General features: G+C 72.5%; 51 protein-coding genes and 3 tRNA genes (2 of these 54 cut by a window edge). 33 read left to right on the plus strand and 21 right to left on the minus strand.

Annotated features, from left to right (window positions below; genetic code table 11):
• Positions 1-118 carry the 5' portion of a TrmO family methyltransferase gene (locus tag ACIRB7_RS05570; protein ID WP_403592771.1) on the minus strand. Its footprint begins 368 nt before the window's first position, so only the first 118 of its 486 coding nucleotides appear in the window; its start codon is at positions 116-118; its stop codon lies beyond the left edge, outside the window.
• A 61-nt stretch (positions 119-179) separates the two neighbouring features.
• Complete coding sequence (locus ACIRB7_RS05575) at positions 180-1568, minus strand: Tat pathway signal protein (protein ID WP_403592774.1); 1389 nt, start codon at positions 1566-1568, stop codon at positions 180-182.
• A gap of 140 nt (positions 1569-1708) precedes the next feature.
• Between ACIRB7_RS05575 and ACIRB7_RS05580 the strand changes: the two genes are divergently transcribed.
• The gene (locus ACIRB7_RS05580; protein WP_403592776.1) at positions 1709-2287 is read left to right on the plus strand and encodes an ATP-binding protein; all 579 of its coding nucleotides are present in this window, start codon (positions 1709-1711) and stop codon (positions 2285-2287) included.
• A gap of 233 nt (positions 2288-2520) precedes the next feature.
• Positions 2521-2988 carry an NUDIX hydrolase gene (locus tag ACIRB7_RS05585; RefSeq protein WP_403592779.1) on the plus strand — a complete coding sequence of 156 codons (468 nt, stop codon included), beginning with the start codon at positions 2521-2523 and terminating at the stop codon, positions 2986-2988.
• A 115-nt stretch (positions 2989-3103) separates the two neighbouring features.
• On the opposite strand, the gene ACIRB7_RS05590 is transcribed toward ACIRB7_RS05585, so the two are convergent.
• Together ACIRB7_RS05590 and ACIRB7_RS05595 are read right to left on the minus strand one after the other, a co-directional pair.
• Entirely contained in the window at positions 3104-6244 is a 3141-nt protein-coding gene (locus tag ACIRB7_RS05590; RefSeq protein ID WP_403592781.1) for a DUF3427 domain-containing protein, read from the minus strand.
• A gap of 85 nt (positions 6245-6329) precedes the next feature.
• On the minus strand, positions 6330-7325 hold the full coding sequence (locus ACIRB7_RS05595) for an SEC-C metal-binding domain-containing protein (protein ID WP_403592784.1): 996 nt from the start codon (positions 7323-7325) through the stop codon (positions 6330-6332).
• Between the two features lie 63 nt (positions 7326-7388).
• Between ACIRB7_RS05595 and ACIRB7_RS05600 the strand changes: the two genes are divergently transcribed.
• Positions 7389-8255, plus strand: coding sequence for a class E sortase (locus tag ACIRB7_RS05600; protein WP_403592787.1), 867 nt, complete (start codon positions 7389-7391; stop codon positions 8253-8255).
• On the opposite strand, the gene ACIRB7_RS05605 is transcribed toward ACIRB7_RS05600, so the two are convergent.
• The gene (locus ACIRB7_RS05605; protein ID WP_403592790.1) at positions 8210-9754 is read right to left on the minus strand and encodes an MFS transporter; all 1545 of its coding nucleotides are present in this window, start codon (positions 9752-9754) and stop codon (positions 8210-8212) included. The two genes, ACIRB7_RS05600 and ACIRB7_RS05605, sit on opposite strands and share 46 nt — an antisense overlap.
• A gap of 107 nt (positions 9755-9861) precedes the next feature.
• Between ACIRB7_RS05605 and ACIRB7_RS05610 the strand changes: the two genes are divergently transcribed.
• The 4 genes from ACIRB7_RS05610 to ACIRB7_RS05625 all read left to right on the plus strand — a co-directional run bounded on the left by ACIRB7_RS05610 (position 9862) and on the right by ACIRB7_RS05625 (position 12624).
• Positions 9862-10416: a winged helix-turn-helix transcriptional regulator gene (locus tag ACIRB7_RS05610; RefSeq protein ID WP_403592792.1), complete on the plus strand. Its 555-nt coding sequence runs from the start codon at positions 9862-9864 to the stop codon at positions 10414-10416.
• Positions 10417-10478: 62 nt separating this feature from the next.
• On the plus strand, positions 10479-10775 hold the full coding sequence (locus ACIRB7_RS05615) for a DUF6412 domain-containing protein (protein WP_403592795.1): 297 nt from the start codon (positions 10479-10481) through the stop codon (positions 10773-10775).
• 113 nt (positions 10776-10888) lie between these two features.
• Positions 10889-11629 (plus strand): YidC/Oxa1 family membrane protein insertase, encoded by a 741-nt coding sequence (locus ACIRB7_RS05620; protein ID WP_403594336.1) that lies wholly within the window; start codon positions 10889-10891, stop codon positions 11627-11629.
• 137 nt (positions 11630-11766) lie between these two features.
• Positions 11767-12624 carry a fumarylacetoacetate hydrolase family protein gene (locus ACIRB7_RS05625; RefSeq protein ID WP_403592798.1) on the plus strand — a complete coding sequence of 286 codons (858 nt, stop codon included), beginning with the start codon at positions 11767-11769 and terminating at the stop codon, positions 12622-12624.
• A gap of 65 nt (positions 12625-12689) precedes the next feature.
• Here the strand turns inward: ACIRB7_RS05625 and ACIRB7_RS05630 are convergent, their stop codons facing one another.
• Together ACIRB7_RS05630 and ACIRB7_RS05635 are read right to left on the minus strand one after the other, a co-directional pair.
• A complete protein-coding gene (locus tag ACIRB7_RS05630) occupies positions 12690-13280 on the minus strand; it encodes a heme-degrading domain-containing protein (protein WP_403592801.1) in 591 nt (196 codons plus the stop codon).
• Positions 13277-14410: a Gfo/Idh/MocA family oxidoreductase gene (locus ACIRB7_RS05635; RefSeq protein WP_403592803.1), complete on the minus strand. Its 1134-nt coding sequence runs from the start codon at positions 14408-14410 to the stop codon at positions 13277-13279. The genes ACIRB7_RS05630 and ACIRB7_RS05635 overlap by 4 nt, the downstream gene beginning before the upstream one ends.
• A gap of 56 nt (positions 14411-14466) precedes the next feature.
• Between ACIRB7_RS05635 and ACIRB7_RS05640 the strand changes: the two genes are divergently transcribed.
• The 14 genes from ACIRB7_RS05640 to ACIRB7_RS05705 all read left to right on the plus strand — a co-directional run bounded on the left by ACIRB7_RS05640 (position 14467) and on the right by ACIRB7_RS05705 (position 28889).
• Positions 14467-15672 (plus strand): ROK family protein, encoded by a 1206-nt coding sequence (locus ACIRB7_RS05640; RefSeq protein WP_403592806.1) that lies wholly within the window; start codon positions 14467-14469, stop codon positions 15670-15672.
• A 125-nt stretch (positions 15673-15797) separates the two neighbouring features.
• Positions 15798-16949: a hypothetical protein gene (locus ACIRB7_RS05645; RefSeq protein WP_403592809.1), complete on the plus strand. Its 1152-nt coding sequence runs from the start codon at positions 15798-15800 to the stop codon at positions 16947-16949.
• 149 nt (positions 16950-17098) lie between these two features.
• Entirely contained in the window at positions 17099-17860 is a 762-nt protein-coding gene (locus tag ACIRB7_RS05650; protein WP_403592812.1) for a GntR family transcriptional regulator, read from the plus strand.
• Positions 17861-18007: 147 nt separating this feature from the next.
• Entirely contained in the window at positions 18008-19129 is a 1122-nt protein-coding gene (locus ACIRB7_RS05655; RefSeq protein WP_403592815.1) for a TIGR03364 family FAD-dependent oxidoreductase, read from the plus strand.
• 5 nt (positions 19130-19134) lie between these two features.
• On the plus strand, positions 19135-19824 hold the full coding sequence (locus tag ACIRB7_RS05660) for an HAD family hydrolase (protein WP_403592818.1): 690 nt from the start codon (positions 19135-19137) through the stop codon (positions 19822-19824).
• The gene (locus ACIRB7_RS05665; RefSeq protein ID WP_403592821.1) at positions 19821-20879 is read left to right on the plus strand and encodes an ABC transporter ATP-binding protein; all 1059 of its coding nucleotides are present in this window, start codon (positions 19821-19823) and stop codon (positions 20877-20879) included. The genes ACIRB7_RS05660 and ACIRB7_RS05665 overlap by 4 nt, the downstream gene beginning before the upstream one ends.
• Positions 20869-21771, plus strand: a complete 903-nt coding sequence (locus ACIRB7_RS05670) for a 2-aminoethylphosphonate ABC transporter permease subunit (protein ID WP_403592824.1) — start codon at positions 20869-20871, stop codon at positions 21769-21771. The genes ACIRB7_RS05665 and ACIRB7_RS05670 overlap by 11 nt, the downstream gene beginning before the upstream one ends.
• Positions 21758-22555, plus strand: coding sequence for an ABC transporter permease (locus ACIRB7_RS05675; protein ID WP_403592826.1), 798 nt, complete (start codon positions 21758-21760; stop codon positions 22553-22555). Before ACIRB7_RS05670 ends, ACIRB7_RS05675 begins: the two co-directional genes overlap by 14 nt.
• Before the next feature lie 30 nt (positions 22556-22585).
• On the plus strand, positions 22586-23644 hold the full coding sequence (locus ACIRB7_RS05680) for a 2-aminoethylphosphonate ABC transporter substrate-binding protein (RefSeq protein WP_403592829.1): 1059 nt from the start codon (positions 22586-22588) through the stop codon (positions 23642-23644).
• 149 nt (positions 23645-23793) lie between these two features.
• Complete coding sequence (locus ACIRB7_RS05685) at positions 23794-25344, plus strand: alkaline phosphatase family protein (RefSeq protein ID WP_403592831.1); 1551 nt, start codon at positions 23794-23796, stop codon at positions 25342-25344.
• Between the two features lie 109 nt (positions 25345-25453).
• Positions 25454-26233: an HAD-IIA family hydrolase gene (locus ACIRB7_RS05690; protein ID WP_403592834.1), complete on the plus strand. Its 780-nt coding sequence runs from the start codon at positions 25454-25456 to the stop codon at positions 26231-26233.
• Between the two features lie 115 nt (positions 26234-26348).
• Positions 26349-26930, plus strand: a complete 582-nt coding sequence (locus ACIRB7_RS05695; protein WP_403592836.1) for a hypothetical protein — start codon at positions 26349-26351, stop codon at positions 26928-26930.
• The gene (locus ACIRB7_RS05700; protein WP_403592838.1) at positions 26927-27601 is read left to right on the plus strand and encodes a class F sortase; all 675 of its coding nucleotides are present in this window, start codon (positions 26927-26929) and stop codon (positions 27599-27601) included. Before ACIRB7_RS05695 ends, ACIRB7_RS05700 begins: the two co-directional genes overlap by 4 nt.
• A gap of 364 nt (positions 27602-27965) precedes the next feature.
• Positions 27966-28889, plus strand: a complete 924-nt coding sequence (locus ACIRB7_RS05705; protein WP_403592841.1) for a glycoside hydrolase family 6 protein — start codon at positions 27966-27968, stop codon at positions 28887-28889.
• A 67-nt stretch (positions 28890-28956) separates the two neighbouring features.
• On the opposite strand, the gene ACIRB7_RS05710 is transcribed toward ACIRB7_RS05705, so the two are convergent.
• Positions 28957-29030 (minus strand) — tRNA-Lys (locus ACIRB7_RS05710).
• 184 nt (positions 29031-29214) lie between these two features.
• Here ACIRB7_RS05710 and ACIRB7_RS05715 point away from each other — a divergent pair.
• From ACIRB7_RS05715 to ACIRB7_RS05735, 5 genes are all read left to right on the plus strand, one after another.
• On the plus strand, positions 29215-30588 hold the full coding sequence (locus tag ACIRB7_RS05715; protein ID WP_403592844.1) for a peptidoglycan-binding protein: 1374 nt from the start codon (positions 29215-29217) through the stop codon (positions 30586-30588).
• A 458-nt stretch (positions 30589-31046) separates the two neighbouring features.
• Positions 31047-33122, plus strand: coding sequence for an SPFH domain-containing protein (locus tag ACIRB7_RS05720; protein WP_403594339.1), 2076 nt, complete (start codon positions 31047-31049; stop codon positions 33120-33122).
• A gap of 130 nt (positions 33123-33252) precedes the next feature.
• Positions 33253-33846, plus strand: a complete 594-nt coding sequence (locus ACIRB7_RS05725) for a lytic polysaccharide monooxygenase (RefSeq protein WP_403592847.1) — start codon at positions 33253-33255, stop codon at positions 33844-33846.
• A gap of 272 nt (positions 33847-34118) precedes the next feature.
• Positions 34119-35420, plus strand: a complete 1302-nt coding sequence (locus tag ACIRB7_RS05730; RefSeq protein WP_403592850.1) for a sensor histidine kinase — start codon at positions 34119-34121, stop codon at positions 35418-35420.
• Complete coding sequence (locus ACIRB7_RS05735) at positions 35351-36013, plus strand: response regulator (RefSeq protein WP_403592853.1); 663 nt, start codon at positions 35351-35353, stop codon at positions 36011-36013. The genes ACIRB7_RS05730 and ACIRB7_RS05735 overlap by 70 nt, the downstream gene beginning before the upstream one ends.
• Positions 36014-36067: 54 nt before the next feature.
• Here the strand turns inward: ACIRB7_RS05735 and ACIRB7_RS05740 are convergent.
• Both ACIRB7_RS05740 and ACIRB7_RS05745 read right to left on the minus strand, forming a co-directional pair.
• Positions 36068-36141, minus strand: a tRNA-Lys gene (locus tag ACIRB7_RS05740).
• A 74-nt stretch (positions 36142-36215) separates the two neighbouring features.
• Positions 36216-36974, minus strand: coding sequence for an IclR family transcriptional regulator (locus tag ACIRB7_RS05745; RefSeq protein WP_403592856.1), 759 nt, complete (start codon positions 36972-36974; stop codon positions 36216-36218).
• Between the two features lie 380 nt (positions 36975-37354).
• Here ACIRB7_RS05745 and ACIRB7_RS05750 point away from each other — a divergent pair, with 380 nt between their 5' ends.
• A complete protein-coding gene (locus tag ACIRB7_RS05750; RefSeq protein ID WP_403592859.1) occupies positions 37355-38431 on the plus strand; it encodes an LLM class flavin-dependent oxidoreductase in 1077 nt (358 codons plus the stop codon).
• Between the two features lie 367 nt (positions 38432-38798).
• Positions 38799-40508 carry a glycosyl hydrolase family 18 protein gene (locus tag ACIRB7_RS05755; protein WP_403592862.1) on the plus strand — a complete coding sequence of 570 codons (1710 nt, stop codon included), beginning with the start codon at positions 38799-38801 and terminating at the stop codon, positions 40506-40508.
• A 91-nt stretch (positions 40509-40599) separates the two neighbouring features.
• Here the strand turns inward: ACIRB7_RS05755 and ACIRB7_RS05760 are convergent, their stop codons facing one another.
• On the minus strand, positions 40600-42540 hold the full coding sequence (locus ACIRB7_RS05760) for a putative bifunctional diguanylate cyclase/phosphodiesterase (protein WP_403592865.1): 1941 nt from the start codon (positions 42538-42540) through the stop codon (positions 40600-40602).
• A gap of 356 nt (positions 42541-42896) precedes the next feature.
• Here ACIRB7_RS05760 and ACIRB7_RS05765 point away from each other — a divergent pair, with 356 nt between their 5' ends.
• Positions 42897-44147 (plus strand): M6 family metalloprotease domain-containing protein, encoded by a 1251-nt coding sequence (locus ACIRB7_RS05765; protein WP_403592868.1) that lies wholly within the window; start codon positions 42897-42899, stop codon positions 44145-44147.
• A gap of 66 nt (positions 44148-44213) precedes the next feature.
• Here the strand turns inward: ACIRB7_RS05765 and ACIRB7_RS05770 are convergent.
• The 4 genes from ACIRB7_RS05770 to ACIRB7_RS05785 form a co-directional block, all read right to left on the minus strand.
• A tRNA-Lys gene (locus ACIRB7_RS05770) sits at positions 44214-44287 on the minus strand.
• Positions 44278-44904, minus strand: coding sequence for a hypothetical protein (locus ACIRB7_RS05775; RefSeq protein ID WP_403592871.1), 627 nt, complete (start codon positions 44902-44904; stop codon positions 44278-44280). Before ACIRB7_RS05775 ends, ACIRB7_RS05770 begins: the two co-directional genes overlap by 10 nt.
• A gap of 178 nt (positions 44905-45082) precedes the next feature.
• Positions 45083-45439, minus strand: a complete 357-nt coding sequence (locus ACIRB7_RS05780) for a hypothetical protein (RefSeq protein ID WP_403592874.1) — start codon at positions 45437-45439, stop codon at positions 45083-45085.
• A gap of 131 nt (positions 45440-45570) precedes the next feature.
• Positions 45571-46185 (minus strand): TetR/AcrR family transcriptional regulator, encoded by a 615-nt coding sequence (locus tag ACIRB7_RS05785; RefSeq protein WP_403592877.1) that lies wholly within the window; start codon positions 46183-46185, stop codon positions 45571-45573.
• Positions 46186-46278: 93 nt separating this feature from the next.
• Here ACIRB7_RS05785 and ACIRB7_RS05790 point away from each other — a divergent pair, with 93 nt between their 5' ends.
• The gene (locus tag ACIRB7_RS05790; protein ID WP_403592880.1) at positions 46279-46932 is read left to right on the plus strand and encodes a peroxiredoxin-like family protein; all 654 of its coding nucleotides are present in this window, start codon (positions 46279-46281) and stop codon (positions 46930-46932) included.
• A 72-nt stretch (positions 46933-47004) separates the two neighbouring features.
• Here ACIRB7_RS05790 and ACIRB7_RS05795 read toward each other — a convergent pair whose 3' ends face one another.
• From ACIRB7_RS05795 to ACIRB7_RS05810, 4 genes are read right to left on the minus strand one after another with little or no spacing between them, the layout of a single operon-like run.
• Positions 47005-48336 (minus strand): AAA domain-containing protein, encoded by a 1332-nt coding sequence (locus ACIRB7_RS05795; protein ID WP_403592883.1) that lies wholly within the window; start codon positions 48334-48336, stop codon positions 47005-47007.
• On the minus strand, positions 48333-49922 hold the full coding sequence (locus ACIRB7_RS05800; protein ID WP_403592886.1) for a hypothetical protein: 1590 nt from the start codon (positions 49920-49922) through the stop codon (positions 48333-48335). The genes ACIRB7_RS05795 and ACIRB7_RS05800 overlap by 4 nt, the downstream gene beginning before the upstream one ends.
• Entirely contained in the window at positions 49913-51046 is a 1134-nt protein-coding gene (locus ACIRB7_RS05805) for a hypothetical protein (RefSeq protein WP_403592889.1), read from the minus strand. Before ACIRB7_RS05805 ends, ACIRB7_RS05800 begins: the two co-directional genes overlap by 10 nt.
• Positions 50979-51818, minus strand: coding sequence for a phosphatase PAP2 family protein (locus tag ACIRB7_RS05810; protein ID WP_403592891.1), 840 nt, complete (start codon positions 51816-51818; stop codon positions 50979-50981). The genes ACIRB7_RS05805 and ACIRB7_RS05810 overlap by 68 nt, the downstream gene beginning before the upstream one ends.
• A gap of 142 nt (positions 51819-51960) precedes the next feature.
• Here ACIRB7_RS05810 and ACIRB7_RS05815 point away from each other — a divergent pair, with 142 nt between their 5' ends.
• Positions 51961-52554 carry a histidine phosphatase family protein gene (locus ACIRB7_RS05815; RefSeq protein ID WP_403592894.1) on the plus strand — a complete coding sequence of 198 codons (594 nt, stop codon included), beginning with the start codon at positions 51961-51963 and terminating at the stop codon, positions 52552-52554.
• 9 nt (positions 52555-52563) lie between these two features.
• On the opposite strand, the gene ACIRB7_RS05820 is transcribed toward ACIRB7_RS05815, so the two are convergent.
• A complete protein-coding gene (locus ACIRB7_RS05820; RefSeq protein ID WP_403592896.1) occupies positions 52564-53859 on the minus strand; it encodes a tetratricopeptide repeat protein in 1296 nt (431 codons plus the stop codon).
• 229 nt (positions 53860-54088) lie between these two features.
• Between ACIRB7_RS05820 and ACIRB7_RS05825 the strand changes: the two genes are divergently transcribed.
• Both ACIRB7_RS05825 and ACIRB7_RS05830 read left to right on the plus strand, forming a co-directional pair.
• Complete coding sequence (locus ACIRB7_RS05825; RefSeq protein WP_403592898.1) at positions 54089-54532, plus strand: hypothetical protein; 444 nt, start codon at positions 54089-54091, stop codon at positions 54530-54532.
• A gap of 107 nt (positions 54533-54639) precedes the next feature.
• Positions 54640-55506 (plus strand): spermidine synthase, encoded by an 867-nt coding sequence (locus tag ACIRB7_RS05830; protein WP_403592901.1) that lies wholly within the window; start codon positions 54640-54642, stop codon positions 55504-55506.
• A gap of 17 nt (positions 55507-55523) precedes the next feature.
• On the opposite strand, the gene ACIRB7_RS05835 is transcribed toward ACIRB7_RS05830, so the two are convergent.
• Positions 55524-55849, minus strand: the 3' portion of a protein-coding gene (locus ACIRB7_RS05835) for a hypothetical protein (protein ID WP_403592904.1). The gene runs 265 nt beyond the window's last position; the window shows 326 of its 591 coding nt (coding positions 266-591); its start codon lies beyond the right edge, outside the window; its stop codon occupies positions 55524-55526.

Here is a 55849-nt window from a genome sequence, read left to right on the forward strand (position 1 = left end):
GGTATTCCGGCCGCAGACGAATGATCGACTCCACGCCACCCTTGAAGTCGTCGAGGCGTCCGGTGTGCCCTCCGACCACATCGGCGATGACCGGCACCTCGATGAACTGTGCAGCCACGGTTGCCCTTCTTCCTTCCAGGCAGCGCCACTTGAGCGTGGACACGACGACTTCGGCGCCGTCAGGTTACTCGTAGGAGTACGGACCGGGCTCGTTCGTCCACCTCGGATACGGAGGGGATTCCGCGGTTGCGGAACGGGGACAGGACCGCGCGCATGGTGCGGGCTGCCTCGCGGGTCCTTCCGGACTGGACACCGTCCATGGCATCCAGCGCTCGGGCCCAGGTCTGGCAGGCGGCGTCAATGCTGCCTTGTCCAGCCTGGACTGTGCCCATGTACCCGAGCGTGACGGCATGGGTTCGATTGAAGGAGTCAGTTCTACGGTGCTGAACGCTGGCACGGAAGTGGCGCAGGGCCCCGTCCAGATCGCCCAAAGCCCACAGGGTCCGGGCCGTTTCGTGTGCGAGAGACGCCTCTTGGAAGAACCAGACCCGCTGGGGCTCGTCGTCGCTCGGCGCCGCTCCAGCGAGGTCGTTCTCGGCCCGGTGGATGGCGGCGATGGCGTTGCTTCGCTGGCCGTCTACGGCCAGAGTACGCGCGCGTACAACACCGATCAGGGCTCGTTCGCGAGGTGTCGCGAGGTCGTACCTCTTCCGCTCCACGGAGGCGCTGGCGAGGTCTAGAGCTGCCCTCGTGTGCCCCAGATCTATGGCCTGATGGGCCATCGCTCGCAGGATGTGCCCGGCAAGCGGGGCGTCGTCGGCTTCGGCGGCCAGCTTGAGCGCGAGGGTGAAGTAGCGTCGTGCGGGCTCGTGCTGGGAGGCGTCAAAACTCATCCAGCCGGCCACGTACACAGCCTCGGCTGCCGCCGAGTACAGGGCCCGACGTGCGTTCTCGCTGCTGAAGACTCCGCTGACGTACCTGGCGACATCATCGACGATGTACTGGTAGAGGGCGGTCCGACCGTCGACACCTCCGTGCCGTTGATCGCGGCGGGCGAAGAACTCGGTCATCTCACGAACGGCCCGCACCTCCGTCTCTCCCACTCTGCGGTCCGGACCGACCGCGCGGGAGCGCGCCCGCTGTGGGGCTTCGTCCCACCACGGATCCCTCGGTAGGACCAGTCCGCCCACGGAGTACACGGCGGCGCCGGTGAGGAGTCGGCGACGTTCGCGGTCCATGCTGTTTCTCCCCATGTCGACCAGAGCCGTCAGCGTGTCGGTGTCCCACTCCGACCTGGTGACGGTATCCGAGGCATCTCTCGCGAGACCGATCTCCGCGAGTGTGAGGGGACGCCCCAACCGTCGCGACAGAGTTTCCCGCAGGATGTCGGCTGCCCGGCCCCGGGGCTGGGTCCCGGCGACCCACATGGCGATGTGTGAGCGCGTGACGGTGAGCAGTTCGTCGACACCGGCCTCTGCCGCGACGCGTACCACTGCGGCAGCCACGACGGGCTGCGACCAGCCTGTCTCTGCGATTACTGCGGCCAGTTCATCGTTCCTGCGCGCCATGCTGCGCCCCTGTTCACACGAGAACAATCTTTGACGGGTTTGACGGCATCGGGGCCCGAACGGGGATACCCGCCCCTCGCGAATCACGGTTCGCTGAGAGGACACGAAACCACCAACCGACAACGACGGGAGGGCAACTGGTGACTTTCAGCCACGCGGGTGATGAGGAGGGCCTAGCGGCCACGGTCTTGCCGTCTACGGCACCGACTCCCCTCCCTCCACGTCTCAAGTCGGTTGCCGCAGAGCGCCGTGGCGATGAGGACAGACGCGTACCGGAGTGGCCCGCGCCCCCTCCCCTCGGAGTTGCGGCTGTCACGTCTCGTGCCACAGGCCACCCCGCCTACTCGCAGACCCTCCCGCGCGAGGCGCGAAGCGCGGGAGTCGCTCGTCGGCTGGTCCGAACGGCTCTGAGGATCTGGGGCCTGGATTCGTTGAGTGAGGACGCCACACTCGTCATCACTGAGTTGGTCTCCAACGCGGTCGATCACAGTCGACTCCCGTCGATCCGAGTGATCGTCTCCCGGCCTTCCCCGAACGGGATCCGCGTGGGCGTGGTCGACCGCTCCAGGACCCTCCCGACCCTGAGGGCGGACTCCCATGGTGACCAACTCCGGGGAAGGGGCCTGGTCCTGGTCGACACGCTTACGGAGGAGTGGGGCACCGAGCTGTACCGGTGGGGCAAGCAGGTCTGGGCAGAGCTGAAGGAAGAGGAAGCGTGAAGGACGGAAAGCCCTGGGTGGGCGACCAGGTACGCGACGAGGCCACCAACAGGAAGGCCATCGTGACCGACGTCCGCGGGGGCTCCATATACGTTCTGCGGCATGTGTGGGGCGGGGGCGACACCTGGGAGGCCGCGGACCCTGAGAAGCTGACGGTGACTGAGCCAGCAAGCGGGCGACACTACCGGGCCGGCGCCCGGCGCTGGACACCCGATCGGGAGGGACCGTGGCGCATGGGTAGGACTGAGTACTTCAACAACCCCGACGCTCCAAAGGCCAACACCCTCATCCCGGCCAGCAACCTGCTGGTCGTCGACGACAGCGGCGCGATCCTGCTCCAGCGCCGCCGCGACACCGGCCAGTGGGCACTGCCGGGCGGAGCCCAGGACATCGGCGAGACGGCGGCCGAGTGCGCGGTGCGCGAATGTCTGGAGGAGACGGGGATCGTCGCCGAGATCACCGGCTTCCTCGGCGTCTACACCAACCCTCACCACATCGTTGCGTACACCGACGGCGAGATCCGCCAGCAGTACGAGAACACGTACATCGGCCGCCCCGTCGGCGGCGAGCCCACGATTAACGACGAGGCCGACGGCGTCGGCTTCGTCCAGCCCGCCGACCTCGACGAGTACGACATCCACGCCAGCATGCGCCAGCAGATCGGCGACTACCTCGCCGGTACCTACCCCTACCTCGGCTGAGCAGCCGAACTTTCTTCAAAAGGCCATACTCGAAAGCCTGCAAGCGAGCTTCGCCCAGCGCCTTCAGGCGCTGGGCGAAGAGCAGTGATTCGCTAATGAGGAATGTGGGACTCGACTACCCGGTTGCGATGGCCGAGTAAGTCCACACGTCGGCCGGGATCTCATGTTTCAGGTTCCAGGTGATCCCCATGGGCTTGCTGCCCTTGTGGTCGACGTACTCGGCCGGCCCCAAGAGCATCCAGGGCTGGGGCCCGCCGACGTCCGTCTTCTTGTAGCGGCGGACGAAGAGGAGGACGTGGGAGCCGTTCTCCTTGTGGGTCTGGTAGCGGACGCCCGTGGGGGACGTCTCCGACGTCTGGTTCTGGGACTCCCAGTGGAAGAGACGGTCGTTCAGCGCGTAGTCCCGGTAGCGGGTCTGCGGGGAGAAGTCCTTCTCGTCCTTCTCCAGCGTGATCAGCAGCGCGTCCGTCTGGATGTCCTCACACCACTTGACCCCTTCGCGGAAGTGGCCGGGCATGAAGCCGCCGATGAACGACTGTCCTAGGGCAGGGAGGATCTCTTCCCGGCTGTAGGAGGCGTGGACCGTCAGGGGGAGGTCGGCGAGCGCCCCCAGGAGCGGGACCGGGACGTGATCGGTTCGGTCAAGGGCGTAGGCCAAGACCTGGCGGAGTTCGTCGCGGAAGGCATGCTGCGGACGTAGCGAGTCCAGCGCCTCCTGGTACTCGGAGAAGCCACCTCCCAAGGGCCAGAGCGAGAAGTAGAGCATGCGGGCGTACGAGCGCTCGAGCTCGTTGAGTTCGTTGTAGAGAGGCGCGTCGTCCGCCAGGAGCTTTGTGTACACCGCGACCCGTCGAGGGTCGTCGACGTGAAGGAAGGCGGAAACGCGCTTCAGGAGCGCCTCCTCGCCTTCGGGCCCGCCGCCGCTGGCGAGCAAGCCTGACCGGCGAAGGAGGCCAGTCCAGGAGTTGCCGCCACGGTAGATCTCCTTGAGTTCTCGGCCGCTTTCGGTGAGGTATTCCGCGAGCTGGAGCTCGCCGTACCGAGCTACCTCGCGCGCGAGCTGCGTGACGTTGACGCTGATCTGGCTACGGATGTTCTCGATGATCAGTTCCTTGGCCTTCGACTCAAGGATGATCTGGCAGCCGGACGGCAACTGGGGGAAGTCATGCTCGATGTTGGCAAGGAGGCGGTTGCGCGTCAGATTGGTGAGGGCGCGGAACTGCTCTTCGAAGCGGAACTCCTTCCGGTGCTGGCCGATGAAGTCCAGCACGGTGAGGACTGCTTTGTTTTCCGTGCGGCGGAGCCCGCGGCCCAACTGCTGAAGGAAGACCGTCGCGCTGGAAGTCGGGCGCAGCAGGAGGAGGGTGTCGACATCGGGGATGTCCAGGCCTTCGTTGAAGAGATCAACCGAGAAAATCACTTGGATCTCGCCGGCGCGAAGAGCAGCCAGCGCCGCCTTTCGCTCTGCCTGCGGAGTCTCGCCAGACAGGGCAAGAGCACGGAGACCGGCGCGTCGGAAGAATTCGGCCATGAAGACGGCATGAGCAACGGAGACGCAGAAGCCGAGCGCGCGCATGGTGCCGGGGTTTGCCACCTTCTCCACCACGGCTTGAACGACGAGCCGTGCCCTGGCGTCGTTGCCAGTCAACAGGTTGCTGAGCGCCGATGCATCGTAAGCGCCGCGTTTCCATTCGACGGCGCTCATGTCGGTGGTATCGCTGATCCCGAAGTAGTGGAACGGACTCAGCAGGTCGTTCTCCAGCGCTTCCCACAGTCGCATCTCTGCCGCGATGCGCCCGTCGAAGAACTCGTCCTGAACGTTGCGGCCGTCCATACGCTCGGGGGTTGCGGTGAGTCCGAGGAACTCCAGAGGACGGAAGTGTTCGATGATCTTCCGGTAGGTCGAGGAGACTCCGTGGTGGAACTCATCGATGACGATGACGTCAAAGTGGTCGGGGGACAGCCGCTCCAGCTTCTCTCCCTTCAGAGACTGCACGCTCGCGAAGACGTGCTGCCAATTGTCAGGTGAGAGCCCGCTGTGCAGCTCTTCTCCGAAGTTGGCGTCCACGAGTACGTCCTGGTACGTGCGCAGCGACTGACGCAGAATTTCCTGCCGGTGAGCGACGAACAGCAAGCGTAGGTCGCGACCGTGCTCCTGCCGAAGGCGCTTGTAGTCCAGCGCAGCCATGACGGTCTTTCCCGTGCCGGTCGCGGCCACAAGCAGGTTGCGGTGTCGGTCGTGGACTTCGCGTTCCACCTGGAGGCGCTCCAGCATGTCCCGCTGGTGTGGGTACGGCCGTACTTCCAGACCGGACAGCGTGATCCGCTGCTCTGTCGCTGCGCTCTTGCCTTGGCCTGCGACCAGGAGGGCTTCGCTGAGTCGTTCGGCGTCGCGATCGGGGTCGTACGTTTCGAAGGCGGGGTCATTCCAATATGAGTCGAAGGTCGCCTCGAACTTGCGGATGACGTCCGGCGTCGCGACGGATGACAGGCGAACGTTCCATTCCAGCCCGTCGAGGAGAGCGGCCTTCGACAGGTTGGAGCTACCGACGTACGCGGTGTCGTAGCCGCTGTGTCGACGGAAGAGCCAGGCCTTGGCGTGCAGTCGTGTCGAGCGGAGCTCGTAATTGACCTTGACCTCGGCATTGAACCGCTGGACGAGACGGTCGAGCGCCTGCCGCTCTGTCGCTCCGATGTAGGTCGTCGTGATGACGCGGATGGGTACGCCCCGCGCATGAGCTGCTTCGAGTGACTGCTCTATGACCCGCAGACCGTGCCATTTCACGAAGGCGCAGAGCAGATCGACCCGGTCCGCTGTGGCTAGTTCTGCCCGCAGCTCGAATCCCAGGCTGGGGTCTTCGGGTGCATTGGTGAGGAGCGCGGTCTCCGCCAGCGGAGTCGCAGGGCGGATCCGGTAGACGCCCTCGGCCTCCTGCTCCGCGATCGCAAGGAGCTGGCGTGGACCGTCGGCTACGAGCTCCACCCACTCTCGGGCGCCCTCGATGGTGTTCATCGATTCGAGGATGTGGTTGGCCGCGTGCACGTGTTCCTCTGCGGGCAGCCCCTCCAGGATGTGACGCACTGTGTCGGCCACATGCTTCGCGAGAACGCGGGGGGAAGACTTGGGGCCGACAACATCGTCGATCGCATGCCAACCACGATCCGCAAGCGCCTTGAGCTGGGCTTCGAGTCGTAGCGTCATCAGCTGTTCGTAGAGACCCGAAACTGGCCCGCCGGAGTCCGACAGTTCGCTCATCGTTTTCCCCTCCCCTGATCAACCGCACCATTGGTATCAGGTGCCACCGACAGAGTCTCGATGAGCCGCCAGCCCGGAGAGCTGATCACTCCGCCCCGTGGCACTCCCCGTACGTCCGCCCCGACCCGCACCAGCAGGGGGAGGTACGGGCCGGCGGCCACGCCGTAGCCCGCCCCCGGGCCGCCAACGTCGTCGCGTACTGGGGGAGGAGGTCCGCGTTTGACGGCTTGGTGGATTCTGAGGCGGCGAAGGCTTCGTAGGAGGGGACCGTGGCGGGGACGATGCCCAGGTTCGGGGTGCCTGCCTGGGCGAGTTCGCGGAGGGAGGCTTCGATGTCTGTCAGGTGGGCCCGGTACGTGGGGTACTCGGCTTCCAGTTCCGGGTACGCCGCCAGCAGCTCGTCCAGTTCCGGTTCCGGCCAGTGGAGGACCGCCACCGGGAACGGGCGGGAGAGGGCCGTGCGGTAGGTGCCCAGTTCCGAGCGGAGGCGGGTGATCTCCGCCTGGAGCTCCGCCGGGTCCGAGGAGCCGAGGGACCACAGGCGCTTCGGGTCGTGGAGTTCGTCCAGGGGGACCGCCCCGCCGTGCAGCCGGTCGGCGGTCACGTCCCAGTCGTCGTGCGGCAGCGCCAGCATCCTGCGGACCCGGTGGCGGGTGATCAGGAGCGACTGGGTCGCGTGGGGGAGCTCCTCAGAGGTGATCAGCAGGGTCGCCGCCTCCGTCAGCGTCGACTCCGCCGCCTCCAGTTCGTCGTGGGCCTCCAGCGTCTCCGCCGCGATCTCCCACGGCGCCGCGTCCGACGGCCGCGCGCTCCGGAGGCCGTCGATGATCGCCCGTGCCTCGGCCTCGTGGCCGTACTCCCACAGGTTCGCCGCCTTCAGCGCCCTGATCAGATGCGGGTTCGCCGGCGCGGGGGACAGGAGGGAGTCGTAGAGGGCCGATGCGGCCGGGCGGTCGCCCGCCAGTTCCAGGTGGGCCGCGGCTTGGAGAAGCAGGGGCTCCCGGTCCTCCGGGTACTGCCCGGCGGTGCGCAGCAGGCGCTCGGCTTCGGTGGTGTGGGCGGCAGGCGTGTCGGGGCGCATGCGCTCCACCGTACTGCTGTACGGGCCTGGAGAGTTGGCGCCCCAGCGCTTATCGTGCCCCGCGTGCGGGCCAGAGCGGGGCAGCGGATACCGGTCGTCGTCCAGTCGCGAGGGCGGCGCCGCCCGGGCGCCCGTGTGTTGTGGGTGGCTGCCGAGACCGTCGTCACCTGTGGTGTCGTCCTGCTGCTTCTCGTCGTCCACCAGCTCTGGTGGACCAACCAGCAGGCCCGCGCCGAGGCCCGTCAACAGGTGAGTGCCCTTGAGCGGGAGTGGGACATCTCTCCCCCCGTCCCCGTTGTTCCGTCATCCGGCCCGTCGTCCGACCCGGCGGCCGTTTCGTCGTCCGGCCCGTCGTCCGTCGACCCGTCCGTTGAGGCCTCCGCCGGTTCCCTTGGTCAGCCCTCCTCCGTGCCTTCCGTCGGCGGTTCCGCCGCGTCCGGCGGCCTGCCCGACCCCGGGCGTTCCCGCGCGCCCAGCACGCCCTCCGCCGCCTTCGCCGTCCTCCGTATCCCCCGGATCGGCCTCACCGCCCCCGTCGCCCACGGCGTCTCCAAGCGGTCCGTCCTCGACAGGGGGTACGTCGGGCACTACCCCGGTACCGCCTCCCCCGGCCGCGACGGGAACTTCGCCCTCGCCGGGCACCGGAACACCCACGGCGAGCCCTTCCGGTACCTCAACCGGCTGGCGAAGGGCGACGAGATCTCCGTGCGGACCCGGGACGCCACGTACACCTACCGCGTCGACCAGATCCTCTCCCGTACCGCTCCCCGTGACATCGGGGTCATCCGGGCCGTGCCCCGCTCCCTCGTCAAGCCCTCGTACGGGTACGACGCCCCCGGCGCCTATCTCACCCTCACCACCTGTACCCCCGAGTTCAGCAGCGCCTACCGGCTCGTCGTCTGGGCCAAGCTCGTCTCGGCGGTCCGGTGATTCCTTCCCAGTACGAGCGTGAGCACGGCGCCCGTCAGGGCCAGGCCCGCCGAGGCCAGGACCGCCGTGTCCGGTCCCGTCGTCGCCAGGGCCAGTGACAGGGCCACGCCCGCCGAGGAGCCGATGTAGCGCGCGGTGTTGTTGGCGCCCGAGCCCATCGCCGCCCGCTCCGGCGGTACCGAGTCGACCGCGAGCCGGGGCAGCGCCGCGTTCAGGAGGCCGCTGCCCGCGCCCGCCACCACGAGGCCGATGAGCAGGCGGGGCCAGGAGCCGGCCGGGCCCTCAAGGGTGCCGAGCAGGGCCAGGACCCCCGCCGCCGAGAGGACGAACCCCAGAGTCAGCTGGTACGGGGCCGAGAACCGGGCCGGGAGGCGACGCGCCTGGAGCGCCACCACGAACGCCGTGCCCGACCAGAGCGCGAACAGCCAGGCCGCCCCCAGCGGAGACATCCCTGACCCGCCCTGGACCAGCGCGGGCACCACGCTGAACAGGCCGATCACCGCCAGGCCCGTGAACAGCGCCCCCAGCGTCGACGCCAGGAACGCGGGCCGCCGCAGCAGGGCCAGATCCACCATGGGCGTACGGCTCCGGCGCTCGACCGCCACGAAGAGGGCGATCAGGGCGGCCGAGGCCGCCAGCAGGACGCCCACCTGGGGGCGCAGCCAGCCGTCCCGGCCGAGCGTGAGCGCCGTGAGCAGCGCCGCCAGGGCCAGACCGAGGGCCGTCGCGCCCGCGATGTCGGGGCGGGGGGTCCTCCTGGTCGTGGGGGGTGCCTTCTTGCCTGTGCCTGTGCCTGTGCCTGTGTCGGGTCCCGGGCCCTCCGCTGTCGTCTCCTTCCTCTTCGTCGGTTCCGCCGCCCGCAGTGTCCGCGCCCCCGCCGCCGCCGTCACCAGTGCCGCCGCCCCCAGGGCCCCGTACGCGAGCCGCCAGTCCGCCAGGCTCAGGGCGCCCGCGAGCAGGGGTCCGAGGGCGATGCCGCCGCTGACGGAGGCGCCCCAGATCCCGGTGGCCCTGATCCGGTCCCGGCCCGCCGGGTACGCCTGGGCGAGGAGGCCCAGGCTGCCCGCGAGGACCGCCGCGCTCGCCGCGCCCTGGGCGACCCGGGCCAGCGTGAAGGTGAGCGTGGAGCCCGCGAGGGCGCCGAGGGCGGTGGTGACGCCGAGGGCGAGGGTGCCGAGGAGGAAGACCCGGCGGCGCCCGTGCGCGTCCGCGAGGCTGCCGGCCACCAGGAGGAGGACGGCGAGGCCGAGCGGGGTGCCGTTGAGGAGCCAGGCCTGGGCGGAGGCCGGGGTCGCGAAGGCGGCGACCATGTCGGGGAGGGTGACCATCGGCGCCGTGTAGTTCATCAGCGCGACGGCGGTGGCTGCGGCGGTGACGGCGAGGGTCGCCCCCGGGCGGGAGCCTCGGGGCGGGGCGGGGGGAGAGGCGGTGGGAGGGGTGGTGGGAGGAGTGGACGGAGGAGTGGGGGGTGGGGTGGCGGACGGCGTGAGCTGGGGCACGGCGGGGACCTCCACCAGTTGGTTCGGTCACTGAACTCAGACAGTACGGGGGCTCACCGTAGCAGGTGAGTTCAGTCAATGAACCTTGAGCGGGTACGCTGGATTCCATGGCTCTCGGCAAGGACTACGCCCACCAGCAGTGCTCCATCGCCCGCGCCCTCGAAGTCGTCGGAGAGCGCTGGACCCTCCTCGTCGTCCGCGACGCCTTCTACGGCGTCCGCCGCTACAACGACTTCCTCGCTCACCTCGGCGCCCCCCGGGCCGTCCTCGCCTCCCGCCTCCAGGCCCTCGTCGACGCCGGCGTCCTCGACCGGCGGCGCTACCAGGAGTCGCCCCCGCGCGACGAGTACGTGCTCACCGCGCGCGGCCTCGCCCTCTGGCCCGTGCTGCGCTCGCTCGGCGCCTGGGGCCGGGCCGAGGACCCCGGAGCCGTACCGGTACGCCACTTCCACCACGCCGACTGCGGCACCGAACTCGGCCCGTACGGCGAATGCCCCGCCTGCCTCCTCCCCGTACCGCCCGCCGACGTCGAGATGCGCCCCGGCGCCGGACTCGACCCGGAACCCGGCGATCCGGTCAGCCGCGCACTCCTCGGCCCCCGGCGCCTCCTCGTACCCCTGCACATGTCACCCCAACTCCCCTCGCCGGACGGGAACTCCTGAGGGGTGCCGCGCGTCATCCCGGTGAGAGATCGTGCGACGCGAGCAGTGGGGGAGGTGACGGGATGACCATCAGGGCCCTGGTGCTGCACGTCGTCGCGCCGCTGTTCTTCCTGCTCGCCCTCGCCGACCTGCTCCTCTCCGACGGCGGTGGCGTCACCTCCGCCGTCGCCCTCGCCGCGACCACCGTCGTCTGCGCCCTCTTCGGAGCCCGTACGGCCCCTGCCGTACCGCCCACCGCCGTTCGTACGGCCATCCGTGACCGCGAGCGGCGCACCGCCTTCCTGCCCCAGCGCGACCCCGACGCCGCAGGCCGGCGCAGACCCCGCGCTCCCGGCCGTCCCCTCCCGACGGCCGCGTAGGGAGCCCCCGCACACCACACCGGACAAGCCCTCACACGCGGATCCGTCATGCCGAGACCCGACATCTCCCCGGCACGACGAGACCCCACGGAGGGTTCCCCTTGTCCGACTTCCTGTCCGACGTCCTGTCCGTCTTCGCTTCCCTGGTCGAGTGGCTCGCCGACCTGCTCCAGCCGCTCTTCGCCACCGCCGCGACCGCCGCCGCGATCGTCCTCTTCACCCTGCTCGTACGGCTCGCGATCCACCCGCTGTCCCGGGCCTCGGCCCGGGGCCAGAAGGCCCGTACCCGGATCGCGCCTCAGCTCGCCGCGCTCCGCAAGAAGCACGCCAAGAACCCCGAGCGGCTCAGGAAGGCGGTCACCGAGCTGCACACGCGGGAGAAGGTCTCGCCCTTCGCCGGCATCCTGCCCGCCCTCTGCCAGGCGCCCGCGTTCCTGCTCATGTACCACCTGTTCGCCGGTGACCGGATGGCCGGGCACGCCCTCTTTGCCGCCCCGCTCGGTGAGCGCTGGGCCGACGCCCTCGGCGGCGGCGGCGTCTTCGGCCCCGCCGGGGCGGTCTACCTCGCGCTCTTCGCGCTCGTCGCCGCCGTGGCCACGTTCACGTACCGCAGCACCAAGCGGCAGCTCGCCGCCCAGCCCCTCGACCTGGGGCAGCCCACGCCCGGCGCCGGTGCCATCACCAAGGTCATGCCGCTGCTGTCCTTCGCCACCCTGATCACCGTCGCCGTCATCCCGCTCGCCGCCGCCCTCTACGTGGTCACCAGCACCACCTGGGCCGCCGCCGAACGCGCCTTCCTCTTCCGGGAGCGCGAGGAGAAGGGCCGCGCCAAGGCTGTTGCTACTCGCGCGTAAGGGTCCACTGCGTGAACGGGGTCTTGCAGAGTGACCCGTTCTCTTGGAGGATCGACCAATCCTCCGATGGCCGCACTCCATCGGCCGGGGTACCTCAGGGTCCTTCCCGGGCCCGCCTCGACCACAGGGAGAAGTCCATGAAGCTGCTGCGTGTCGGCCCGCCCGGAGCCGAGCGTCCCGCCCTGCTCGACCAGGACGGGACGCTCCGCGACCTGTCCGCCCTTGTCGACGACATCGACGGCAGTCTGCTCGCCGACGCCTCCGCCCTCGACCGCGTACGGGCCGCCGCCGGCGCCGGTGTGCTGCCCGCGCTCGACGCCACCGGCCTGCGCGTCGGCCCGCCCGTCGCCCGGATCGGCAAAGTCGTGTGCATCGGGCTGAACTACCACGGCCACGCCGCCGAGACCGGCCAGGCCACCCCGGCCGAGCCCGTCGTCTTCCTCAAGGCCGCCGACACCGTCGTCGGCCCGGACGACACCGTGCTCGTACCGCGCGGCTCGGTGAAGACCGACTGGGAGGTGGAGCTCGCCATCGTCATCGGGCGCACCGCCCGCTACCTGGAGACCGACGAGCAGGCCCTCGCGCACGTCGCCGGGTACGCCGTCGCCCACGACGTCTCCGAGCGCGAGTTCCAGATCGAGCGCGGCGGTACCTGGGACAAGGGCAAGAACTGCGAGACCTTCAACCCGCTCGGCCCCTGGCTCGTGACCGCCGACGAGGTGCCCGACCCGGGGGCCCTCGGCCTCCGGCTCTGGGTCAACGGCGAGCTGAAGCAGGACGGCAACACCTCCGACCAGATCTTCCCGGTCGCGGAGGTCGTCCGGTACGTCAGCCGGTTCATGACGCTCTACCCGGGCGACATCATCAACACCGGCACCCCGGCGGGCGTCGCCATGGGGCAGCCGGAGCCCAAGCCGTACCTGCGGCCCGGTGACGTCGTCGAGCTGGAGGTCGACGGCCTCGGCCGGCAGCGGCAGGAACTGAAAAGCGCCTGACCCCAGGAGGACGTCTGTCGGCGAAGTGGCGGCTCCCCGCGTGGGGCGCCGCCCTCGTACATCCCTCAGGCGGCGGCGGAGCCGTACGAGCCGAGGAGTCGTTCCAGCGCCTCGACGACGAGGGCGTGGTCCTCGGCCTGCGGCAGGCCCGAGACCGTCACCGAGCCGATCACGCCGACGCCCTCGACCGCGACCGGGAACGAACCGCCATGCGCGGCGTACCGGTCGGGGTCGAGGCGCGAGGACGCCTCGAAGGTCGTGCCCTTGGCACGGAACCGGGCGCCCACCAGGAACGAGCTCACGCCGTACCGCTCGACGACCCGTCGCTTGCGGTCGATCCAGGCGTCGTTGTCCGCGCTGGAGCCCGGCAGCGCGCAGTGGAAGAGCTGCTGCGGCCCGCGCCGGATGTCGATCGCGACGGGCGCCTCGCGCTCCCGGGCCATGCCGACGAGCAGGGTGCCGAGCGTCCAGGCGTCCTCGTACGTGAACCGGGGGAGGACGAGCCGGGCCTCGTGGGCTTCCAGGGCCTCGACCTCGTTCGTACGCCCGGCCTCGTCCGCGTCCGTGCGACCGGTCTCGTTCGTACGGCCGGTCTCGCTCGTGCGCCCGGCCTTATTCGTACGGCTGGCCTCGCTCGTAAGCCCGTCCTCGCTCATGCGTCGATCCTCACCGTGACGCCCTCGCGGGCCGAGCGCTTCGCCGCCTCCAGGACGTCGAGCGCGGCGGCGGCCTCGTACGCCGTCACCGGGTTCTCGCCGGTGCCGCGCAGGGCGGCGGCGACGGCCGCGTAGTACGCCGGGTAGTCGCCCGGCAGCGACTCGACCGGGGTGCCGCCGCCGGTCAGCGGCGACTCGCCGGAGCCGAGCCGGCCCCACAGCGCTTCCGGTTCCTCGCCCCACGCCGAGCCCGGTACGGGCCGCAGCCCCTCGCGCAGGTCCGCCTCCTGAGGGTCGAGCCCGTACTTCACGAAGCCGGCGCGCTGCCCGAGCACCCGGAAGCGGGGGCCGAGCTGGGCGGTGGTGGCGCTCGCGTACAGGTGGGAGCGGACGCCGTTCGCGTGGGTGAGTGCGAGGAACGTGTCGTCGTCGGCCTCGGCGCCCGGCCGGCGCACGTCCGACTCGGCGTACACCGACACCACCGGGCCGAAGAGGACGAGTGCCTGGTCGACGACGTGGCTGCCGAGGTCGTACAGGAGCCCGCCGATCTCCTCGGCCGCGCCTGACTCGCGCCAGCCGCCCTTGGGGAGCGGGCGCCACCGCTCGAAGCGGGACTCGAAGCGCTGGACCTCGCCGAGCGCGTCCTCGGCGAGGAGGTGGCGGAGCGTTCGGAAGTCGTTGTCCCAGCGGCGGTTCTGGAAGACGGAGAGCAGCAGGCCCTGCTCCTCGGCGAGGGCGGCGAGTTCGCGGGCCTCGGCGGCGGTCCCGGCCAGCGGCTTGTCGACGACGACGGGGAGGCCGGCCTTGAGGGCGGCGGACGCGAGCGCGACGTGCGTCTTGTTGGGGGAGGCGACGACGATCAGGTCGAGCTCGCCCGCCCCTCCCTCCCACAGCTCCTCGGGGGTGGCGACGACCCGGACGCCGGGGTGGGCGGCGCGGGCGTCTGCGGCCCGCTCGGGGTTGCCGGTGGTGACGGCGGCGAGGACGAGGTCCTCGGAGGCGGAGATCAGCGGGGCGTGGAAGACGGAGCCCGCGAGGCCGTAGCCGACGAGTCCGACGCGGAGGGGGGTGCGGGGTGCGGTGCCTGTCGTGCCGGTCGTGTCTGTGCCGGTCCTGTCCGTGCCAGTCATGCCGTCCACTTAAGCAACGGTGTTGCCAAAGTGCAAGCGGCCGCGACAATGGGGAGGTGAAGACGGACCTGGGTGGAGTGAACGTGCCGGCACTGCGCAGCCACAACGCGGCGCTCGTGCTCGACCTGCTGCGTACGGCGGGGGAGCCGGGGATCAGTCGCCTTGAGCTGGCCGAGCGGACCGGGCTCACCCCGCAGGCCGTCAGCAAGATCACCGCCAGGCTCCGGGCGGAGGGCCTCGTGGCGGAGGCCGGCCACCGTGCCTCGACCGGCGGCAAGCCCCGCACGGTGCTGCGGCTCGTCGCCTCCGCCGGGTACGCCGTCGGCGTCCACCTCGACCGCGACGAGCTGACGACGCTCCTCACCGACCTCGCGGGCGCGGTGGTGTCCCGTCGCCGCCGGGCCCTGGACCTGGGGGAGGGGGCGGGGCCGGTTTTGGAGGCGGTGACGGGGGAGGTACGGGGCTTGCTGGCCGGAGTGCCCGGCGGGGCCGGGGTGTCCGATGCGTTCGGCGTGCCCGACGTGCCCGACGTGCCCGATGTGCCCGGCGCGTTCGGCGCCCGTCCCGTGCTCGGTGTCGGGGTCGCCATGCCCGGGCCCCTGGACCACCGCGCGGGGGTGCCGGGACGGGTGACGGGCTTCCCGGAGTGGGACGGCGTCCCCGTACGCGAGGAGCTGGCCCGGCGGCTCGGGCTGCCCGTCGTCCTCGACAAGGACACCAACGCCGCCGCCCTCGGCCTCGCGCTCCGGCCCGCCGCCCCCGGCTCCTTCGCGTACGTCCACCTCGGTACGGGTCTGGGCGCGGGCCTGGTCCTCGGCGGGGCGGTGATGCGCGGGGACAGGACGGGGGCGGGCGAAATGGGCCACCAGACCGTGCAGCTCGACGGGCCCCCGTGCGACTGCGGCGGGCGCGGCTGCCTGGAGGTCCTGTGCCTGGCGGCGGTCGGGCGCGGCGACCTCGCCGAGGCGGCGCGCATCCTCGGCGCGGGCGCCGCGAATCTCGTACGGCTCCTCGACATCGACCAGGTCCTCCTGGGCGGGCGGGTGGTGCTCGCGGCGCCGGGGGTGTTCGCGGACGGGGTACGGGAGGTCCTGGCGGGGCTGGGCCTGACGGCGCCGGTGGGCGTCGCGGCGGAGGTGGGCGAGGACGCGGTGGCGGAGAGGGGCGCGGGCGGCGACGGGGACGTGGACAGGGAGGCGGGGGCGGACGCCGTGGCGGAGGGGGCCGCCTGGCTTATCCTCGCTCCGATCTTCGGAAAATAGGCTGATCGGGCGGATCGGGCGGGCCGTCCGGGGGTGCGGGCGGTGTCGCTGCCCGGACCTGGCCGTTTCGTGGTGGCAGGGTCGCGGCCGACCCGTACGCCCGCGAGCAGCAAAGGCCCCGCCCCATGGCATCCGCCCCTCTGCGACCGCGCAGCGCCCGCGCCCTGACGGCGGCGGCCGCGCTGGCAGCCACCGCCACGACCCACCTGACGGCCCCGGCCTGGGTGGCCGAGGCCCACGCCGCCCCACCGGCCTCGGCGGCCGAGGCCCACGCGGTTCCACTGGCCTTGGCGGCCGAGGCCCACGCGGTTCCACTGGCCTTGGCGGCCGAGGCCCACGCGGCTCCACCGGCCTTGGCGGCCGAGGCCCACGCGGCTCCACCGGCCTCGGTGGCCGAGGCCTACGCCACCCCACCGGCCGAGGCCCAACTGTCGGCCGCGGGAATGTCGGCCGACGCTCCCCCACGCCCGGTCTCGGCAGCCCGTGCGCGGCCGGCCCCGGCTTCGGCGGGGGCCGCCCCGGGGCCCCGCGTCCCCGCCCCCGATCCCCCCGCCCCCGTCTGCGGTGCCGCCCCCGGCGGTGGATTCCCGCTCGACACCCGGCTGCACGGCGGGCCCCCCGACTACCCCGCCGGCGGGGCCCCGCAGGAGTGGAAGCTCGACCTCACCAACACCACCGCCGCGCCCTGCTCCGGCATCCACCCCGTGCTCGTCCTCACCGACCAGGAGCGGGCGCTTCGGCCGGAGCAGATCCGGTTCGAGTTCTACGACGCCGGGGCCGCGCAGTGGCGCCCCGTCACCTTCGAGGCGACCGAAGAGGCGGAGAACGTGGGCGCGTTCACCGGCTTCGGCGGCTTCGCGGTCCCCGCGGGCAAGACCCTCACCGTCCCCGTGCGGCTGGCCTTCGCCGCGAAGACCACCCCCGACGACGTCGTCGTCAACGCCGCCGTCGTGCAGCGCCGCGGCGCCGACGGCGACTGGGTCGGCGAGTCCGGCGACTACCGCCTCACCGTCGGACCCGCCGACCCCGACGCTCCCACTGCCGAACCCACCGCGCCCGGCACCGCCGACCCCTCCCGGCCCCCCGGCACCGCCCCGCGCCCCCCGGCCCCCACCGCCGACCCGAGGGACCCGGATGCCAACCCGTCGGACCCGGAACTCGCCCACACCGGCCGGGACGACGCGGAGGCGTACGCACGAGCCCTCGCCCCACTCGCCGCCGCCCTCGTCCTGCTCGGCGCCGTCCTCGTCCGCCTCCGCCGCCGCCGCACCCGCTGAGCCACCTGCCCCCGCCCCCGCTGAGCCACGTGCCGACGTCCGCCACCGCCAAGCCGCCGCCCCAGCCCCCGCCGAGCCACGCCCCCCCCGCACCCCCGAGCCACCCGCCGTACACCCTCCCGTTCATCCCCGTCTGCGACCATCCCCCGGTGAACTACCAGCACACCAACCCCGGCGCCCCCGTCCGATCCGGCATCCCGGAGCACGGCCGCGTGCCCAAGTACTACGCCGTCAAGGCGAAACTCACCCTGATGGTCGACGAGTTGGGGGAGGGCGGGCTGCTGCCCACCGAGCGTGACCTCGCCGTCCGGTACGAGGTGTCCCGCGAGACCGTCCGGCAGGCGCTGCGCGAACTTCTCCTGGAGGGGCGGCTGCGCCGCCAGGGCCGGGGCACGGTCGTCGCGGGTCCCAAGCTCGAACAGCCCCTCTCGCTCGCGAGCTACACGGAGGGCGTGCGCCGCCAGGGCCGCCGCCCCGGTCGCAGTCTCATCTCGCTGGACCGCTTCCCCTGCCCGGAGGCCCTCGCCCCCGAGGTCGGCGCCGAACGCGGCGAGCCCGTCTGGCACATGGAGCGGGTGCTGCTCGCCGACGACGAGCGGGTCGGCCTGGAGAGCACGTACGTCTCCGAGGCCCGCGCCCCGCACCTGGACACGGACTTCGACCCGGACTCCTCCTTCTACTCCTACCTCCACGACCGCCTCGGCATCTCCTTCGGCGCCGCCGACGAGCGCATCGAGACGGTGCTCGCGACCCCCCGCGAGGCCCTGCTCATCGGCACCCCGCCGGCCCTCCCGATGCTGCTGCTCCACCGCGTCTCCCGGGACACCGCGGGCCGCCCCCTGGAGCGCGTCCGCACCCTCTACCGGGGTGACCGCTTCAGCTTCACCGCCCACCTGGGGGAGCAGGGCTGACGGAGAGCCGGCAACCTCGGCCCCCTCCCCACCCCCCTCTCCTTATTACGTAACGGTAACGGGTCTGGTCCAAGCTTGTCGGTTTGTTTACCGTCCCGTCGTCCCCCAGCCCCGTCCGGGTCACCCACCGCCGCGAACGTCGTCGGCATGAAGGTGATCGTCGTAGGAGCCGGCGTGGTGGGAACCATGCACGCCTGGCACGCAGTGGAACGCGGCCATGAGGTCGTACACATCGAGCGAGAGGCCGAGGCGCGCGGAGCCTCCCTCCGTAACTTCGGCCAGATCTGGGTCAGCGGACGGGCGGGCGGCGAAGAGCTCGACACCGCCCTGCGCGCCCGTGAACTCTGGGAGGGCATCGGGGCCCGCGTCCCCGGCCTCGGCTTCCGGGCCAACGGCTCCCTCACCCCCGTACGGAACGAGCTGGAACTCGCCGTCGCCGAGGCGGCTGTCGCCCGCCCCGACGCCGCCGCCCGTGGCTACAAGCTGCTCACGGCCGACGAGGCCCGCGCGATCAACCCGGCCCTGCGCGGCGACTTCGACGCCGCCCTCTGGTGCGAGCGGGACGCGGCCGTCGAGCCCCGCCTCGCGCAGCTCGCCCTCCGCGAGGCCCTCCTCGCCACCGGGAAGTACACCTTCCTGCCGAACCGCGAGGTCCGGGACGTCGTGGGAGAGAACGCCGTCCGCGACGACCGGGGCGAGACCCACACCGGCGACGCCGTCGTCCTGTGCACCGGCGCCTGGCTCTCCGGCCTCGTCCGCGAGGTCGCCGGCGAGATACCCGTCCGCCGCGTCCGCCTCCAGATGATGCAGACCGAGCCCCTCGGTGAGCCCCTCACCACCTCCGTCGCCGACGCGGACTCCTTCCGCTACTACCCGGCCTACGCCTCCGAGGCCCTCGACGCGCTCCAGGCCGCGCAGCCGCAGGACCCCACCGCCGCCGCACACAAGATGCAGCTGCTCATGGTGCAGCGCCTCGACGGCGGACTGACCATCGGCGACACCCACGAGTACGAGCACCCCTTCGCCTTCGACACCCTCGAAGACCCCTACGAGCACCTCACCCGCGTCGTCGAGTCCTTCCTCGGCCGCCCGCTGCCGAAGATCAAGCGGCGCTGGGCCGGGGTGTACGCGCAGTGCGTCGACAAGAGTCGCGTCGTGCACCGCCAGCGGGTCAGCGACGGCGTGTGGCTGGTGACCGGACCCGGCGGCCGGGGCATGACCTGCTCCCCCGCCATCGCCGAGACGACCGCGAACGAACTGGGCTGGTGAACCACATGAGCATCGAGAAGCAGAAGCACGACCTCGTCGTCCTCGACATGGCCGGCACGACCGTCGCCGACGGCGGCCTCGTCGAGCAGGCCTTCACCGTCGCCGCCGAGCGCCTCGGCGAAGACCCCGCCACGATGATCGACCACGTCCGCGCCACCATGGGCGAGTCCAAGATCTCCGTCTTCCGTCACCTCCTCGACGGCGACGAGGCCCGCGCCCAGAAGGCCAACCTCCTCTTCGAGGACGCGTACGGCGAACTCGTCTCCGACGGCCGCATCGCCCCCATCGCCGGCGCCGCCGAGGCCATCGCCACGCTCAAGGAGCAGGGCAGGACCGTCGTCCTCACCACCGGCTTCGCCCGGGTCACCCAGGACGCCATCCTCGACGCCCTCGGCTGGCGCGACCTCGTCGGCCTCACCCTCTGCCCGGCCGACGCCGGCGGCCGGGGCCGCCCGTACCCCGACATGGTCCTCGCGGCCTTCCTCCGCACCGGGGCCGTCGAGGACGTCCGCCGGATCGCGGTCGCCGGCGACACCTCGTACGACATGCTCAGCGGCGTCCGCTCGGGCGCCGGGATCGTGGCGGGCGTCCTGACCGGCGCCCACGGCGAGACCGCCCTCACGGAGCACGGCGCCCACCGAGTCCTCGCCTCCATCGTCGAACTCCCCGTACTTCTTCAGGAGTTCGAGGCATGACCAGCGGCATCCGCTTCGACGCCGTGTCCGTCGCGTACGGCGGCACCACCGTCCTCGACCGGCTCGACCTGACCGTCGAACCCGGCGAGGTCATGGCCCTCCTCGGGCCCTCCGGCTCCGGCAAGACGACCGCGCTGCGGGCCGTCGCCGGATTCGTGCGGCCGGCCTCCGGGCGGGTGCTCATCGGCGACCGTGACGTCACTGCCCTCCCGCCGCACAAGCGGGGGATCGGGATGGTCGTCCAGCAGTACGCCCTCTTCCCGCACCTGCGGGTCGAGGCGAACGTCGCCTTCGGTCTGAAGGCGCAGAAGGCGCCGAAGGACGAGATCCCCGGCCGGGTCGCCGAGGCCCTGGAGATGACCGGCATGGCGGCCTACGCCCACCGGTACCCCCGGGAGCTCTCCGGCGGCCAGCAGCAGCGCGTCGCCATCGCCCGGGCGCTCGCCATCCGGCCCAAGGTCCTCCTCCTCGACGAGCCGCTCTCCGCGCTCGACGCCCAGCTGCGCTCCGGGATGCTGGCCGAACTGGCCCGCCTCCACCGCGAGTTGCCGGACGTGTCGATCCTGTACGTCACCCACGACCAGGTCGAGGCGCTGACCCTCGCGGACCGGATCGCCGTCATGGACAAGGCCCGGCTCCAGGACTGCGGCACCCCGCAGGACCTGTACCGCAGGCCGCGTACGGAGTTCACGGCGTCGTTCGTCGGCAACGCCAACCTGCTGCCGGTGACCGTCGGCACGGGGGGCGTCGCCTTCGAGGGGACCGACCTGTCGGTCGCCACCGACGACGTGGCCCCCGGCGCGGCCGCCACCCTCTGCGTACGCCCGCACCTGGTCGGGCTCGGCGACGGGCCGAACGCGCTGCGGGGCCGTATCTCCGAGGTCCAGTGGCGCGGCTCCACCCACCGGCTGTACGTCGACGTCGGCGGCGGCCACCGGGTGAAGGCGGACGTCCGCGAGCTGCGGGAGACACCGCTGCTCGGGACCGAGGTGTCGCTGCACTTCGCGCCGGAGGACGCGGTGCTGCTGCCCGCAGGGGTGAACGATGGCCGGTAAAGCTCCAGGTCTCGTCAAGGAGCACCCCGCAACGGGTGTTGTGCCCACCCGTTCCGCCCCTGCGGAACAGTTGCCCACAACAGGGTCCCGGCGCACCGCCCCCACCTGGGTCTGGGCCCTGCCCCCCGTAGCCGTCCTCGCCCTCGTCTTCCTCTACCCCCTCGCCCTGGTCGTCCAGGAGTCCCTGGCGCCCGGCGCGTACGCCGACGTCCTCGCCTCCACCTCCTTCCGCGAGGCCCTCGTCACCACCGTGTGGCTCGCCGTCGCCTCCACGGTCGGCTGTCTCGTCCTCGGCTTCGTGCTCGCGGTCGTGATCGCGTTCGTCCCGTTCCCCGGCGGGAAGGCGGTGTCGAAGTTCATCGACGTCTTCCTCTCCTTCCCGTCCTTCCTGATCACGCTCGCCCTGCTCTTCCTCTACGGCACGGTCGGCATGGCCAACGGCGTCTGGACGGACGTCACCGGTGACACGACCGGCCCCTTCCAGTTCCTGACCACGCCGTGGGGCGTCCTCCTCGCCGAGATCACGTACTTCACCCCGTTCGTGATGCGCCCCCTGCTCGCCGCCTTCTCCCAGATGGAGACGGCCCAGCTGGAGGTGGCGTCCTCGCTCGGCGCCCGGCCGCTGCGGATCGTCCGGCAGGTGATCCTGCCCGAGGCGCTGCCCGCGCTCGCCGCCGGCGGCAGCCTGGTCCTCGTCATGTGCCTCAACGAGTTCGGGATCGTCCTCTTCACCGGCGCCAAGGGCGTCACGACCCTCCCGATGCTCGTCTACGGCAAGGCGATCCTCGAATCCGACTACGCCGCCGCCTGTGTCGTCGCCGTCGTCAACGTCGCGCTCTCCGTGGGCCTCTACGCCCTCTACCGGGGGGTGAGCCGCCGTGCTGGTGCATAGCCGTACGGGCAAGTGGACGGTGTGGGCCGGCTTCGCCGTCCTCTTCGTCCCCCTCTTCGCCCTGCCCCTCCTCGTCATCGTCGCCGCCTCGTTCTCCACGAACTGGTCCGGCGCCTTCCCCTCCGGGCCGACCGCCGCGCACTACACGGCGGCCGTGCGCGGGGAGTCCCTCCAGGCGCTCACCACCAGCCTGGTCACCGCCGTCACCGCGAGCCTGATCGCGCTGACCGTCGGCACCTGGGCCGCGCTCGCCGGGGCCGCCCTGGGGAAGCGGGGCAAGCGGGTCCTCGACGCCCTGTTCATGCTGCCGGTCGCCGTGCCGTCCGTCGTCGTCGGCCTCGCCGTCCTCGTCGCGTACTCCCAGCCGCCGGTGCTCCTCAACGGCACCCGCTGGATCGTGATCCTCGCGCACACCGTCCTCGTGACGGCCTTCGCCCACCAGTCGGTCTCGGCCGCCATCGTGCGGCTCGACCCGATGTACGAGCAGGCGGCGGCCAGCCTCGGCGCCCGCCCCTCGTACGTGCTGCTCCGGGTGAAGCTGCCGCTCCTGCTGCCGTCCCTGAACGCGGCCGCCGGACTCTGCTTCGCCCTCTCCATGGGCGAGCTGAGCGCCACGATGATGCTCTACCCGCCGGACTGGATGCCGCTGCCGGTGCTCATCTTCACCGCCACCGACCGTGGCTCCCTGTTCACCGGCTCGGCGCTCGCCGTGGTCCTCATGGCCGCGACCCTGCTGGCCCTGCTCGCCGTCTCCCGAGTCCGTACCAAGGCTTCGTTCCGCTAGCCCCACTCGTCCTGAGGAGAAAACAACGTTATGCGCACGTACACCCAGCCGATCGCCGCCGTCACCGGCGTGCTCGCCCTCGCCTGCACCCTCACCGCCTGCGGTGGTTCCTCCGCCGCCTCCGACGAGAAGATCGTCACCGTCTACAGCGCCGACGGCCTCAAGGGCGAGGCGGGGGACGGCTGGTACGACAAGGTCTTCGCCGACTTCGAGAAGAAGACCGGCATCAAGGTCAAGTACGTCGAGGGCGGCTCCGGGGAGATGGTGCAGCGCGCCCTCCGCGAGAAGAGCAACACCCAGGCCGACGTCATCGTGACCCTGCCCCCGTTCATCCAGCAGGCCGACTCCAAGGGCCTGCTCCAGGCGTACGAGCCCCAGGGCGCCGACAAGGTCGACGGCGGCGACAAGTCCGCCGACGGCAAGTGGACCTCCGTCGTCAACAACTACTTCGGCTTCATCCACAACAAGAAGGAGCTCCCCGAGGCCCCGAAGAGCTGGGAGGAGCTCCTTGACGGCAAGTTCAAGAACAAGCTCCAGTACTCCACCCCGGGTGTCGCGGGCGACGGCACCGCCGTCCTCATCAAGGCCATGCACGACTTCGGCGGCAAGGAGCCGGCGATGGAGTACCTGAAGAAGCTCCAGGCCAACAACGTCGGCCCGTCGTCCTCCACCTCCAAGCTCGCCCCCAAGGTGGACAAGGGCGAACTCCTCGTCGCCAACGGTGACGTGCAGATGAACTTCGCCCAGTCCAAGTCCATGCCGAACCTCGGCATCTGGTTCCCGGCCAAGGGCGCGGGCAAGCCGACCACCTTCGCCCTGCCGTACGCGGCCGGTCTCGTGGACAAGGCCCCGCACACCGAGAACGGCAAGAAGCTCCTCGACTTCATGCTGAGCGAGGGCGCCCAGCGCGAGGTCAGCGCCATCGGCGGCGGCTTCCCGGCCCGCAAGGACATCAAGGCGACCGACGCCAACGCCATCGAGCTCGCCAAGCTCCTCGAGGGCGTCGAGGTCTTCGAGCCGGACTGGGCCGACATCGACAAGAACCTCAAGGCGTACGTCGACGCGTGGAAGTCCGCAACGGGAAGCTAACCGGGCGACGGCCAAGAGTTCACCGTACGACTCTGGCGCCCGCGAGGAGTATCGCGGAAGGATAACGGGTACGGACCAACGCCCCTGAGGAATCAGGGGCGTTGGCGTGCCCTCAGCCCCTTCCCCGGACTTCCACGGAGGACTCCGACATGCCGATCACCGGCATCCCCCGCCGCACCGTGCTCGCCGCCGCCGGTGCCACCGCCGCCGTCGCCGCCACCGGAATCGCCGCCGCCCCCACCGCCCTCGCGGCCGCCGCCGCCCCGACGCTCCCCAACGGCACCAGCAGCGACAAGGTGCTCGTCATCGGCATGGACGGCCTGCGGTACGACAGGATCGACGCGGCCAAGGCGCCGCACCTCAAGGCGATGATGGCGAACGGCACGTACGGCCTGTCCCTGCTGTACGCCAACCCGATGGCCGCGACCTCCTCCGGCCCCGGCTGGTCGACCATCTCCACCGGCGTGTGGCCCGACAAGCACGGGGTGAAGGACAACACCTTCACCGGCAAGAACTACACCCAGTACCCCGGCTTCCTCGCCCGCCTCGCCCAGGTCCGGCCCGGCCTCTCCACGTACGCCGCCGTCGACTGGAAGCCGCTGGACGCCCAGGGCACCGTCACCACCGGCGCCGACGCCAAGCTCGTCCTCGACGGCGACGCGGACGGGTACGTGGCCCACGACGCCACGATCGCCTCCGAGGCCGAGTCCGTCCTGCGGAACCAGAACCCGGACGTCCTCTTCGTCTACTTCGGCCAGTCCGACATCGTCGGCCACAACTCCGGCGCCCAGAGCCAGGCCTACCTCGACGTCATCGCCGTCCAGGACACCTACCTCGGCCGGCTCTGGGCCGCCGTCAAGGCCCGCCCCACGTACGCATCCGAGCGCTGGACCGTCATCGTCACCACCGACCACGGCCACGCCGACGCCGGCGGCCACGGCGGCTCCAGCATCGAGGAGCGCCGCACCTTCGTCCTCGCCCAGGGCCCCGGCATCGCCGCCGGCCAGCGCCCCATCGACACCCGCCTCGTCGACGTCGCCGCCACCGTCTTCCACCAGCTCGGCATCACCCCCGACCCGGCCTGGGGCCTCGACGGCAAGCCGATACAGCAGCGCTCCACCGACCCCTTCGACAGCCTCTACGGGTCGCTGACCGGCCGCGTCGACGAGACCGGCATCCCCGCCGGGGTCCTCGGCTTCACCCACACCGCGCCCAGCGGCTGGTCCGTCATCAACAACGCCATGGGCACCGGCGGCATGACCGAGTGGCGCGGCTGGTCCTTCGCCACCGACGAGTTCTGGTCCCGCTCCCAGCGCGACCAGTCCCGCGAGCTCAACGTCCGGGCCCGGGGCGTCTTCGCCGTCGCCGACTCCGACGAGTGGGCCGACAAGACCTTCTCCGGTACGTACGACTCGACCCTGGTCACCCCCGCGTACAGCGTCTCGGGGGCGAGCCGGGTCACCCTGGACTTCACCACCTTCTACCGCCAGGAGGGCGCCCAGTCCGCCCAGGTCCTGGTCAGCTTCAACGGCGGCACGCCCACCCTGGTCAAGAGCTACACGGCCGACGTGATCTCCAAGCCCCAGTCCCTCTCGGTCGCCGTCCCCGCCGGCGCCTCCAGCGTGAGCTTCCGCTTCCGCTACACCGGCGCCAACAACTGGTACTGGACCATCGACGGGGTCAAGGTCGCCGCATCCTGAACGACAGGGTCAAGATCCGGACATCCTGACTAGGCTTGGGGGCGTCGCCACAGCGCTGTCGCGGCGCCCCCAGCACACCGCACGTTTGTACGGCAGGAGTCCCGCACCCATGGCAGAGCGCAAGCCGATCGAATCCTGGCTGACCGACATGGACGGCGTCCTCATCCACGAGGGCGTGCCGATCCCCGGTGCCGACGCGTTCATCAAGAAGCTGCGGGAGACCGGGAAGCCGTTCCTGGTCCTCACCAACAACTCGATGTACACGGCCCGCGACCTGCACGCGCGCCTCGCCCGGATGGGCCTCGAAGTCCCCGTCGAGAACATCTGGACCTCGGCCCTCGCCACCGCCAAGTTCCTCGACGACCAGCGCCCCGGCGGCACCGCGTACGTCATCGGCGAGGCCGGCCTCACCACCGCGCTGCACGACATCGGCTACGTCCTCACCGACCACTCCCCGGACTACGTGGTGCTCGGCGAGACCCGTACGTACTCCTTCGAGGCGATGACCAAGGCCGTACGGCTCATCAACGCCGGCGCCCGCTTCATCTGCACCAACCCGGACGAGACCGGCCCCTCCCTCGAAGGCCCGCTCCCGGCCACCGGCTCCGTCGCCGCGCTCATCACGAAGGCCACCGGCAAGGAGCCGTACTTCGCGGGCAAGCCGAACCCGCTCATGATGCGCACCGGGCTCAACGCGATCGGTGCCCACTCCGAGTCCAGCGCCATGATCGGCGACCGGATGGACACCGACATCCTGGCGGGCCTGGAAGCGGGCATGCAGACCTTCCTGGTGCTGACCGGTCTGACGACGCAGGCGGAGATCGACCGCTTCCCGTTCCGCCCGTCGAAGATCGTCCCGTCGATCGCGGACATCGTCGACCGCGTGTAGGACCCGTGCGGCCGTCCCCTGCGGATGCGAGCCGGGCGGATCCGGGTGACCCTGCCAGTACCAGGAGGTCACGATGCGTTCAGGTTCCATTGCTTTCCGTGCCGCAGGGGCGGCCGTGGTGCTCGTACTGGCACCCACGGCCGGTGGCGCGTACGCCCACGACGGGGTGAAGGTCACCGTCACCCCGTCCACCGCCGCGCCCGCCGCCGACGTCGACGTCCGCGTCCAGGGCTGCAAGGGCACGACCGGCGCCGCGAAGTCGCAGGCGTTCGTCGCCGACGCCGAACTCACCGGCCGGGACGGCGGCGGCGCCCCGCTGTTCGGCGACACCACGATCAAGACCCGGCTCGAGAACGGCACGTACAAGGTCAGCGTGACCTGCGACGGCCACGACCACCCGGACGTCGGCACCGTCCAGGTCAAGCGCCAGAAGCCCACCCACGAGCCGACGCACAAGCCGGACGACCACCCGAGCCCGATCGCCCCGGTCAGGGCGGGCGGCGGCGGCACCGCCGCGTTCGCCGCGCCGGCCGCCCCCGGCGTCGCCCAGACCACCAGCGCGAGCGGCCTCGGCACCCCGTACACCCTGCTCGGCCTCGGCATGGCCGCCGTCGCCGCCGTGGCGGTCGCCTTCCGCAGCTCCCGCCGTCACCGTGCCACCGGCTCCGGTACGGACACGGGCGCGGGCGCGGAGTGACCGTGGCGTCCGGAACCCGCCCGGCGGGCACCGGGCGACTCGTCACCGGCGTGGCCTGGGCGGTTCTGCTGCTCGGCCTCTGGCTCTGGGGCCGTGATGCCACCGAGGGACCGGGGGGCATCGCCGCGCCGACCACCGGCGACATCGCCGCGGTCGGCCGCCCGCTCGGCGCGGCCCTGCCCCCGGCCCACGACCCCCTGCCACCCGTCGCACCACGGCGGGTGGAGATCCCCTCCCTCGGCATCGCCGCTCCTGTCGTGGCGCGCGGCCTGGACGACACGGGCGCGATCGACCCGCCGCCCTACGAGATGCCGCACACGGTCGGCTGGTTCGGCGCGGGCACCGCGCCGGGCGCGAGCGGCCCGGCCCTCCTCGTCGGCCACGTCGACACCGACACCCGCCCGGCCGTCTTCTACGGCTTGAGCGCGGCCCGGCCGGGCGCCGAGGTCCGCGTCACCCGGACGGACGGATCGGTCGCCGAATTCACCGTCGACGACGTCCAGGTCTACCCCAGGGAGCACTTCGACGCCCGCAAGGTCTACGGCGCCCGGGTCCCCCACCGCGCGGAACTCCGCCTGATCACCTGCGGCGGCACCTTCGACCCGACGGCGGGCACGTACTCGGCGAACGTGGTCGTGTCGGCGTACCTGACGGGGACGGGGGGCGCCTGACGGGGCCGCGCGGAACAGGCGGACCTGACCGCGGTCGGCGGGGCGCGTCCCGTGCCGCCGCCGACCGGGCCGGTCCTCGACCGCGGGGCTCACGGGCGCGGGAGGGGACCCGGTGCCGCCGCGGGAGGTCGGGGGTTGCGGACACTGTAGAGGCCGCGCCTCGTCCGGCCCAGAGGGCTGCCGTGTCACGATGGTCACCCATCGCTCCGCACGTGCCCGAGGGGCCCGTATGTCCGCACGTACGCCCGCGTGCCGAGCAGGGTTCGCCCTCCCGGCCGTCGCGTTCCTGATCCTCCTCTCCGGCTGTACGAGCTCCGCCCCGCGACCCGCACGGGACGCGCCGGGCGCGGTCGACGCTTCGGGCATGCCAGGCCCACTCGGCCGGAGCCCGGCCCCGGCCCCCGGCCCCGGCGTCGTCCCCTACTGGGTGAACCCCCAGGGCAGAGCCGCCGACGCGGTCGCCGGGCATCTCGCCGCCGGCCGTACCGTCGAGGCCGCGCTGCTGCGGAGGATCTCCTCCCGGCCGCAGGCCGAGTGGATCGGTGCGGACCGCCCCGAGGACGAGACCCGGACGCTCACCGCGGCCGCCACCCGCGCCGGCCGCGAGGCGCTCCTCGTGCTCTACGCCATCCCGAACCGCGACTGCGGCCAGCACTCGGCGGGCGGCGCCGCGGACGCCGCCGCCTACCGCGACTGGGTCGACGGCGTCGCCCGCGGCATCGGCGGGCGGCGCGCCACCGTCGTCCTGGAGCCGGACGCCGTCATGCACGTGATCGACGGCTGTACGGACGGACGGCTCCGCGTCGAGCGGTACGAGCTGCTCAAGGCGGCGGTCCTGCGCCTGAAGCGGCAGCCCGCCACCACCGTCTACATCGACGCGGGCAACGCGGGCTGGGGCAAGCCCGCGGACCTGCGGCTCCCGCTCCAGGAGGCCGGCATCGCGGAGGCCGACGGCTTCGCGGTCAACGTCTCGAACTTCCGGACGACCGCGGAGAGCACCGCGTACGGCAGGCAGCTCTCGGCCCTGGTGGGCGGCAAGCCCTTCGTGATCGACACCAGCCGGAACGGAAACGGCCCCTACACGGAGGGCGACCCGGCCGAGAACTGGTGCAACCCGCCGGGCCGCGCGCTCGGCGCGCCGCCGACCCGGAACACGGGGGACCCGCTGGTGGCCGCGCACCTGTGGATCAAGCGGCCGGGCGAGTCGGACGGCGCGTGCCGGGGCGGCCCGAAGGCGGGGGAGTGGTTCGACACGTACGCCCAGGAACTCGCGAGGGCCGCACGGTAGTTGGGGCGAGGTGGCCGAAGAACGACCAAGACCCCCTCACCATCGGTGAGGGGGTCTTGACTCTGCGTGCGCCGCCAGGGACTCGAACCCCGGACCCGCTGATTAAGAGTCAGCTGCTCTAACCAACTGAGCTAGCGGCGCCTGCTGACAGAGGGAACTCTACCCGACGAGCAGACGTGCTCCCGACCAATTTCGGTCACCACCGGCCTGTCGGATGGTCGTATCAGGGCTTCAATCCGTCAAAATGCGATTTGTCCAGACAGTTGAGACACTGACGCCCAAAACCAAGGGTCAAAAGATCTTGACGAGTGTGGAGGGGAATCGCATGAGCGTGCCGGTCTTCGAGGAGTTCGAACCCGCGGCCGACTGCGGCTGCCCGGGGTGCGCCCAGCAGCGGCGTGACCTCGCGCTTGGCCTGCCGGTCCGGGTCGGCGGACATCCCGCCGCCCACGGCGCCCGCCGCGCCCTGGTCCTGGTGACGGCGGCGGGCGTGGTCCTGAGCGGAGGCGGGGCCGCGGTGGCGACGGCCCTCCCGCCGCCGACGGGCCCGTTCACCCCGGCGGACGAGGCGCGCGGGACGGCGGCCGATCCGGGACCCGACACGCCGCAGGGCGGCCGCGCGCCGCTGCACGGCGCGCCCGGCCCCGGCTCCCAGCCCTCCCCGAACGCGACCCCGACGACCAGTCAGATCGCGACCGGCACCCTCCGCAAAACGACCCGGACCGAGATCATCAACCGCGCCAAACTGTGGGTGACCGCCAAGGTCCCGTACTCCATGGAGAAGTACTGGTCGGACGGCTACCGCCAGGACTGCTCCGGCTTCATCTCCATGGCCTGGAACCTGCGCGGCAACGAGTGGACCGGCAGCCTCGACCGCTTCGCCGACCGGATCGACCGGATCGATCTCAAGCCCGGCGACATCCTGCTCTTCCACAACCCGGCCGACCCGACGCGCGGCTCGCACGTCACGATCTTCGGCGGCTGGACCGACTACACCCACACCTCCTACCTCGCGTACGAGCAGACCAGGCCGCGCACGCGGAAGCAGGCCACGCCGATGGCGTACTGGCAGAACGCCGACCGGTACGTCGCCTACCGCTACAAGGGCGTGGTCAGCGGCGGCGGCACCGGCGGGACGGGGGGCACCGGTGGCGGGGCGAAGCCGACGGCGACGCCGTACCCCGGCCTGGGCATGTTCGGCCCCGGGGCGAACAACGGGTACGTCGCCCAGCTCGGGCGGCTCCTCGTCGACCGGGGCGCCAAGAAGTACTACAGCAAGGGCCCCGGCCCGAAGTGGGGCGAGGCGGACCGGCGCGCGACCCAGGCGTTCCAGCGGGCGCAGGGCTGGAAGGGCGGGGAGGCGGACGGTCTGCCGGGCCCCGAGACGTGGCGGCTGCTCGTGACCGGCGGAGGGAGGAGCATCGGCGGTTCGAGTGGTTCGGGCGGCCCAAGCGCCCATGCGACGGAGTTTCCCGGGCGTGGCTCCTTCCGTCCGGGCCAATCCAGCGCATATGTGGAGAAGCTGGGCAAACAACTGGTGAAGCGGGGCTTCGGCAAGCACTACCTGTCGGGACCCGGTCCGCGCTGGACGGAGGCGGACCGCCGCAACGTCGAGGCGTTCCAGCGGGCACAGGGATGGCGCGGCGCAGCGGCCGACGGCTACCCGGGCCCGGAGACCTGGCGGCGCTTGTTCCGATGACCCCGAGAGCATGAGGTGGACCCCGAATGACGGCATCGACCCCGAACCCCGCGGACTCCGGCGCGGCGGCCTCACGAGACGCGGCCCGCACGGCGAGACGCCTGACGGACGGCAAACTCCCCCGCACGACCCCTCCCCACACCTCACCTCCGAGCACCCCGCCGCCCCACGAGCCCCGACCGACGGGCACGGCGCCTGAAGCGGGTGGCGCGGTGGCCACCGCGGAGCCGCCGGTCTCCGAGGAGGGCGGCGCACGGCCTCCGGCCGCGGGTACTCCCGGGGCCGGCGGGGAGCCGTCGGCCCCGACGGGTGCGCCTGCCTCCACCGAGGAGGACGTGCGGGCCCCCGCCATGAGCACACCGGCCTCCGCCCAGGGCGGAGCCGCGGCGTCCGCGCCGAACGGAACTCCCGTGCTCTCGCGCCCCGCGGAGCCCGCGCCTCCGCGGGCGTGGGAGCCCGTGCCGCAGACGGAGACCGCGAGCGAGGACGCCGCACCGGCCGTCGCTCCGTCCACCGGTACGCCACCGGGGCAGACGGCGGTACGCCCCTGGGCGGCGCCGGAGCACCCGGCGGGGCCTGCCGGGGCGGCGCCGGTCGGCTCGGCGGGAGGTTCCGGCGCGTTGCCGGTACGTGGCGCGGCGCCGGAACACCCGGTGGGGCCTGCGGGGGTGGCGCCGGTCGGCTTGGTGGGAGGTTCCGGCGCGTTGCCGGTACGTGGGGCGGGGCCGAAGCATTCGGCGGGGTCTGCCGGGGTGCCGGCGGCCGACTCGGCGGGAGGTTTCGGCACACCGCCGACGCAGGAGGCCGTGCCCGCGGCCGCCGGCCTCCCGTCGGTCGACCCGGCCGGTTCCGTGTCCGGCGCGCTGCCGGTTCGCCCAACCGGTTCCTCCGATGTGTCGGCGGTCATCTCGTCGGGGATCGCGGGCACGTCCCACACCCGCCCGGCAGGTCCCGCCTCCGGAGGGTCCACGACCCGTCCGGCAGGGTCCTCCGGCGTGTCGGTGAACGCCTCCGGAGGGGCTTCGGGCCCGGCTCACCCGGCCGGGTCGGCCACCGGCGCGTCGTCGGTTCGCCCGGCGGGGTCCCCCGGCGTGCCGACCCTCTCCCCGTCCCCGGCAGGGAGTTCGGGCACAGCACAGGCTCACCCGGCCGGTCCCGCCGTATCGCGGGAGCCCGGCTCCGGCGCCCCGGCGCCGGCCGCCGACGCGCAGGCGAGTCCCGCCCCCGCGCCCGACGCCGCCGTCGCCGCCGCGGTGCGGGTGGTGCGCCGGAAGAACGTGATCGGGGCCGAGACCACCGGCTCCATCCCCGTCCATCTGCTCTTCCGGGACGAGCCGGACACCGTCCTGCCCCGGGCGGTGGGCGAGGACGACGGGGGGCCCGACACCGTCGCCATGGCCCCGCCTGTCCCGGTGAAGGGCCCCAGGCACGCGCTCCCGAAGTCGTCGAAGGTCCAGGCGGCCGAGCCGGGGCTCAAGTCCGGTGCCAAGCCCCTCCCCGAGACGCAGACGAAGGAACAGTCCAAGACGCTGTCCAAGGCGTTGTCCGAGGCACAGCCCGAAGCGTCGGCCAGGTCGCAGACCAAGAGCAAGGCCCCCGTTTCCCTCTCCCGCCCCGCCCCCACCGCCGACCCCGATCTCGTCGAGCGGTCGGCGTCGGTGCTGCCCGGGTGGGTCGGGGTGGCCGGCGGGGCCCTCGCGCTCGCCGGGTGCGCGGCGGTCGTGTGGTGGGCCGGGGCGGTGCCCGCGGAGGCGGCACGGATGCTGCGGCTGCCGGAACGCCCGTACCACGGCATCCACCTCGGCCAGTGGGCGCTCCTCGCCCTCGGCGTCGCGCTCACGCTGTTCGCGCTCGGCGGGCTCGGCCGGGGCCGGGTCGGCTACGCCTGGGTGCTGACCCTGTTCGGCGACTACCGCGGCACGGTCCGCCGTACCGGACTGGTCTGGGTCAGCCCGCTCCTGCTGCGCCGCCGGGTCGACGTACGGCTCCGGCACTGGCGCAGTGAGCCGCTGTCGTCCGTGGACGCGAAGGGGACCGCGCTCGACGTCACCGTCCTCGTGGTGTGGCGGGTCCGGGACACCGTCCGGGCGGCGCTCGGGGTCGACGGGCACGAGGAGTACCTGCGCGAGCAGGTGGAGGCGGCGATGGCCCGGGTGCTTTCGCAGCTGCCCGCGGACGCCTTCCATGAGGACGCCCCGACGCTCCGGGACGCGGAGGCGGTCGGCGAGGCCCTGACGCGGATGCTGTCGGCGGAGTGCGCCCCGGTCGGGGTGGACGTGTTCTCGGCGCAGCCGACACGGATCGAGTACGCGCCGGAGGTGGCGGCGGCGATGCGGCGGCGCAGGATCGCGGCGATCGACGCGAAGCACCGGGACAGTGTGCTGACCTCCGTGGTGGACGCGGTGGACGACGTGGTCCACCGGCTGACCAGTCGTGGTCTGGTGGAGCTGGACGACTACGAGCGCAAGTCGCTGGTCAAGGATCTGACGGTGGCGTTCTACACGGGTCGGACGGGTCCGGTAGAGGGGGCGTGAGGGGATGGACATGTTCAACGTCCGTCCATACCTTGGTACTTGGTCCAGACCAAAATGACAGACCCGTACCACCCGCACGCGTGCGCGCACGGCCCAACGGAACTCCCCCACGTTCTCCTGGAGCGACAGCATGCGCAAAAAGTCAGCCGGGGCGGCGGTGGTGGCGCTCGGCGTCGCCGGCGTCACCCTCCTCGCCACCGGTAGCGCCGGCAGCCACGGCTACACCGACTCACCGATCAGCCGACAGAAGCTCTGCGCCAACGGCACCGTGACCAACTGCGGCTCCATACAGTGGGAGCCGCAGTCGGTCGAGGGCCCCAAGGGCTTCCCCGCCGCCGGTCCCGCCGACGGCAAGATCTGTTCCGCCGGGCTCACGCAGTTCGCCCAGCTCGACGACCCCCGGGGCGGCGCGTGGCCCACCACGCAGCTCACGGCGGGGCAGAGCTACAGCTTCCGCTGGCAGTTCACGGCCCGGCACCGCACCACCGACTTCAAGTACTACATCACCAAGAACGGCTGGAACCCGAGTCAGAAGCTGACCCGGGCCGCGCTCGACCCCCAGCCGTTCCTGACCGTCCCGTACAACAGTCAGCAGCCGCCGGCGACCCTCTCGCACTCCGGGACGGTCCCGGCGGGCAAGACGGGCCGTCACCTGATCCTGGCGGTGTGGACGGTCGCGGACACCACGAACGCCTTCTACGCCTGCTCGGACGTCAAGTTCTGACGCACCGGCCCAGGTGAACCTTCCGTCCCTTCAAGCCTGACGGTGGACCTGATGCCACCCCTGCCGGGGGGCGAGCCGCACCTCGGCATCCCGCTCGACCACACGCCGGAGTACCCGCTCCGGCGCAGCGCGGCGGCCCTCGCGAGGGCCGCCGTCGCCGGGACCGACCCCACCCGGCGCGGCCCCGAACGCGCCCGTCGGCCCGGAAGAGCTGTGCGACGCGGGCGAGGACTGGTGCGGCGCACTGAGCCCCCCGCCTACCGTGGGCCCCCATGGACCCTCGTAACCCCTGGCAGGCGCTCACCCGCCCCCGCTTCCTCCGTAGCTCCTGGCCCTGGCGGGGCGTCGGGTATCTGGTCACCGGGGGGCTCTTCGGGGGTCTCGTCTGTCTTCTCTTCCTCGTGCTCGGCGTGTTCTCGCTGTTTCTCGTCGGGCTGCCGCTGCTCCTGCTCTCCGGCCCCGCCGTCGGCGGCATCGAGCGACTGCGGCTCCGGCTCGTCGACCGGGACCCCGCCCCCGACCCGCACCACGTCCCCACCGCCCCCGGTCTCGGCGCCTGGCTCCGGCTGCGGGTGGGGGAGCAGGCGACCTGGCGGGAGCTCGGGTACGCCCTGCTGCTCGCCACCGTCCTGTGGCCGCTGGACCTCCTCGCGCTCGCGGTCGGCGTCGGCCTGCCCCTCGCGCTCCTCAGCACCCCGCTCCAGCTGGTGGCGGACGGCCAGGAGGCGAAGGTCGTCAAGGCGTACCTGGTCACCACCTACCCCGAGGCCTTCGCCGCCGCCCTCCTCGGCGCCCTCCTCCTCGTCGCCCTCGCCTACCCCCTCGCCGCCGTCGCCGGGGCCCGCGCCGCCCTCGCCCGCGCCCTCCTCTCACCGCGCGACAGCGACGCACAGGACGGGATCGGCGAGGTCATCGCCTCCCGGGCCCGCCTCGTCGACGCGTTCGAGGGCGAGCGGCGCCGCATCGAGCGCGACCTCCACGACGGCGCCCAGCAACGCCTGGTCGCCCTCACCATGACGCTCGGCCTCGCCAGGCTCGACGCCCCGCCGGGACCGCTCGCCGCTCAGCTGGCGAAGGCCCACACGGAGGCCGGGCAGGTCCTGACCGAGCTGCGGGAGCTGATCCACGGCATCCACCCCCAGGTCCTGGCCGACTACGGGCTCGGCGCGGCCCTCGCGGACGCCGCCGACCGGTCCGCCGTTCCCGTCACCCTCGACGTCGAGCTGCCCCGCCTTCCGGTGCCCGTCGAGAGCGCGGGCTACTTCGCCGCCCGCGAGGCGCTCGCCAACATCGGCAAGCACAGCGGCGCGACCCGGGCGCGGATCACCGCCCGGCACGCGCACGGCATCCTGCGGATCGACGTGGAGGACGACGGACGCGGCGCCGCCGACCCGGCCGGCGGCAGCGGCCTGACGGGACTGGCCGACCGGATCGCCGTCCTCGATGGCACACTGACGATCATGAGCCCGAAGGGCGGGCCGACCCTCCTGCGAGTGGAGATCCCGTGTCCCGCACCGAGCGAAAGCTCCGCGTCGTCCTCGCCGAGGACAGCGTCCTCCTCCGGGAGGGACTGATCGGGCTCCTGGCCCGTTTCGGGCACGAGGTCGTCGCCGCCGTCGGTGACGCCGACGCCCTGCGCGAGGCGGTCGCCGCCCACGACCCGGACATCGTCGTGACCGACGTCCGGATGCCGCCCGGCTTCCAGGACGAGGGCCTGCGCGCCGCGGTCGCGCTCCGCGCCGAGCGGCCCGCCCTGCCGGTCCTCGTCCTCAGCCAGTACGTGCAGCGCAGCTACGCCGCCGACCTCCTCGACGCGGGCGACGGCACCGGCGTCGGCTATCTGCTCAAGGACCGGGTCGGGCAGGTGGAGGAGTTCCTGGACGCGCTCGCCCGTGTCGCGGACGGCGGCACGGTCGTCGACCCCGAGGTCGTACGGCAGCTCCTGCGGCGGCACCGCGATCCGCTGGAGGCGCTGACCCCGCGCGAGCGCGAGGTCCTCGGGCTCGTCGCCGAGGGCCGGTCGAACGGGGCGATCGCCCGCCGCCTGGTCGTGACCGAGGCGGCCGTAGGCAAGCACATCGGCAACATACTGGCGAAGCTGGACCTGCCGCCGGCCGAGGACACCCACCGCCGGGTCCTCGCCGTCCTCACCTACCTCCGCGCCTAGGCGTATGAGGGCACGAAAAAGCCCCCCGCTTCCGCGAGGGGCTTCTTCCGTCTGTGCGCCGCCAGGGACTCGAACCCCGGACCCGCTGATTAAGAGTCAGCTGCTCTAACCAACTGAGCTAGCGGCGCCTGCTGACAGAGAAAATACTACCTGGTCCCGCGGGGTGCTTCCGACCACCCGCGGGGCCAGGTCCTTCCACGGCTCAGATCGCCAGCGAGAGCACCACCGGCGCGGCCCTGCGGTTCAGCGTGTCGGCCGCCGAGCGCAGCCGGTGGGCGTGCTCGATCGGCAGGGAGAGCGCCAGGCAGCCCACGGCGGAGCCCGCCGTCAGGGGGACGGCGGCGCAGACCGTGCCCACCGCGTACTCCTGGAGGTCGAGCACGGGGACGGTCGGCGGCTGGCTGTCGAGCTTGGAGAAGAGGATCCGCTCGCTGGTGATCGTCCGGGAGGTCAGCCGGGCGATCTTGTGCCGGGAGAGGTGGTCCCGCCGCCCGTTCTGGTCGAGCTGGGTGAGCAGGCACTTGCCGACCGCGCTGGCGTGCGCCGCCGAGCGGAAGTCCACCCACTCGTTGACCGCGGGGGTGCGCGGGCCGTCGGCGAACTGGGTGATCTTCACCTCGCCGTCGATGTACCGGCTGATGTAGACCGCCGCGCCGACGGAGTCGCGCAGTTCGGTGAGGGTCTCCTGGAGCTTGGCCTGCAGGGCTTCGCGGCGGGTCATGCCGGAGCCGAGGAGGACGAGGGAGTCCCCGATCACGTACGCGCCGTCGGCGACCTGTTCGACGTACCCCTCGCGGCGGAGCATGAGGAGCAGCGAGGAGAGGTGGGCGACGGGCAGGCCGGTCTCGCGCGCGATCTGGACGTCTGTCACTCCGCCACCGTGCCGCGAGATCGTCTCGAGGACGCGCAGGGCGTATTGCACCGAATGGAACGGCGCGGTGGGCTCGGGCTTCAGCGCCACGGTTTCCCCCTACCAGGTTGTGACCGCAAGCTTTCGTACCACGATAACCGCCAAGCACCGTTTACGGGGCGGCTGTTGGCGAGAATGATGCGGAGCATCCGGGCCCTACGCTGGGGCTCGCCACCCTGGCATATGCCAAGGTCATGAGTGCGCGGTAGAGCCTGAGGTCAGGGCCGTGTGCGCGGGTGTTCGCGCAGGCGTTCGGCTCGTGGGGAACGCAAGATATTTCAGGGGGAAGCGGAGTCGGATGCGGCCCCTCCACTGGCCGAGAACCGCCGACAGCCGCCGGGAGCCGCCGCGAACCGGTGGAATAACCGGAGACACCCTCCTGTTATGCCCCTGACGAAGTGCCCGCACGTGTGCCGAGGAGAGTCCCGAAGGTGACCGACGCTATTCGAGGAGAGGCGCGGGGGACCGCGCCCGTACCGCTGTCCGTACTGGACCTGGTGACCGTCGGCAGCGGGAGGACCGCGACCCAGGCGCTGGCCACCAGCGTCGAGCTCAGCCGGCTCGCCGAGCGGCGGGGCTTCCACCGCCACTGGGTGGCCGAGCACCACTCCATGCCCGGCGTCGCCTCCTCCTCCCCTGCGGTCATCCTCGCCCACCTCGCCGCCCACACCCGGCGCATCCGCCTCGGCTCGGGCGGCGTCATGCTGCCCAACCACGCCCCGCTCGTCATCGCCGAGCAGTTCGGCACCCTGGAGGCCTTCGCCCCGGGCCGGATCGACCTCGGCCTCGGACGCGCCCCCGGCACCGACGGGGCCACGGCCGCGGCCCTGCGGCGCACGAACACCCTGAACGAGGGCGCCGACGACTTCCCCGAGCAGCTCTCCGAGCTGACCCGGTTCCTGGACGACGACTTCCCGGACGGGCACCCGTACGCCCGGATCCACGCCGTACCCGGGCCGGTGCAGGGCCCGAAGGGGCGCCCGCCGGTCTGGCTGCTCGGCTCCTCCGGCTTCAGCGCCCGGCTCGCCGGTCTCCTCGGCCTGCCGTTCGCCTTCGCCCACCACTTCTCGGCCAGGAACACGATCCCGGCGCTGGACCTCTACCGGGAGACCTTCCGGCCGTCGGAGCACCTCGACACCCCGTACGCGATGATCGGCGTCTCGGCGCTCGCCGCCGACGACCCGAAGGAGGCGCACCGCCAGGTGCTGACGGGCGCGCTGTCGATGCTGCGGCTGCGCACCGGCCGGCCGGGCCTCATCCCGACGCCCGAGGAGGCGGAGGCGTACGCGTTCAGCCCCGCCGAGCGGGAGTTCGTGGACAGCTGGCTCGCGAACGTCGTGTACGGCTCCGCCGACGAGGTCCGCACGGGTCTGGACGACCTCCGGAAGCGGACGGGCGCCGACGAGCTGATGATCACGGCGAACGCGCACGGCGGGGAGGCGCGGCTGCGGAGCTACGAACTCGTCGCGGACGCGTACGACCTCCCGGAGCTGCCGGACGTCCCGTAGCCGCCGACCTCCCGAGGTTGCCGGACCTCCCGGAGCCGCCGACCTCCCGCAGTCCCCGGACCTCCCGGAGTCGCCGCGCCCCGTCGGTCCCTCGGAGTCGTCCAGGTAAAAACCCTGGATTCCGTGCCTCGTTGGTTCCTTCTTGAACGACCCTCGCGGCACCCCTAAGTGAACCTTAAACCGCTCGTCACCGATGGTGGCGGGCGGTTCCGCTTTGTGCTGCACCCTCCTGACAAGGCCTTTCTTCCGCGAATTGGTCTAGTCCTCAATCTGGTTCAGACCATTGACGCACTGTTCACGCGCCGGTTATCACTGCTCCAGCTCCTGTACGGCACCACCCCCGCACTCCCCCCGATGGAGGCCGCACGTGCACCCCCGTAAGCCTTTGATCGCCGCGCTCCTCAGCTCGGCCCTCGTCGGCGGCGCCCTCGCGGCGACCGTCGGCCTCGGCTCCGCCCAGGCGGCCGACACGACGACCACTGCCTCTGCGGGCAATGTGCGCATCGCGTACTACGACCAGTGGAGCGTCTACGGCAACGCGTTCTACCCCAAGCACCTCGACACCCGGGGCATCGCGAGCCAGCTGGACGTCATCAACTACTCGTTCGGCAACATCCACCCCACCAACCTCACCTGTTTCATGGCCAACAAGGCCGCGGGTGACGACAACAACCCCAACGCGGGTGACGGTGCGGGCGACTCGTACGCCGACTACCAGAAGTCCTTCAGCGCGGCGGACAGCGTGGACGGCGTCGCCGACAAGTGGGACCAGCCGATCGTGGGCGTCTTCAACCAGTTCAAGGAACTGAAGGCGAAGTACCCCCACCTGAAGATCAACATCTCGCTCGGCGGCTGGACCTACTCCAAGTACTTCCACGACGCGGCGAAGACGGACGCGAGCCGCAAGAAGCTCGTGACCTCCTGCATCGACCAGTACATCAAGGGCAACCTGCCGGTCGAGGGCGGCTTCGGCGGCGCGGGCACGGCGGCCGGCATCTTCGACGGCATCGACATCGACTGGGAGTACCCGGGCTCCTCCGGCGGCCACCTGGGCAACCACTACGGCCCCGAGGACAAGCAGAACTTCACGCTGCTCCTCGCCGAGTTCCGCAAGCAGCTCGACGCGCACGGCGCGGCCAACGGCGGCAAGAAGTACCTGCTGACCTCGGCCCTCCCGGCCGGCCAGGACAAGATCAAGTACATCGAGACCGACAAGATCGGCCAGTACTTGGACTACGCCAACATCATGACGTACGACATGCACGGCGCCTGGGACGGCGACGGGCCGACGTACCACCAGTCCCCGCTGCACCCCTCGCCGAACGACCCGACCGACCCGATTGCGCCGGGCACCGAGAAGTACAGCATCGACTCGGCCATCGACTCCTGGATCGACGGCAACCCGGCCTACGGCATCGCGGGCGGCTTCCCCGCCAACAAGCTGACCCTGGGCTACGAGTTCTACTACCGCGGCTGGAAGGGCGTCCCGGCCGGTACCACCAACGGCCTCGCCCAGACCGCCACCGGCGGCTCGAACGCCCGCCCCCTCTCCCAGCAGGCCGGCATCGCGCACTACAAGGAGCTCGGCGGCATCGTCGACAACGCGGCGACCACCTTCTGGGACGACCGGTCGAAGTCCTCGTACTTCTACAAGGACGGCGAGTTCTTCACCGGTCTCAACCAGAAGTCCATCCAGGCCCGGGTGGACTACGGCAAGCAGCGCGGCCTGGCCGGCGCGATGATGTACTCGCTCCTCGGCCTGGACAACAACGCCACCCTGCTGACCCAGATCAACACCGCGCTCGGCGCCACCACCACCCCGCCGACCACGACGCCGCCGACCACCCCGCCGACGACGCCCCCGACCACCCCGCCCACCACGCCTCCGACCACGCCTCCGACGACGCCGCCCACGGGCTGCGGTTCGGTCCCGGCGTACGTGGCCGGCACGGTCTACAACGGCGGCACGGTCGTCTCCCACAACGGCCGCAAGTGGCTCGCCCAGTGGTGGACGCAGAACGAGGCCCCCGGCACCACCGGCGAGTGGGGCGTCTGGAAGGACCAGGGCGCCTGCTGAGGCCCTGACCCGCTGAATCCCGTATGAACCGCTGCCCCCGCCCGGAATGTCCCTCCGGCCGGGGGCAGTTCCATGTCCATGACCCTCGGGGTCACACCCGCAGCGGCTCCGTGCCGATCAGCTCGGCGATACGGTCCGGGGCCACCGCCCGCGAGTACAGCCAGCCCTGCCCCGTGTCGCAGCCGATCCGGCGCAGCCGGCTCGCCTGCCCCGATGTCTCGACGCACTCGGCGGTGACCGTGAGCCCCAGCCGGTGCGCGAGCTGGACCAACGCCTCGACGATCAGCTCGTCCGCCGGGTTGGCGTGCTCCTCGTCCTGGAAACCGCGTACGAAGGAGCCGTCCAGCTTGAGCACCGACACCGGCAGCCGGCTCAGGTAGGCGAGGTTCGAGTAGCCGGTGCCGAAGTCGTCGATCGCGATCCGCACGCCCATGTCGCTCAGCGCCTGGAGCGCCTGGAGCGGCCGGCCGGCCGAACCCATCACGGCGGACTCCGTCAGCTCCAGCTGGAGCAGATGCGGGGCGAGGCCGGTCTCCGCGAGGATGCCGGCCACGTCCGCGACCAGGTCGGAGTCCCAGACCTGACGGACCGCCACATTGACGCTCACGAAGATCGGACGCTCGCGCGGATGGTCCTTCTGCCACTGCCGGGCCTGCCGGCACGCCGTCCGCAGCACCCACCGGCCCAGCTCCACGATGGAGCCGTCCTCCTCGGCGATTCCGATGAACCGATTCGGCGCCAGTGAACCGAACTGCGGGTGGTTCCAGCGCACCAGCGCCTCCACCCCCCGCACCGCCCCGTCGACCAGGTCCACGAGCGGCTGGTACTCCAGGCCGAACTCGCCGCGCTCCACGGCGGGCCGCAGCGTGGAGGAGAGCGCCTGCCGGGTCATCCGGTGCGCGTTGCGCTCCGGGTCGAAGAGGGTCCAGCGGGCCTTGCCGTCGGCCTTCGCCCAGTACAGCGTGGTGTCCGCGGCCTGCATGAGGGCGGTCGCGGTCGTCCCGTGCCCCGAGCGCTCGACGACGCCGATCGAGGCGGAGACCGCGAGCCGCTGACCGGCCAGGTCGAAGGGGTGCTGGAGCGCGTCGAGCACCGAGCGCGCCAGGTCCGCGAGTTGTTCCGTGCCGGTGGAGTCCTCGACCAGGATCGCGAACTCGTCCCCGCCGAGCCGCGCCACCAGATGACCGCCGCTGCGGGTGTAGCCGTCGCTGTCCGCGCACTCCGTCAGCCGGCCGGCGACGGCGGCGAGGAGCCGGTCGCCGACGCGGTGGCCGAGGGTGTCGTTGACGGCCTTGAACCCGTCGAGGTCGAGGTAGCAGAGACCGATCCGCCCTGTTCTGCCATACCCGTAGGACTCGTACGAAGAGCTGTTCGCGGCCTTGGCCCGGGCGCTCTCCGTCCGCCCGGTCTCTTCCGCGTGCCCGGCCCCCGCCGCCTCCCCGGCGCCGACGGCGTCCCCGGCGTCCTCGGCCGAGGCCTCCAGGGCGGCGGAGAGACGCTCGAAGAACAGCGCGCGGTTGGGCAGTCGGGTCACCGGGTCGTGCATCTGGAGGTGACGGAGCCGCGCCTGGAGCTCGCGGCGGTCGCTGATGTCCGCGATCGAGAGCAGCACGCGCCGGCTGTCGGGCACGGGCGCGACGGTGACCTCCGCCCACAGCGAGCGCCCGTCGGGGTGCTTGAGGCGTCGCGTACAGCGGAAGCGGGAGCGGCGGCCGCGCAGCACCTCGCGGTACGCGTGCCAGGTGCGCCCGTCGGACGCGAGGTCGACGAGATCGGAGGCGGCCTGCTCCCGGAGCGCCCCGGCCTCGGTGCCGAGGAGGGTGCAGAAGGAGTCATTGGCCGCGACGACGACGCCGTCCTGGTCGACGACGGCCATGGCGAGCTGCGCGACACGGAAGGCGGCGCGGTAGTCGCGGAGTTCGGCGGCGCGACGCTCGGCCGAAAGTCCGGGGTGACGCTCCGTGAGTGCGGACTCTGCCGCGTGCTTCTCCGGCGGCTCTGGGTGCACCGGTCCTTCGGGGGTTCCGCTCACCGCTCGCTCCCGTAGTGCAGTCGGGCCGGTCACATGTGGTCGGGACGGTCGGCCAAGGAAGAGTGAGCCGATCATAGAGCCAGCGCGGGGGAGCGTTCCAGCTCCGGGCCGCCTCCAGGGGGCGTGCGACGCTGTGAGGCTGACCACCGCGGCACCCTGCACGATCGTTTCTGTACGGGTCTGACACGGGTCGACGACGACGTGACCGAATGTGACTTTCCGTGAGCTGAACCGTGCTCGTGTCGCGTCGACCCCATGGCGCGCCCTCACCCGACCGGGGCAGCGGAAACATGCGAAACGCCGCAAACCATCACAAGGTGGGTGGGGTATCCCGCATCAGCGATCCGGAGGTCCACGTGAGGGGTCAGCAGCCACCCGGGGGAGTGGAACGCTCGCGGCTGCGTGCCGGCGCGGCGGCCTTCACCTCGTTCGCCGCCCTGGCCGCCACCGGGCTCGTCGCCGGCCCCGCCGTCGGCGCGTCCTCGGCGGGCCCCTGCGCCCTGCCCCGCACCTCGGCCCATCACTCGCTCGGCCTCGATACCTGGAACAGGTCGTACCCGCGCCCCGACCGCGCCCTCGACGCGGTCATGATCTTCCTCTCCTTCCCGGACGCCGAGCCGCTGACCACACCGGCCGACCTCGCCGCCGACCACTTCCCCGCCACCAGCGACTACTTCTCGCGCGCCTCCTACGGGCGCTTCACCCTGCGCCCGCACCCCCAGCGCGCCTGGACCCCCATGCCGAAGGAGTCGGCCGCGTACGACATACGGCGTGACTGGGACTCCGGGCAGCGCGCCGCCTACCTCCGCGACGGCATCGCCGCCGCCGACGCGAGCGTCGACTTCTCCCGGTACGACATCGTCTACCTGGTCGCCGACCCGGACGCGCCCGGCGTGGACTCCGACGCGACCAAGGTGGTCAACCTCGAACAGCCGCTGGAGGTCGACGGCACCGAGATCAAGCGGGTCGTCACCGTTTTCGAGCGGCACCCGCCCGACCGCAACGTGCTCGCCCATGAGACCGGCCACGTCTTCGACCTGCCCGACCTCTACCACCGCCCGGTGGACGGCAAGGGCGACTGGGACACCCATGTGGGTGACTGGGACGTCATGGGCAGCCAGTTCGGGCTCTCCCCCGACCTCTTCGGCTGGCACAAGTGGAAGCTCGGCTGGCTCTCCGGCGCCCAGGTGACCTGTGTCCAGGGCGCCGGCCCCCGCATGGTCAGTCTGGAACCGACCGACGCCCCGCCGGCGGCCGGCGGCACCCTCGGCACCCGGCTCGCGGTGGTCCGCACCGGCCCCGACAGCGTCCTCGCGGTCGAGGCGAGGACCGACGCCGGGAACAACGCCGACACCTGCACCGAGGGCGTACTCGTCTACCGGGTACGGGGCGGCGCCGCGTCAGGCGACGGCCCGGTCGAGGTCGTCGACGCCCACCCGCGCACCGACGCCTGCTGGGAGCGGTCCGTCTACCCGCCGCTCGCGGACGCCCCGCTGGAGGAGGGCGAGACCCTCACCGTGCCGGGGACCGGGGTCAGGGTCGAGGTCATGGACCGCACGGAGACGGACGGCTGGACGGTCAGGGTCACCCCGCCCGCCGTCGACTGACCGCGCAGGGCCCCGGCCCGGAACACGAAGAAGCCCCTCGCTTCCGCGAGGGGCTTCTTCCGTCTGTGCGCCGCCAGGGACTCGAACCCCGGACCCGCTGATTAAGAGTCAGCTGCTCTAACCAACTGAGCTAGCGGCGCCTGCTGACGTCGTAGACATTAGCACCCGGATCGGCGGGAGGAAAAATCGATACCCGCACGTCGGCGGCGGAGACCGCCCGGACGGCCCGCACGCAGGCCCAGAGCACGACCTCGGGGCCCGGCAGCCAGGGGTGCCGGGTGTCGGGGGCCACCAGCCAGCGGGGTCCTGCGCTGTCGGTGGGGGCGAGCGGGGGCACGGTCACCGCGTCCCCGACCCCGTGGCAGAGCGGTCGGGGGACCGCGTCGCTCCACTCCTCCCAGTCGAGGAGGGCCGGCAGCCGCTGGGCCGTGCCGGGCGCGGCGAACAGCATCATCCGGCCCCGGTGCGTGGCGACCGGCCCGGACCCCGGGCCCTCCGTCCACAGTCGGTCCAGCATCCGCCGCCCGAAGACCGGGTCCACGTTGACGACGTCGAAGACCGTCCCGCACGGCAGCGCGGCGGGCGAGGCGGGCCGGGCCTCCCAGCGGGTGAGCGCGCCCCCTCGCCCCCCGACGGCCGATGCGAGCCAGGCGGCCCCGTCGCCGGTCACCCGAGCCGTCTGGTGCCGCCCCTCGTCGCCCTCCCGGAGAAACCGGAAGATGTCGTGCGGGGTCTCGTCGCGCAGCCAGGTCGTCATGACTCCAGATCTACCGCGCGTGACGAGACGATCGCCGAGAGTTCACGGAATCCCGGACAGGAGGGTCGGACGGGGAGTATCGTGCGGCCCGCATATGCCAGACGGCACCTCGGAAGGGCGGGCGCAGGGCCGCCCGCGGGACCAGTCGATCCCGGCTTCAGGGTCCGCCCCTCCCGGCCTACTCCTCCGCCGGGCCGCCGTTCGTGCGGATCAGGTCGCGGCCGAACTCGATCATCTTCCGGGCGTAGTCCTCGGTCCACTGCGCCCGCTCCGCGACGTCCGCCGGCGTCAGCCGGTCGAAGCGGCGCGGGTCCGCCAACTGTGCCGCCGCGATCGCCTGGAACTCGGTCGCCCGGTCCGTCGCCGCGCGGAACGCGAGCGTCAGCTCCGTCGCGCGGGACAGCAGCTCCCGTGGGTCCTCCATCGACTCCAGGTCGAAGAAGTGCTCCGGGTCGGCGGTCGCCTCGGCAGGCTCGAAGATCAGCGGAGCCGGCCTGAGCCGCCGCTGTCCGCTTCGTTCCGCGGGTTCCGCCATCGTTCGTCTCCTCCTCGCACAGGCACGGCCCGGAGACCCGGGCCGTCTTCCATTGTCCCGCGCCCCGCAAGAGCGCGTACGTTCCCCCACACGCCCCCGCGAAGCTCCCGAGCCCCGGCCGGCTGGGGGTTTCAGCCGTCGAGACCGCGCAGGAGCAGCCGGAGCCCGCCGAAGAACTCCTGGTCCGGGGTGACCGTACGGGCGGCGCGCGCGGTCTCCGTCAGGCGGGGGAATCGGTCCTCCGGCAGCGCCGTGATGACCGTCGTACCCGCGCCGGCGAGCGGCCCCAGGTGCTGGAGCTGGATCGCCCCGGTGAGGTAGCCGTGGAGCGCGCGCAGCGCGATGACGCGCCGCTCGCCGTCGATTCCGGCCTCGGCCAGGATCCCGAGCACGGTCTCCGACCAGCGCAGCCCTCCGCTCGCGCGGTGCCGGTGGGAGAGCGTGAGGGGGATGGCCGCCGGGTGCGCGGCGACGCCGTCCCGCAGCCGTCCGGCCATGACCTCGATCCGCTCCCGCCAGGGGGTGTCCGGGCCGGGCGGGGTGGCGTCGACCGTGGCCAGGACGCGTTCGGCCACGAGCCCCTCCAGTTCCTCCCGGTCGGTCACGTACCGGTAGAGCCCCATGGGGCTCATGCCGAGTTCCTTGGCGACGACGCGCATGGAGAGGGCGGCGAGCCCCTCGCGGTCGATGACGGCGAGGGCCGCGGCGGCCAGCTGGTCCTGGGTGAGGGTACGAGGTCGTGGCATGACGGTTGACAGCGTACGGCCGACGCCTACGCTGTTAGGAGTACGACGTACGCCTACGTGCTCTCGCCTCCGAGGACCCGAGGAAGGTGCCCCATGCGCCCGCCCGCCGACGCGCCCGTCAACACGCCCGCGAACCCGACTCCGACTCCGCCACCGACTCCGCCCCCGACCCCGTCCCGCACCCGCCTCGCCCCCGGCAGCTCCGTGCCCGCCCGCACGCTCGCCCCCGTCCTCGGCCCGCCGCTCACCCTCCCCGACCCCGAGCGGCTCACCCACGTCCAGTTCCGGCGCTTCGCCGGCTGCCCGGTCTGCAACCTCCACCTGCGGTCCGTGGTCCAGCGGCACGAGGAGATCGAGCGCGCCGGGATCCGGGAGGTGGTGCTCTTCCACTCGCCCGCCGAGGAACTCCGCGCGCACGTGGCCCATCTGCCGTTCGCCGTGGTCGCGGACCCCGCCAAACGGCTGTACGCCGAGTTCGGGGTGGAGGCCCACCGCAGGTCCCTGCTCGACCGGCGCGCCTGGCCCGCGATCGTCCGGGCCGTTCTCCGGGGCGTCGGAGAGGTGCTCAGGGGCCGGGAGAAGCTGCCCGCGCCCTCCCAGCCCAACGGCAGGACCGGACTCCCCGCCGACTTCCTCATCGAGCCCGGCGGCCGCGTCGCCGCCGTGAAGTACGGCGAGCACGTCTACGACCAGTGGACGGTCGACGAACTCCTCGGCCACGCCGCCGCGCTCAGGACGGCCGACTGACCCCCGGGCCCGCGGGTCGCCGCGCTCAGGACGGCCGACTGGCCCCAGGCCGCCCCGGCGGCGGCACACTGCTCACGGCGTCCAGCTCACCCGGTGTTCCTCCAGGTGGGAGAGGACCGCGTGGTTCGCCTCCCAGCCGTCCGGGAACGACACCGCGACACCCAGCTGCACCGGCTCCGTCGACGGATGCTCGTCGAGGAGTTCCGCCACGCCCGCCCGGCAGACCACCACGCACGCGTGCCGGTGCCGGGACGCGAGGACGCACAGCCGGCCCGTCTCCAGATGGAAGGCCGTCGCGTCCGGACGCCCCGACAGCGGGTGGAGGACGACCGTCACGTCGTACTCACGTCCCTGCAACCGGTTCGCGGTGTCCACCGTCACGCCCGTCACCCCGAGCTCCGTGAGCGCCGCCCGCACCGCGGCCGCCTGGTCCCGGTGGGCGGTGCCGACCGCGACCCGGTCCGGGGTGAGGGGCACGGGGGTCTCCGAGCGCTCCGAGACCGCCGCCCCGCCCCGGTCCAGGAGCCGGCGCACCACCAGGGCCACCGCCCGCACGGCCTCGGGGTCGGTGCGCGGGGTGTGCCGGGCCGGGAGTTCGAGCAGGCCCCAGCCCGACTCCGCCGCCTCGTCGAGGACCCGGTCCGGGCCCGAACCGTCCGACGGCACCCCGAAGGTCAGCTTCCGGTCCCCGTGCCCGGTGCCGCTGCGGAACGGCGTGAACGGGTAGAACGCGTCCGACACCAGCGGCGCCGCCGACGCGGGCAGCCGCCAGGACACCGGAAGCCGGTGCTGCGGCAGGTGCGGGTTGTGCGCGAGCAGGGTGGAGACCGCGCTCGCCGACGGGTCGTAGGTGAGCCCCGCCCACTGCTCGGCGCCCACCACAGAGAAGGGATCGAGCTGCCCCGGGTCGCCCACGAACAGCGCCCGCTCGAAGAGCCCCGCCACGGCGAGCAGCGCGTCCGAACGCATCTGGTACGCCTCGTCGACGATCGCGTGCGCCCAGGGTTCGACGTTCTTCACGTGCCCCCACTTGGCGGCCGTGGAGATCACCACCGGAAGCCCGGCCAGCTCACCCGCCTTCGCCGACTTCCGTACGTTGGCCAGGTCGTCGAGCGCCTTGTCGTACGGGTCGGAGTCGTTCGAGTGCAGCCGGCCCACCTTGAGCTCCGGCTCCTTCTCGGCGAGCCGCAGCACCAGGTCGTCCACCTGCGCGTTCGTCTGGGCCACCACCATCAGGGGGCGCCCGACAGCGGCCAGTTCGAGCGCGGCCCGCACCACGAGCGTCGACTTCCCGGCCCCGGGCGGGGAGTCCACGACGACACCGCGCGCGGTGCCGTGCAGGGTGTCCGCCAGGATGGCGTCCGTCGCCCGCCCGGCCTCGGCGGAAGGATCGAACACGGTCACAGCACGTCCTCGGGGGTCACGGCGTCGGGCAGTTCCACGGCGTCCGACCGGGGCGGACCGCCGTGTGTCCAGGGCGTCTCCTCCGCGTCCGGCAGCTGCGGGCCCACTCGCTGGTCGTGCTCGAACAGAGTCCAGGCGATCCGCTCGCCCTTCTCCGGCACCGAACCCGCCACGGGCTCCTTCGACCGGCCCATCTTGTCGAGGAGCCGCAACAGCAGCGAGCCGTCCTCCTCGTACCGCACGAACTCCGCCGACTGCGGCTTCCCGTCGAGCGAGCGGTACACCTTCACGCGCTCGCCCAGGTGCGGCCGGTCGTCCGTGCGGACCGTGAGGAGCGGGCGCGGCGCGGGCCGCTTCGACTCCGTCCACGCCATCGTCACCTCGGCCACCTCGGCCGTGAACGCCTCGCCCGCGAGGCGACGCCCGGCGAGCACCAGCGGATCGTCGAGGGCCTCCTGCGCCTCCAGCTGCCCCTGCGCCTGCTCGCGGGCCGCGAGCTTCCGGGCCGCCGTCACCGCGTCGTCGCGGCGCGGCTGCGGCGGCTCGCCGGCCGTGACCCGGTCCCGGTGACCGGTGAAGGACCAGCGGTCCCGGGTCCAGCGGTCCTCGACCCTGGCGCCCTCGGGCAGCTCCCGCAGCAGGTCGATTGCCCGCCAGACCGCCTCCCAGGTCGGCTTCAGCTGGGAGACGACGAGGCGGCGCAGCTCCCGCTCGGCCGCGTGCAGCTCACCGAGGCCCGTGTCGGCGCTCTCGCCGTCCTCGGCCGCGCCGAGCGCCTGCCGGGCCCGGTCGTACCGCTCGATCGCGGGCGCGAGGAGCTGGTTGTCGAAGGCGGGGTCGGTGGCGGGCCCGGCGGGCGGGCACAGCAGCTGGCCCCGGGAGTCCCGGCCCGTCTCGGCCCGCAGCGCGCCCTCCGCGCCCGGCTCCCCGTCGTACGGGTCGATCCAGGCGAGCAGCGCGCCCAGGTGCTGGTCCTCGAGGGAGGACTGGCCCGTCGCCCAGTGCCGGTTGAGGAGGTCGGTCGCCGCGAGCAGCAGTGAGGAGCCGGGCACCCGGGCCCGGTCGCCGAAGTGCGTCAGCCACCGTCCGAGCAGCGGCACGCGCGGCGGCGCGGGGAACGGCGTCTCCGGGTCCTGCTCGGCCGTCCGCCGGAACCGCGTCGACCGCCCGAGGAGCCGTACGTACTCGATACCGGCCCGGCTCGGCACGATCAGCTGCGGCGCGTCCGCGCACAGCTCGACCTCGACCTTCACCTTCTTGCCGGTCTCCGGGTCCGTCTCGTTCTTCTCCACCGCCTCCACGACGTCCGCGAACGAGTCGATGTACGGCAGGACCTCCTCCGCCAGGTCGGCGAGGAACGCGAACCGCAGGTCCCGGTCCCGGGGCTGGGCCACCACGAGGAGCCGGGGCTCCTCCCGGTCGGTGCCGACCAGGGCGCCCAGCGGGGCGCCCGCCTCACCGGCCGTCGTCAGCGGCACGAGGACGAGCGGCCGCTCGGACAGCCGCCGGTGCCGGACGGTCGCGAGGGGCTGCGCCCGGCCCGACTCGACGGCCTCCATCCGGGCCAGGGTGGAGATCAGCGACACGCCGCCACCCCCGCGGCCCCCGACAGGGCCTCCGCCCGCAGCGCCCGCGCCCGCCGCAGCGCCGCCACCGCCGGGTCCTCCGGGTCGCCCTCCTCACCGCGCGAGGCCGCGAGGACCGCGCCGACCGTCGGCAGGCCGCCCAGCTCACCCCGTACCGAACGGCCCAGGGTCTCCACCGCGCCCGCCTCCCGGGACCGCGACCGGCAGTGGAAGGCCAGCTCACAGGCGGCCAGGCACTCCGGCGCGTACTGATGGGGGACGGACTCCACGGCCGCCGTCAGCTCCGCCGCCGAGCGCTCCAGCACGTCGAAGCTCGTGCCCTCCGGCAGGGCGCCCGCGATCTCGTCGATCCGGGTCAGCCGGGCGAGCTGACGCCGGGTCACCGACCGCTGCTTGCGTACGTCGACGACCGAAGCCGTCGGCACGTTCGAGAAGTCCTTAGGGCAGACGAGCAGCACCGACTGCGCGACCCGCGCGCCCTCCGTGAGCTCCGCGACCCGTTCGAGCGCCAGCACGTACACCGCGGCCTGACGGGCCGCCGCGCCCACCTTCGACGCGTCGGCGGCGCCGTCGACCATCGGGAACGACTTGATCTCCACGACCGTCCACCCGCCGTCGGGACGGACCACCACCGCGTCCGGCTCCAGATACACCGGTGAGCCCGCCACCTCAAGGGCGAGCAGCGGATGGTCGAGCAGCGTCCACGCCCCGGCCGCGGTCGCCTCCCGCAGCGCGAGCGCCGTGCGCGCCACCCGCCCCTCGGGACCGGCCGCCGCCAGCTCGGGCACGGACACCGTGCCCGGGTCCTCGACCCCGATCAGGCGCAGCAGCTCACGGCCGCCGTCCGCCTTGACCTTCGCCTCGAAGGAGTTGCCCCGCACGATCGCGAACTGCGACTGCCCGAACGGGGCCGGCGAGCCGAGCTTCGCGGCCAGCGCGGACTTGTCGACCCCCGCGCCGTCGAGCAGGGCCCGCCGCCGGCAGCCGGGATTCGCGGCGAGCGCCGCGAGCGCCCGCGCGTCCAGCGGGCGCGGCACGGTGGCCGGTCCGCGCAGCTCAGCGAGCAGCTTTCGACGTGTCGTCTGCGGAGGGAGTGACAGACCGCTGTCCAGGGATGCGCTCACCCGTGGAAGTCTCGCATCCGCCACTGACAACCGGAGGCGCTTCGCCCGTTCCGCGCACCCGACGGGCGAGCCGCAGCGCGTACGGGGTCAACAGCAGACCGGCGCCCATCACCGCCGCACCGGCGACCGCGTCGAGCAGATAGTGGTTGGCCGTCCCCATCACGACGACCGTCGTGAGCAGCGGATACGCCACCCCCAGGGCCTTCGCCGCCGGCGTCCGCCCGTACCGCCACAGCATCACCCCGCACCACAGCGCCCAGCCGACGTGGAGGCTGGGCATGGCCGCGTACTGGTTGGTCAGACCGCCGAGCCCGCGTGGCGCGCTGGCCTCGCCGCCCCACCAGCCGTACGCGCTGAAGTGCGCCATCGTGTCGGTGAAGCCGTACGCCGGGTCGAGCAGCCTGGGCGGGCAGGTGGGCAGCAGGGTGAAGCCGACGAGACCGAGCAGGGTGGAGAGCATCAGCCAGGTGCGGGCGGCCCGGTACTGCGCGGGCCTGCGGCGGAAGAGCCACACCAGGATCGCCGGGGTGACGAGGTAGTGCAGGGAGGCGTACGCGAAGTCCGCCGGGATCCCGAGCGCGGGCACGTCCGTGAACAGCCGGTTCAGCGGATGCTCCGCGTCGATCCCGAACATCTCCTCGACGCGCAGGATCGCGAGCCCGTGCTCGACGGCCGAGGCCTCGTCGCCCCGTACGAGGAGCCGCCCGCCCGAGTAGGCGGCGTACACGACGGCGATCAGCGACAGCTCGGCCCACCAGCGTGGTCTGCGCATCGAAAGGTCCCCCAGACGGTCATCTCACGGGGGAGGGGACGCCCCGCGCCGCCGGGGGGTTGCCCGGACGTCACCCCGAATCCACGTGGGCGATGATGGGAGAGGCACGTCCGCACCCGTGAACCCCTGGAGCGTCCTTCCCATGGCACCGCGCATCCTGCTCGCCCGGCACGGCCAGACCGAGTGGTCACTTCTCGGCCGGCACACCGGCAGGACCGACATCCCGCTGCTCGACGAGGGGCGCCGCGGCGCGAAGCTGCTCGGCGAGCGCCTGCACCGCGGTCCCTGGCAGGGCCTGCCCGGCGTGGAGGTGCGCACCAGCCCGCTGGTCCGCGCGAGCGAGACCTGCGAGCTCGCCGGCTTCGCCGACCGGGCCGAGCCGTGGGACGCGCTGATGGAGTGGGACTACGGGGCGTACGAGGGGATGACCCCGCCCGAGATCCAGGCCGTCCAGCCGGGCTGGTTCATCTGGCGCGACGGCGTCCCCGAGGGGGAGACCCTGGCGCAGCTCTCGGACCGCGCCGACGAGATCGTGAACTGGGCCCGCTCGGCCGACCGTGACGTGCTGGTCTTCGCCCACGGCCACATCCTGCGCTCGATCGGCGCCCGCTGGCTCGGCGAGGACGTCTCCTTCGCCTCCCGCATCCGCCTCGACCCGACGAGCCTCTCCGTCCTCGGCTGGGCGTACGGCGCCCCGGCGGTCGAGCGCTGGAACGACACCGGCCACCTGGAGTAGAGGCGTTCCTCAGTACGCGGCGAGGAGCTGGCGGGTCTCGGAGAGCATCCCGCGGATCCGGGCCGAGGCGATGCCGTCCAGGGAGTCCACCACCCGCTTCGCCTCCGCCGCCGCCTCGTCGGGGCGTCCGGCGTGCGCCAGGTTCTTGGCGAGGTGGGCGCGGTAGAGCGCCAGGTTCCGGGCGAAGTGCGGGTTCTGCAGGACCGTGGCCCGGTGGGCGTGCCGGGCCGCCCGGCCCCAGTCGCCGAGGGCCGACCAGCACTGGGCCTCCAGGGCCTCCCGCTCCGGCTCCCCGAAGAACGACATCCACTCGGGATCGCCCTCGGCGGGGCCCCGGTCGAAGAAGCCGTGGGCGCGGCCGAGTGCCTGCTCGCAGGCCGACCTGTCGCCGAGCCCCGCCCACGCGCCCGCCTCCCGCAGCGACAGCAGGGACAGCAGCCGGGCCGAGTCCAGCGGCTGCGCGGCCCGCAGCCCGGCCTGCGCCGCCCGCACCGCCTCGCGGTACCGGCCCGTGTCCCTGGCCAGGAAGGACGTGTTGCAGAAGGCGTGCGCCTCAAGGGCCGCGTTTCCGGAGTTTCCCGACACGCGCGCGGTGGCGAGGGCCTCCGCGTAGTGCGAGCGCGCGTCCTCGTGCCTCCCCGAGTCGTGAGCCAGCCAGCCGACGGAGAGGGAGAGTTCCCCCGCGCCCGCGTGCAGCCGGTCCTCGGTGGAGCGGCGGGTCATGGTGCCCGTGTCGAGCAGCGCGTACGCGGCACGCAGCGGCTGGGCGGCGACCTTGTAGAGCCCGTCGGCGCCGTGCCGGTCGTCGAGCAGACGGATCTGCCGTACGGCGTCCTCGACGGCCCGCACCTCGGCCTCTCCGATGCGGTGGACCCCGCGGGGGGTGGGGATCGCGACGGCGGGGCCGCCGAGTCCCAGCGAGGCGGCCGCCAGGGTGGCGGAGCCGCTCGTCATGAATGCGCGACGCAGCACGTCGCTCTCCTCATCGTTCCGGGTGGTGATGGCGGCGGGAGGCGCTGCCCCGGCCGGTACGGCCTGCCGCCGGCCGCGCACCGTCTCCCGCGCGGAGAACCCCAGGTCGGCGAGGCCGAGTCCGGGGAACATGTGCAGGAAGACCCGTTCGTACGCGTAGTTGGGGCAGCGGATCTCGCCCGCCTCCACGCGCCCGATGTAGCGGGCGTCGCACGCGACCTGTTCGCCGATCTCCCGCGCCGCCCGGCGGACCGCCGCGGCGAACTCCGCCGGCGACTGCTGTCCGCGGAGCCGGCGGAAGGCGAGATTGGGAACTGCCCGTGACGTCGCCATGGCCGAGCCCTCTCCTGTGCTGCCGGTGGTGGTCCGGCAGCACAGGAACGTACCTGCTGTGACCGGACGCGTACGCAGAGTTTGGCTACAAATCGGATATCTCGCCTGTGATCTGCCATGAACTGCCATCCTTTGCGGCGGCATGGCGCCGTAGCCGTTGACGCCGACGGGCGTTGAACCGTAAAGGGAGAGACGGAACGTGTCTCCTCAGGAGCGAGGAGGGGTCCCCATGTCGGAGATCGGTTCGCAGTCGGCCACGTGGCACGCACCCGCCCCGGAGGCCGACGGGCCCAAGCCCGACGCCGGAGCCTGGGACCTGGTGACGGTCCCCGTCCGGCAGGGCCTGGAGGCCGTGGACATCCTGCGACGCGGCGCCGCTCCCGCCGTCGGCCCCGTCGTGCACGACGGCGCCTGCGACACCCTCGGCTTCCTGGTGCCGCCGGGCACCGCCGCCGCCTGGGACATGCCGGGCAGCGCCTGTACGCGGACCTCGGGGCGCGGCCTCCGCCTCCCCGAGCTGCCGGAACTGCCCGAACCGACGGGCGACGCGCCCCGCCCCACGGGCTGGCTGCTGCCGCCGGGAGACACCGACCCCGTCACCGACCCCGCCGTCCTCCGGAAGGCGCTCGGCGAGGCGGCCCGCCTCATCGAGGCCGCCGACGGCTGCCACTGAGGCGGCGGGCCCGCCGCGGGCGGGACCCTTCATCATTGGCCGGACAACCGGGCCCCCATGGCCGGCCGGATGACCGGACCCCTCATGACTGGCCGGATAATGGGTCCGTGGCCAGGAACAAGCAGCGCGACCGGGCGGCGGCCGCCGCCTCCGTCGTCGAGACCGTCGACGGCGGGCTCGCCGAACTCATACCCGACCGGGAACGTCCCCGCGCCTGGACGCTGCTCATCGACGGCGCCCCGCAGTCCCACGTGGACCTCGACGACCCGGCCCACCTCGCCTTCGAGTACCAGCGGCGCCTCGGCCACATCGCGGACCTCGCCGCGCCGCCGAACCGGCCGCTCCAGGTCGTCCACCTCGGCGGCGGCGCCTTCACCCTCGCCCGGTACGTCGCCGCGACCCGGCCCCGCTCCACCCAGCAGGTCGTGGAGGTCGACGGGCCCCTCGTGCAGCTCGTCCGCCGGGAGCTGCCGCTCGACAGCGGAGCCCGTATCCGCGTCCGCTCCACCGACGCCCGCGCCGGGCTCGCCAAGATCCAGGACGGCTGGGCCGACCTCGTCATCGCCGACGTGTTCAGCGGGGCCCGCACCCCGGCCCATCTGACCAGCACCGAGTTCCTCGGCGAGGTGCGGCGGGTGCTGAAGCCCGGCGGCCTCTACGCGGCGAACCTCGCCGACGGCCCGCCCCTGACCCATCTGCGCGGCCAGATCGCCACGGCCGCCGCCGTCTTCCCCGAGCTCGCGCTGACCGCCGACCCGACGGTGCTGCGCGGCCGCCGCTTCGGCAACGCGGTGCTGCTCGCCTCCGACCGGGAGCTGCCGGTGGCCGAGCTGACCCGCCGGGTCGCCACCGACCCGCACCCGGGCCGGGTCGAACACGGGCGCGCCCTCGCCGACTTCGCCGGGGGAGCGGCGCCGGTCACCGACGCGAGCGCCAAGCCCTCACCCGTACCGCCCGCGTCCGTCTTCCGCTGACCGTGTGACCGGACGCCTCAGGTCGCGCGGTCCGCGATCTCCACGCGGGGGGCCGTGTCGTGCCAGACGCAGAAGACGGACAGCTCGCGGCCGTCCGCGGTGAACGTGACCCGGATCCAGCTCGGCTGCTTCCACACCTGCATCTGCCAGCCGGAGGCCGGGATCGCCGAGACCAGCTCGGCCGACGTCGCACCCAGGTCGAAGGCGACCCGGCCGCCGTCCACCGTGTAGCTCTTCACGTTCGAGGCGGAGTCGGGCGGGGTGGTGGTCGGGGGAGCGCCCGTCGTGGGCTTCGCCGGCCGGGAGGGGGTCGCCGTGGGCGTGGCCGGGGTCGTGCGGCCGC

It is taken from the genome of Streptomyces sp. NPDC093795 (genome assembly GCF_044764665.1).
In the GTDB taxonomy this organism is placed as follows: domain Bacteria; phylum Actinomycetota; class Actinomycetes; order Streptomycetales; family Streptomycetaceae; genus Streptomyces.

What these genes read in the sequence shown, in the direction of transcription:
- ACIRB7_RS05575 (WP_403592774.1), bottom strand. Translation starts at nt 1,568, where the DNA reads ATGGCGCGCAGGAACGATGAACTGGCCGCAGTAATCGCAGAGACAGGC.
- ACIRB7_RS05585 (WP_403592779.1), top strand. Translation starts at nt 2,521, where the DNA reads ATGGGTAGGACTGAGTACTTCAACAACCCCGACGCTCCAAAGGCCAAC.
- ACIRB7_RS05590 (WP_403592781.1), bottom strand. Translation starts at nt 6,244, where the DNA reads ATGAGCGAACTGTCGGACTCCGGCGGGCCAGTTTCGGGTCTCTACGAA.
- ACIRB7_RS05595 (WP_403592784.1), bottom strand. Translation starts at nt 7,325, where the DNA reads ATGCGCCCCGACACGCCTGCCGCCCACACCACCGAAGCCGAGCGCCTG.
- ACIRB7_RS05610 (WP_403592792.1), top strand. Translation starts at nt 9,862, where the DNA reads ATGGCTCTCGGCAAGGACTACGCCCACCAGCAGTGCTCCATCGCCCGC.
- ACIRB7_RS05615 (WP_403592795.1), top strand. Translation starts at nt 10,479, where the DNA reads ATGACCATCAGGGCCCTGGTGCTGCACGTCGTCGCGCCGCTGTTCTTC.
- ACIRB7_RS05625 (WP_403592798.1), top strand. Translation starts at nt 11,767, where the DNA reads ATGAAGCTGCTGCGTGTCGGCCCGCCCGGAGCCGAGCGTCCCGCCCTG.
- ACIRB7_RS05630 (WP_403592801.1), bottom strand. Translation starts at nt 13,280, where the DNA reads ATGAGCGAGGACGGGCTTACGAGCGAGGCCAGCCGTACGAATAAGGCC.
- ACIRB7_RS05635 (WP_403592803.1), bottom strand. Translation starts at nt 14,410, where the DNA reads ATGACTGGCACGGACAGGACCGGCACAGACACGACCGGCACGACAGGC.
- ACIRB7_RS05645 (WP_403592809.1), top strand. Translation starts at nt 15,798, where the DNA reads ATGGCATCCGCCCCTCTGCGACCGCGCAGCGCCCGCGCCCTGACGGCG.
- ACIRB7_RS05655 (WP_403592815.1), top strand. Translation starts at nt 18,008, where the DNA reads ATGAAGGTGATCGTCGTAGGAGCCGGCGTGGTGGGAACCATGCACGCC.
- ACIRB7_RS05660 (WP_403592818.1), top strand. Translation starts at nt 19,135, where the DNA reads ATGAGCATCGAGAAGCAGAAGCACGACCTCGTCGTCCTCGACATGGCC.
- ACIRB7_RS05665 (WP_403592821.1), top strand. Translation starts at nt 19,821, where the DNA reads ATGACCAGCGGCATCCGCTTCGACGCCGTGTCCGTCGCGTACGGCGGC.
- ACIRB7_RS05670 (WP_403592824.1), top strand. Translation starts at nt 20,869, where the DNA reads ATGGCCGGTAAAGCTCCAGGTCTCGTCAAGGAGCACCCCGCAACGGGT.
- ACIRB7_RS05680 (WP_403592829.1), top strand. Translation starts at nt 22,586, where the DNA reads ATGCGCACGTACACCCAGCCGATCGCCGCCGTCACCGGCGTGCTCGCC.
- ACIRB7_RS05685 (WP_403592831.1), top strand. Translation starts at nt 23,794, where the DNA reads ATGCCGATCACCGGCATCCCCCGCCGCACCGTGCTCGCCGCCGCCGGT.
- ACIRB7_RS05690 (WP_403592834.1), top strand. Translation starts at nt 25,454, where the DNA reads ATGGCAGAGCGCAAGCCGATCGAATCCTGGCTGACCGACATGGACGGC.
- ACIRB7_RS05705 (WP_403592841.1), top strand. Translation starts at nt 27,966, where the DNA reads ATGCCAGGCCCACTCGGCCGGAGCCCGGCCCCGGCCCCCGGCCCCGGC.
- ACIRB7_RS05715 (WP_403592844.1), top strand. Translation starts at nt 29,215, where the DNA reads ATGAGCGTGCCGGTCTTCGAGGAGTTCGAACCCGCGGCCGACTGCGGC.
- ACIRB7_RS05725 (WP_403592847.1), top strand. Translation starts at nt 33,253, where the DNA reads ATGCGCAAAAAGTCAGCCGGGGCGGCGGTGGTGGCGCTCGGCGTCGCC.
- ACIRB7_RS05730 (WP_403592850.1), top strand. Translation starts at nt 34,119, where the DNA reads ATGGACCCTCGTAACCCCTGGCAGGCGCTCACCCGCCCCCGCTTCCTC.
- ACIRB7_RS05775 (WP_403592871.1), bottom strand. Translation starts at nt 44,904, where the DNA reads ATGACGACCTGGCTGCGCGACGAGACCCCGCACGACATCTTCCGGTTT.
- ACIRB7_RS05780 (WP_403592874.1), bottom strand. Translation starts at nt 45,439, where the DNA reads ATGGCGGAACCCGCGGAACGAAGCGGACAGCGGCGGCTCAGGCCGGCT.
- ACIRB7_RS05785 (WP_403592877.1), bottom strand. Translation starts at nt 46,185, where the DNA reads ATGCCACGACCTCGTACCCTCACCCAGGACCAGCTGGCCGCCGCGGCC.
- ACIRB7_RS05790 (WP_403592880.1), top strand. Translation starts at nt 46,279, where the DNA reads ATGCGCCCGCCCGCCGACGCGCCCGTCAACACGCCCGCGAACCCGACT.
- ACIRB7_RS05810 (WP_403592891.1), bottom strand. Translation starts at nt 51,818, where the DNA reads ATGCGCAGACCACGCTGGTGGGCCGAGCTGTCGCTGATCGCCGTCGTG.
- ACIRB7_RS05815 (WP_403592894.1), top strand. Translation starts at nt 51,961, where the DNA reads ATGGCACCGCGCATCCTGCTCGCCCGGCACGGCCAGACCGAGTGGTCA.
- ACIRB7_RS05820 (WP_403592896.1), bottom strand. Translation starts at nt 53,859, where the DNA reads ATGGCGACGTCACGGGCAGTTCCCAATCTCGCCTTCCGCCGGCTCCGC.
- ACIRB7_RS05825 (WP_403592898.1), top strand. Translation starts at nt 54,089, where the DNA reads ATGTCGGAGATCGGTTCGCAGTCGGCCACGTGGCACGCACCCGCCCCG.